Raw genomic sequence first — 57,671 nt, 5'->3', positions numbered from 1 at the left:
TTGACCAAGTCTTAGTCATGACAGTGAACCCTGGATTTGGTGGGCAAGCCTTTCTCCCTGAAACCATGGACAAGGTTCGTGAGTTGGTTGCCCTTCGTGAGGAAAAAGGCTTGAACTTTGAAATCGAAGTCGATGGTGGTATTGATGACCAAACCATTGCTCAAGCCAAAGAAGCTGGCGCTACAGTTTTTGTAGCGGGATCTTATGTCTTTAAGGGAGATGTCAATGAACGAGTGCAAACTCTCAGAAATCAACTGGACTAAAGCTGCAGTTTTTGCAGGGGGAGACCGCGGTCACTACCGGACAGATTTTGACTGTTTTGTCGGTGTGGATCGAGGCTCACTCTGGGTATTGGAAGAAGAACTTCCTCTTGCTTTAGCAGTTGGGGATTTTGATTCTGTGACTGTAGAAGAACGTCAGTTGATTCAAGAACGTTCGCAACATTTTGTCCAAGCTCAGCCAGAGAAGGATGATACCGATCTGGAACTGGCGCTTCTAACGATTTTTGAAAAAAATCCTCAAGCTCAGGTGACCATTTTTGGTGCCCTAGGTGGTCGTATTGACCATATGCTGGCCAATGTCTTTCTACCCAGCAATCCCAAATTGGCACCCTATATGCGCCAAATAGAGATTGAGGATGGGCAAAACTTGATTAGCTATTGCCCAGAAGGGACCAGTCAGCTAGAACCACGTTTGGACTATGATTATCTTGCTTTTATGCCTGTGAGGGATAGTCAGTTGACTATTATCGGAGCCAAGTATGAATTGACTGAGGCGAATTTTTTCTTTAAGAAAGTTTACGCTTCTAACGAATATATAGATAGGGAAGTTTCGGTGACTTGCCCAGATGGCTATGTGGTTGTACTGCATAGCAAGGACAGGAGATAGGATGGAGATTATATTACTACTGTTACTAATTGCTAACCTAGCCGGCCTCTTTCTTATTTGGCAGAGGCAAGAAAAGCAGGAGAAATACCTGGCCAAAAGTTTAGAAGACCAGGCAGATAACCTTTCAGACCAGTTAGATTATCGATTTGAACAAGCGCGACAAGCAAGCCAGCTGGACCAAAAAAATCTAGAAGTGGCTGTTAGCGACCGTTTGCAGGAGGTGCGAATCGAATTGCACCAAGGTCTTACCCAGGTTCGACAGGAGATGAATGAAAACCTCCTCCAAACCAGAGATAAGACTGACCAACGACTACAGGCCTTGCAGGAGTCAAATGAGCAACGTTTAGAGCAGATGCGCCAAACGGTCGAGGAAAAGTTAGAAAAGACCTTGCAGACACGCTTGCAAGCGTCTTTCGAGACAGTTTCCAAGCAATTGGAATCTGTCAATCGCGGCCTTGGAGAAATGCAGACGGTTGCCCGTGATGTCGGCGCTCTTAATAAGGTCTTATCTGGTACAAAAACTAGAGGAATTCTAGGAGAATTACAATTGGGGCAGATTATCGAAGATATCATGACGCCTGCTCAGTATGAACGAGAATTTGCAACAGTTGAAAATTCGAGTGAGCGAGTCGAGTACGCCATCAAGTTGCCTGGGCAAGGTGACCAGGAATATGTTTATCTACCAATTGACTCTAAGTTTCCACTGGCAGCTTATTACCGCCTTGAAGAAGCCTATGAAGCAGGTGATAAGGAAGAGATCGAAAGTTGTCGCAAATCACTCCAAACAAGCGTTAAGCGTTTTGCCAAAGATATCAAGAACAAGTACATAGCACCGCCAAGGACGACCAATTTTGGAGTTCTGTTTGTTCCGACAGAAGGTCTTTACTCAGAAATCGTTAGAAATCCGATTTTCTTTGATGGTTTGAGACGGGAAGAGCAGATTATCGTTGCAGGACCAAGTACCCTATCAGCCCTGCTCAACTCCCTATCGGTTGGCTTCAAAACTCTAAATATCCAAAAGAGTGCTGACCATATTAGCCAAACTCTAGCCAACGTCAAAACCGAATTTGGCAAGTTTGGTGGTATTCTGGTTAAAGCGCAAAAACACCTCCAACATGCCACTGGTAATATTGATGAATTGTTAAACCGACGTACTTCAGCTATCGAGCGAACTCTCCGACATATTGAATTGTCAGAAGGTGAGTCTATGCTTGATTTGCTCCAGTTCCAAGAAGATGAGGAAGAATATGAAGATTAGTCACATGAAAAAAGATGAACTGTTCGAGGGCTTTTACCTGATCAAATCAGCCGATCTGAGACAGACGCGTGCTGGGAAAAATTACCTAGCTTTCACCTTCCAAGATGATAGTGGGGAAATCGAAGGAAAGCTCTGGGATGCCCAACCTCATAACGTTGAGGCCTTTACTGCAGGAAAAGTTGTCCACATGCAAGGGCGTCGTGAAGTTTACAACAACACTCCACAGGTAAATCAAATTACCCTTCGCTTACCTCAGCCTGGCGAACCCAATGACCCAGCAGACTTCAAGGTCAAATCACCAGTGGATGTTAAAGAAATCCGTGAGTACATGGCACAGATGATTTTCAAGATTGAAAATCCCATCTGGCAACGAATCGTTCGGGCCCTCTATACCAAATATGATAAAGAATTTTATTCTTATCCAGCTGCAAAAACCAACCACCATGCCTTTGAAACAGGGCTTGCTTATCATACAGCGACTATGGTTCGTTTAGCAGAGGCAATTGCAGATGTCTACCCACAACTCAATAAGAGCTTGCTCTATGCAGGAATTATGCTTCATGACCTGGCTAAGGTTATTGAGTTAACAGGTCCCGACCAGACAGAGTATACAGTGAGAGGAAATCTTATCGGGCATATCGCCTTGATTGATAGCGAGATTACCAAAGCGGTTATGGAACTTGGCATTGACGATACTCGAGAAGAAGTGGTGCTTCTGCGCCATGTGATTCTCAGCCACCATGGTTTGCTTGAGTATGGTAGTCCTGTTCGTCCTCGTGTGATGGAAGCTGAAATTATTCATATGATTGATAATTTGGATGCGAGTATGATGATGATGTCAACAGCTCTGGCTCTTGTTGATGAGGGTGAAATGACCAATAAAGTCTTCGCAATGGACAATCGTTCCTTCTACAAGCCAAAATTAGACTAGAAACTAAAAAAATGAGCTTTATTTAGACAATAAAGTTCGTTTTTTTTGCTTTAGTGTGTTATAATGAGAAAAAGACTAATTAAAAAGAATGGTGAATAACTAATGAAATTAAGAAGAAGTGATCGGATGGTTGTTATTTCCAATTATTTGATTAACAATCCATACAAATTAACCAGTCTCAATACCTTCGCGGAAAAGTATGAATCTGCCAAATCTTCTATTTCAGAAGATATTGTCATTATTAAGCGAGCCTTTGAAGAAATTGAAATCGGCCATATTCAAACGGTGACAGGTGCTGGTGGTGGAGTTATTTTCACACCTTCCATCTCTACCCTTGAATCTAAAACAATCATCCAAGAGCTTCGCGATAAACTTTCAGAGAGCGACCGCATTCTGCCAGGTGGCTACATTTATTTGTCTGATCTACTTAGTACTCCGGCTATTTTAAAAAATATTGGACGTATTATTGCTAAGAGCTTTATGGACCAAAAGATTGATGCTGTCATGACGGTAGCGACCAAAGGGGTTCCGCTTGCAAATGCAGTAGCAAATGTTCTCAACGTACCTTTTGTCATTGTCCGTCGTGACTTGAAAATCACAGAAGGTTCAACTGTGAGTGTCAACTATGTTTCAGGTTCTAGTGACCGTATTGAAAAAATGTTCCTTTCAAAACGGAGTCTTAAAGCAGGAAGTCGTGTCTTGATCGTTGATGACTTCTTGAAAGGCGGAGGAACGATTAATGGTATGATTAGCCTTTTAACAGAGTTTGATTCTGAGTTGGCTGGTGTAGCTGTCTTTGCCGACAATGCGCAGGAAGATCGTGAGCAGCAGTTCGACTACAAATCACTCTTGAAGGTTACGGACATTGATGTGAAGAATCAACAAATTGCTGTTGAAGTTGGAAATATCTTTGACGCAGAAAAATAAAAATTGACTTGAAATACAAAGGTTGGAACTTTCGTCCCAGCCTTTCTTTGATAATGGATATGAAGGAGTCCTATGAAAACACCATTTATTAAACGTGAAGCCTTAGAAAAGATCGTTGAAGAGTTTCCAACACCTTTCCATCTCTATGACGAAAAAGGCATCCGTGAGAAAGCACGCGCAGTAAACAAAGCCTTTTCTTGGAATAAGGGTTTTAAAGAATACTTCGCAGTAAAAGCAACTCCAACACCAGCTATCTTGAAAATTTTGCAAGAAGAAGGGTGTGGAGTGGACTGTTCTAGTTATGTAGAGCTCTTGATGAGTCACAAATTAGGATTTTCTGGTTCCGATATGATGTTCTCGTCCAACAATACCCCAGACCAAGAGTACGCCTATGCCCGTGAACTGGGGGCTACAATCAATTTGGATGCCTTTGAAGATATTGAGCATTTGGAGCGTGCAGCAGGCATCCCTGAGATTATCTCATGCCGTTACAATCCAGGTGGCGTATTTGAACTAGGAACGGATATTATGGATAATCCTGGGGAAGCTAAGTTCGGGATGACCAAGGAACAGCTCTTTGAAGCCTTTGCTATCTTGAAAGAAAAGGGAGCGAAAACTTTTGGCATTCATTCCTTCCTAGCTTCCAATACAGTGACTCACCTCTACTATCCAGAATTAGCCCGTCAACTCTTTGAGTTGGCTGTAGAAATCAAGGGGAAATTGGGTATTTCACTAGATTTTATCAATCTTTCTGGAGGAATCGGGGTCAACTATCGTCCGGACCAGGAGCCAAATGATATTGCTTTAATCGGTGAGGGTGTTCGTCAGGTTTATGAAGAAGTTCTTACGCCAGCAGGTCTTGGTCAAGTTAAGATTTTTACAGAACTAGGACGCTTTATGTTAGCGCCTCATGGAGTTCTGGTTACAAGAGTAACCCATAAAAAGAAAACATACCGAACTTATCTCGGAGTAGATGCGTCAGCTGTCAATCTGATGAGACCGGCTATGTATGGAGCCTATCACCACATCACCAATATGATGAATCCTGACGGTCAGACGGAAGTCGTTGATGTTGTTGGTTCACTCTGTGAAAATAATGACAAGTTTGCTGTTAATCGTGAATTACCTCAAACAGAAATTGGCGATCTATTCGTGATTCATGATACAGGTGCCCATGGTTTTTCTATGGGATACCAGTACAATGCCAAACTTCGTTCAGCAGAAATTCTCTATACAGAAGATGGCGGGGCGCGACTAATCCGCAGAGCAGAGAGACCAGAGGACTATTTTGCAACTCTCTATGGATTCGACTTTGATAAAGATTAGTAGAATTTATGAAAATCATGAAAGTTGAAAGTGAAAAACAGTTTGTTTTCTAAAAAATAGACAAAATCTATTGTTTTTCCTTTCAAGCGTGATATAATAAAATTATAAAACGGTTTCAAGGAAGGTGACGTGATGTCTGAAGAAACAATTGACTATGGACAAGTGACAGGAATGGTGCATTCGACAGAGAGTTTTGGGGCGGTAGATGGTCCTGGAATTCGTTTTATTGTCTTTTTGCAAGGTTGTCAGATGCGTTGCCAGTATTGCCATAACCCAGATACATGGGCTATGGAAACCAATAAATCTCGTGTAAGAACAGTAGATGACGTCTTAGAAGAAGCACTTCGTTTTCGTGGTTTCTGGGGAGATAAGGGTGGCATTACTGTCAGTGGAGGAGAAGCTCTCTTGCAGATTGATTTCCTAATTGCTCTTTTTACAAAAGCAAAAGAAAAGGGGATCCACTGTACCTTGGATACTTGTGCCCTTCCATTCCGTAACAAACCACGCTATCTAGAGAAATTCAACAAGCTCATGGCCGTGACAGATTTAGTTCTCCTTGATATCAAGGAAATCAACGAAGCACAGCACAAGATTGTAACCAGTCAGACCAACAAAAATATCTTGGCATGTGCGCAGTACTTGTCAGATATTGGGAAACCTGTTTGGATTCGTCACGTTCTCGTACCAGGATTGACAGACCGTGATGAAGATTTGATTGAACTCGGTAAGTTCGTAAAAACTCTTAAAAACGTTGATAAGTTTGAAATCTTGCCTTACCACACTATGGGAGAATTCAAATGGCGTGAACTTGGGATTCCATATTCGCTTGAAGGGGTGAAACCTCCAACAGCAGATCGTGTGAAAAATGCTAAGGAATTGATGGATACAGAAAGTTATCAAGATTACATGAAACGTGTACATGGATGAAAAGAAGCCTGATGGGGACATCGGGCTTTTCTGGTATCAAAAAAGCTTAGCCAAAATGCTAAGCCTTTTATTTTTATCTAGAATGTTGTTTTCCAGAATTGCGTTTTTTGTTTTTCTTCTTAGTAGAAGTTGAGATAACTGTTGCTGATTCAGGAGTTACATCTTTACGAGCAGCTGAAGTTTTGTTTGCTTTTGGTGGGTTCTTTGCAAATTCTTCGCGTACTTTTTTACGAAGTTTTGGACGGATAATGTAGTTGACGATGAATTGTTGAAGGATCATCATGAAACCACCAACAACCCAGTAAAGCGTAACGCTGGCTGGTGAGAAGATAGAGAACATGACAATCATGAGTGGACTCATGTAAATCATCTTCTTGAGTTGTTCTCTTTGAGTCTCGTCTTCAACACCGTGTAGAGAAAGGAGTGATTGGATGTAGTAGAGAACACCTGCGCAGGCGATAAGAATCCAACTTGGAGAACCGAGTGCAATACCTAAGAAGCTAGCTTCAGAAACACCTTCTGTATGTTGAGCAGCAAAGTAGATTGCTGAGAAGAAAGGCATTTGGATGAGGATAGGGAAGCATCCTACTCCGCCAAACATGCTGATGCCGTGCTCTTTTTGAGCAGCAAAGAGAGCTTGTTGGGCTTCCAGTTTTTCTTCCTGAGTAGTTGCTTCTTTCAGACGAGTCTGATGTGGCTCAAGAACATGCTTGAGGGCGTTCATCTTTTCAGAATGAAGTGTTGCCTTCCATGATTGGTAGATACCAAGTGGTAAAATAATCAAGCGGACGATAATGGTTACGATAATAATAGCGACCCCGAAGCCTAGCCCTTTATCAGTAGCAAAGTACTTGATAGCTTCAGCCATAGGTGCCCCTATAGTATTCCAAATAAATCCTGTTGGTTGTCCGGTTGCTTTATCAACCTGGACACAGCCTGTTAAGACTAATAGCATAGCCGCTCCCATGATAGAGAGGGCGATTCGTTTAATTGATTTCACTGTTTTAATTCCTTCTTAAAAAATTATACCTTTCTATTCTACTGTTTTTTTGGAAAATATACAATAGTTCTAGAGACCTAATTTGCTACTTTGAAATCTGAATAAGATGGAAAGTTACTCATTTGCACATCTAGGTAGGTTACTTTAGAGAATGGGGTAGGGCCTTTTCGAATCTCTTGGATGAACTTAGCCATGATGGCAGAAGACTCAGCCTGAGCTAGAATTTCAACGGTTCCGTCGTCGTTATTCCAGACACGACCCGTAATGCCACCTAGTTCTAGAGCCAGACTATAGACACCCCAGCGGAAGCCCACTCCCTGGACGCGACCTTGGGCGATCATTTTAACCTTTTGCATACCAAACCTCCTTGATTGTGTTATAATATTTCTATGACTATTATAACCTCTAAAGCTAATTCTGTGGTAAAAAATGCCAAGAAATTGCATCAAAAAAAATATCGAAAATCTTCTTATTTAATTGAAGGATGGCATTTGTTCGAAGAAGCTATTCAGGCTGGTGCAAAGATAGAGAAAATATTTGCTCTAGTAGAGTATGGAGATAAACTCGTAGATTATCCTCAGACTGTCTTTGTGACAGAGGAAATCTTATTTGATTTAGCAGATTCCCAAACACCTCAGGGCATTGTTGCCATTGTTCAAAAGGAAGAGGAGCAGTTGCCGGATTTGACCTCAAGTAAATATCTTTTCTTAGAAGATGTGCAGGATCCTGGAAATGTGGGGACCATGATTCGGACGGCAGATGCGGCAGGTTTTTCTGGAGTCATCGTTTCCAGCAAGTCGGCTGATATATACAGTCTCAAGACTCTTCGCTCCATGCAGGGTAGCCATTTCCATTTACCAATTTATCGGATGCCTGTTGAAACATTTGTAGAAGAGGCGAAAAAGAGTCATTTGCCAATTCTAGCCACTACCTTATCCCAAAATTCTAGAGATTATCGTGAGCTTGCTCGACTAGAGAATTTTGCTTTGGTTATGGGAAATGAAGGGCAGGGCATTAGTCCATTCATGACAGATCAGGCAGACCAACTGGTTCACATCAGCATGAAAGGGCAGGCGGAAAGTCTCAATGTTGCCATTGCGGCAGGCATACTCATGTTTTATTTGAGTTAAATCAATTTATTTTTGTTATAATCAGTAAAAAGATTTCATAAGGAGAAAAAAGATATGAATCAAACAATTATTCAAGAACGTTCTGGTTTGAATCAATTTTATGCAAAAGTTTATGCTTTTGTAGGGATTGGGATTGCCTTATCTGCAGTTGTTTCAGCCTTGATGTTAACAACCTTCCAAGATCTTCTTGTTCAGTTAATGCTTAACGCCCGCATATGGTTAATTGTCACAGGAATTGTAGAAGTAGCTCTAGTGATTTTTGCGAGTGGTTTAGCGGTAAAGAATAGTCCAGCAACCTTTCCAATATTCCTGCTCTATTCAGCGGTCAATGGTTTTTCACTAAGCTTCATTGTGTCGCTCTATCTTCCCGGGACAGTTTTGACAGCCTTTATCTCCAGTGCAGCCCTCTTCTTCGTGATGGCTATCGTAGGAGTAGTCATCAAAAAAGATTTGAGTGGGATCGGTCGTGCTTTGATTGCAGCCCTATTTGGTTTGATACTCGCTATGGTTGTCAATATCTTCTTAAATAGTGACCTAATGGATTACATTATTAGTATTGTTATGGTGCTTGTTTTTGCAGGTCTGATTGCTTGGGATAATCAAAAAATTCGTTATGTTTACGAAGAGTCAGATGGTCAGGTCGCTACAGGTTGGGCAATTTCTTTAGCACTTAGCCTCTACCTCGACTTTATCAACCTCTTCCTTAGCTTCCTACGAATCTTTGGACGTGACGATTAATACTTTTAGAGCTCAAATGAGCTCTTTTTTAATTTTTACTTTCATTTTTAATAACAAAAAGGTATAATCTTCTTATTATTCAAAAGGAGGAACGTATGAAGAAAAGTTTTATTCATCAGCAAGAAGAGATTTCCTTTGTAAAAAATACCTTTACCCAGTATTTGAAAGATAAGTTAGAAGTAGTAGAAGTGCAGGGTCCAATCTTGAGTAAGGTTGGGGATGGGATGCAGGATAACCTTTCAGGGATTGAACATCCAGTTTCAGTTAAGGTTTTGCAGATTCCTAATGAGACCTATGAAGTGGTGCATTCACTTGCTAAGTGGAAACGCCATACCTTGGCTCGTTTTGGTTTTGGTGAGGGAGAAGGTCTCTTTGTTCACATGAAGGCTCTTCGTCCAGATGAAGACTCACTAGATGCGACTCACTCGGTTTATGTGGACCAGTGGGACTGGGAAAAGGTCATTCCAAACGGACATCGCAATCTTGCATATCTTAAAGAGACAGTTGAAAAGATTTATAAGGCCATTCGTTTGACAGAGTTGGCAGTCGAAGCCCGCTATGATATTGAGTCAATCTTGCCGAAGCAAATTACCTTTATCCATACTGAAGAGTTGGTTGAACGCTATCCAGACTTGACACCTAAAGAACGTGAAAATGCTATCTGTAAGGAATTCGGTGCAGTCTTCTTGATTGGTATCGGTGGTGTATTGTCAGATGGAAAACCTCATGACGGACGTGCACCGGACTATGATGACTGGACAACAGAATCTGAAAATGGCTATAAGGGTCTGAACGGGGACATTCTAGTTTGGAATGAGAATCTTGGTGCAGCCTTTGAGTTGTCTTCAATGGGGATTCGTGTCGATGAAGACACTCTTCGTCGTCAGGTAGCTATTACAGGAGATGAAGACCGCTTATCTCTTGAATGGCATAAGGCTCTCTTGAATGGACTCTTCCCATTGACAATCGGTGGAGGAATTGGACAGTCTCGTATGGCCATGTTCTTACTTCGTAAGAAGCACATCGGTGAAGTTCAAACCAGTGTTTGGCCACAAGAAGTTAGAGATACTTACGAGAATATTCTTTAATCAATCGAACCGAGAGGTTCGATTTTCTTATTTCATCAGAATTTGGTATAATATACCTTATGAAAATCGTATCAGGAATCTACGGAGGACGTCCTTTAAAGACCTTGGACGGGAAAACAACGAGGCCGACATCGGACAAGGTCCGAGGGGCTATTTTCAATATGATTGGCCCTTACTTTGAAGGAGGGCGTGTGCTAGATCTCTATGCTGGTAGTGGGGGCTTATCCATTGAAGCAGTTTCAAGAGGGATGTCCAGCGCTATCCTAGTTGAGAAGGATCGCCGAGCACAGAATATTGTGGCAGAAAACATTCAGATGACCAAGGAAACCTCTAAATTTCAATTATTGAAAATGGAATCCAGTCGCGCATTGGAGCAAGTGGATGGTGTCTTTGATCTCATCTTTTTGGACCCTCCCTATGCAAAGGAACAGATCGTATCCGACATTGAAAAAATGGCTGAGAGAAATCTTTTTTCAGAAGATGTCATGGTGGTCTGCGAGACCGATAAATCAGTAGAGCTTCCAGAAGAAATCGCCTGTTTAGGCATCTGGAAGGAAAAAATATATGGGATTAGTAAGGTGACGGTTTATGTCAGATAAAATTGGGCTATTTACAGGTTCGTTTGATCCAATTACCAATGGTCATTTGGACCTTATTGAACGCGCAAGTAAGCTCTTTGATAGATTGTATGTGGGAATTTTTTATAATCCACACAAAAATGGATTTTTACCGATAGAAAGTCGGCTAGAGACGGTTGAAAAAGCGGTGGGACACCTTAAAAATGTCCAAGTCATTGCCTCTCATGATGAATTAGTCGTTGATGTTGCTAGAAAACTGGGTGTCCATGTTCTTGTTCGTGGTTTGCGTAACGCTGCGGATCTTCAGTATGAAGCCAGTTTTGATTTTTACAACCATCAATTAGCAGGAGAGATTGAGACAGTTTATCTCCATAGTCGCCCAGAGCATGTTTACATCAGCTCTTCAGCTGTGAGAGAACTATTGAAGTTTGGTCAAGATATTAGCAAGTATGTACCAAATGCTGTCTTAGAGGAGTTAAAGAATGAAGAAAAAAACTAGATGGCCCATATATTTAATCATCGGGCTCATTATCACTTTTATAGCTTTTACGGTACCACTTCCTTATTACATTGAGGTGCCAGGGACTTCAGAAGATATTCGAAAGGTTTTACAAGTAAATAACCAATCTGACCAAGAAGAAGGTTCCTACCAATTTGTAACAGTTGGAGTTAAGCACGCTAGACTGGTTGACTTGGTTTATGCTTGGCTAACACCTTTTACGGACATACATAGTGCTAAAGAGATGACTGGTGGTTCGTCAGATGCGGAATTTATGCGAATCAACCAGTTTTACATGGAAACTTCGCAAAACATGGCCAAATATCAAGGTCTGAAATCTGCTGGTAAGGAAATAGAGCTCAAATACCTAGGGGTATATGTTTTGACTGTGACGGATAACTCGACTTTCAAGGGAATTCTCAATATCGCTGACACCGTGACGGCTGTAAATGATAAGACTTTTGAGAGTTCTAAGGAGATGGTCGACTACGTCAACTCTCAAACTCTAGGTGACAAGGTTAAGGTTACTTACCAAGAGGATGGGAAAGTTAAAACGGCTGAAGGGAAAATCATTACTCTTGAAAATGGGAAAAATGGTATCGGAATTGGTTTGATTGACCGCACAGAAGTATCAAGTGATGTGCCAATCAAGTTTTCAACGGCTGGCATTGGTGGTCCGAGTGCAGGAATGATGTTTAGTTTATCCATCTATACGCAAATTGCAGATCCAACTCTTCGAAATGGCCGTATCATTGCTGGTACAGGAAGTATCGACAGAGATGGAAATGTAGGTGATATTGGTGGCATTGATAAAAAGGTGGTTGCTGCTGCTAAAAAAGGAGCTACTGTATTTTTTGCCCCAAATAATCCGGTTTCTGAAGAAGCTAAAAAGGCAAACCCAAATGCCAAAAGTAATTATGACACGGCTGTAGAAGCGGCTGAAATGATTAAAACAGACATGAAGATTGTTCCTGTAAAAACACTTCAGGATGCAATTGACTACTTGAAAAACAACCCATAAAATATAGTGCAAGTCCATAGACTAGCGTAGAAAAAGAGAAGATGGTATAATAGGCAGATGATTCAATTGTTTTTTACCCTTAGTAGTCATATGTTCTTTGTCTATCTAGTCTTTCAACTTTTGAAAGATTTGGTCAAATGGGATCAAATTTTGAAGGTAACTAAGGACAATGCGAGGAAGGTACGACTTTTAGTAGTATTGTGTAGTATCGGTTTAGGGTATCTGATTAGTTCTTTTTTCCTAAATCTCTACCAATTATGGCAAGAAGCTGTACGGACATTATTCTAAATTCGAAAGTAAAGGAAAATATTTATGGAAAAAATTGTAGTTCGAGGTGGCGATAATCGCCTTGTCGGAAGTGTTACAATTGAGGGTGCAAAAAATGCAGTCTTACCCTTACTTGCTGCAACTGTTTTAGCAAGCGAAGGAAAAACAGTTTTAAAAAATGTTCCTATCCTATCGGATGTCTTTACCATGAACCAAGTAGTTCGTGGATTAAATGCGAAAGTTAATTTTGATCAAGATGCAAACATTGTTGAAGTGGATGCGACAGATGATATCACAGAAGAAGCTCCGTATAAGTATGTCAGCAAGATGCGTGCTTCTATTGTAGTCTTGGGTCCAATCCTGGCTAGGGTTGGTCACGCTAAAGTTTCGATGCCAGGTGGTTGTACAATTGGTAGTCGTCCGATTGACCTTCACCTTAAAGGTTTGGAAGCAATGGGGGCTAAGATTACCCAAACAGCTGGCTATATCGAAGCTAAGGCAGAACGCTTGCATGGAGCCCATATCTATATGGACTTTCCTAGTGTTGGGGCAACCCAAAACTTGATGATGGCTGCAACGCTAGCTGATGGCGTAACTGTTATCGAAAATGCTGCGCGTGAACCTGAAATTGTAGACTTGGCTGTTCTCTTGAATAAAATGGGAGCTAAAGTCAAAGGTGCAGGAACAGAGAGCATTACCATCACTGGTGTTGAAAACTTGCATGGTGCAACACATAACGTTGTACAAGACCGTATTGAAGCAGGGACTTTCATGGTTGCCGCTGCAATGACAGGTGGAGATGTACTAATTCAAGATGCTATCTGGGAACACAATCGACCATTGATAGCGAAATTACAGGAAATGGGTGTTGAAGTCATTGATGAGGATGAAGGTATCCGTATCCGTTCTCAACGAGACAAACTAAAAGCAGTTCATGTTAAGACACTTCCGCATCCAGGGTTCCCTACGGACATGCAGGCGCAGTTTACTGCTCTTATGACGGTTGCTCAAGGAGAATCGACTATGATTGAGACAGTCTTTGAGAATCGTTTCCAACATCTAGAGGAAATGCGTCGTATGGGCTTGCATTCTGAGATTATCCGTGATACAGCTCGTATTGTCGGAGGTCAACCTCTCCAAGGGGCAGAAGTGTTGTCTACAGACCTTCGTGCAAGTGCAGCCTTGATATTGACAGGCTTAGTGGCTGAGGGTGAGACAGTTGTTGGGAAACTTGTCCATTTGGATAGAGGCTATTATCGTTTCCATGAAAAATTAGCTCAGTTAGGAGCTAGTATTGAACGGGTAAGTGTGGAAGCTGATGAAGATGAATAAACAAGGGTCTTATGTATTACGTAGATTCCTACTAGTTATTATTGTCCTACTTCTAGGGGTCTTAGCACTTGGAATTGGCTTGATGATTGGCTACGGTATCTTAGGCAAGAGTCAAGATCCATGGGCAATTTTAGCACCAGAAAAATGGCATGAGTTAATTGCGAAATTTACAGGGAAATAGGCTGGGGGACCAGTCTTTTTCTAAGAACAAAAACTAAGGAGAAAAGATGAATAAAAAAACAAGGCAGGCCCTAATTGGCCTCTTGCTCTTTTTGCTCTTGTCAGCAGGAAGCTACTATATTAAACAAATGCAGTCTTCTAACACTGCACCACAAACACAAGCAAAACAAAAATCACAGTCGTCTGATACTCCAAGTCAAGAATTGGCTGAGAGTGTATTGACAGACTCGGTTAAAAAACAAATAAAGGGTACTCTTGAGTGGAATGGAGCGGGTGCCTTTATCGTAAATGGAAACAAAACGAACTTAGATGCAAAGGTATCAAGTAAACCCTATGCTGATAATAAAACAAAAACTGTAGGAGGAGAGATCGTTCCTACAGTAGCTAATGCTCTTATGTCAAAAGCGACCCGTCAGTACAAAGATCGTGAAGAAACGGGTAATGGTTCGACTTCTTGGACACCAGCAGGATGGCATCAGGTCAAGAATCTAAAAGGAAGTTACAATCACGCAGTAGATAGAGGACATTTACTAGGCTATGCCTTGATTGGTGGTTTAGATGGTTTTGATGCATCTACTAGCAATCCCAAAAATATCGCTGTACAAACAGCCTGGGCCAACCAAGCACGCGCAGAAGATTCGACTGGACAAAACTACTATGAAGGCTTAGTGCGAAAAGCTCTAGATAAGAATAAACGAGTACGTTACCGCGTTACGCTACTGTATGCGACTGAAGAAGACCTAGTACCGTCTGCCTCCCAGATTGAAGCAAAATCATCTGACGGGGAATTGGAATTTAATGTAGTAATTCCTAATGTTCAAAAGGGAATTCGGTTAGATTACCGTAAAGGAGAAGTTACGGTTACAAATGACTAATAAATAGTAAATCCCTTATCGTTTTGATAAGGGATTTACTATAGAAATCGAAAATTAATGTGTAGAAGTTGAAAAATATGGTATAATAGTCTCAATTATACTTTTTAGGAGAAGGAAAATGGAAGACCCGAGCAGTCAGGATTTGTTACTGCAGTTTGTATTATTAGTTGTTTTGACCTTTTTAAATGCTTTTTTCTCTGCGACAGAGATGGCTATGGTTTCTCTTAGTCGCTCACGTGTTGAGCAAAAGGCTGAAGAGGGGGATAAACGCTATATCCGTTTGCTAAAGGTACTTGAAAACCCCAATCACTTTTTATCAACCATTCAAGTTGGTATTACGTTAATTACGATCTTGTCAGGGGCTAGGTTAGCAGATTCTCTTGGCGAATTGATTGCCTCTTGGATGGGGAATAGCGAGACTGCGTTTGCAGTAGCTTCTTTCTTATCACTTGCTTTTTTGACCTATATTTCTATCGTTTTTGGAGAACTTTATCCTAAACGCATTGCTCTAAATCTTAAGGATGCCTTGGCAATCCGAACAGTACCATTTATTATTGCTATCGGTAAGATTGTGAGTCCCTTTGTTTGGATGCTATCTGCATCAACCAATCTTTTGAGCCGTTTGACGCCGATGACATTTGACGATGCAGACGAAAAAATGACTCGTGATGAGATTGAGTACATGCTGACTAAAAGCGAAGAAACTTTGGATGCTGATGAAATCGAGATGTTGCAGGGGATTTTCTCACTAGATGAGCTTATGGCGCGTGAAGTCATGGTTCCTCGAACAGATGCCTTTATGGTAGATATCCAAGATGACACTCAGACTATTATCGAAAGTATCTTAAAACAAAACTTTTCTCGAATTCCTGTTTATGACGGCGATAAGGACAATGTCATTGGTTTGATCCATACAAAGAGTTTGCTAAAAGCAGGATTTACTGATGGTTTTGACAACATCGTGTTGAGAAAGATATTACAGGAACCCCTCTTTGTACCTGAAACTATTTTTGTGGATGATTTGTTAAAAGAATTGAGAAATTCACAAAGACAGATGGCTATTCTTCTTGATGAATACGGAGGAATGGCTGGTTTGGTAACACTTGAGGATCTCCTTGAAGAGATTGTTGGTGAGATTGATGATGAAACTGACCGTGCTGAAGTTTACGTGCATACCATTGCTGAGAACACTTATATTGTCCAAGGGACAATGAATTTGAACGATTTCAATGATTATTTTGATGTCGAGCTTGAAAGTGATGATGTAGATACCATTGCAGGTTATTATTTGACTGGTGTGGGAACTATTCCAACCTCAGAGAAGCTTAGTTACGAGGTGGAAAGTGGCAACAAGCATATCACACTAACAAATGACAAAGTGAAAAACGGACGTGTAACCAAGCTTAAGGTTCAAATCCAAGAACTTGAATCAGAAGAAGAAACTGAATAAAACAAAAGCTTTATCAGAGAAAACTGATAAAGCTTTTTTGAGCGGTCTTTTTTGTTTACCCTGAGAGCTTGGATTTTAAATCTAATCTCTAAAAAACACCCTCGCCCCAAACTCGCCCCAAAAGATTTTTAAAGTTATCCTTTTTTATCCGAAAATAAAAACAAAAAAGCCCGTAAAATCGGGCTTTCTTTTCGGATAAATTCCTATAAAATAGTATAAAAAAGGCGGTAGACGGATTTGAACCGACGATCAAGCTTTTGCAGAGCCGTGCCTTACCACTTGGCTATACCGCCTTAACTTTTATTATTATACCTTGAAAATTGTTTCTCGTCAATAGTTTTCTTTTCTGAAAACATAAGATTCAAATGTTTAAAAAAACATGCGACAAAATATTCTGAAAATTCGTTTACTTTTTAAAAAAACTGTGGTATAATCTTCAATATCCACAATTTAAAACGAGGAGTTTATAAACATGAAAAAAAATCGGATTTTTGCGGTAGCGGGTGTTGCGCTACTTGCTGCAGGCGTTCTTGCAGCTTGCGGTTCTTCAAAAACTTCTAATACTGAAGCGCCAAAAGCTTATGGTTATGTATACACTGCTGATCCAGAAACATTGGACTATCTAGTCTCTGGTAAACAAAGTACAAAAGTTGCCACTTCAAACGGTATCGATGGACTCTTTACGAATGATAAGTATGGTAACCTTACTCCTGCAGTCGCTGAAGATTGGTCAGTATCTCAAGATGGTTTGACATACACGTATAAAATTCGTAAAGGTGTAAAATGGTTCACATCTGATGGTGAAGAATATGCAGAAGTAACTGCAAATGACTTTGTTACAGGTTTGAAACACGCAGCCGACAATAAATCAGCCGCTCTTTACCTAGTACAAAATTCTGTTAAAGGATTGGCTGACTACTTGTCAGGAAACAACACAGACTTCTCTGCAGTAGGTGTTAAAGCAGTTGATGATTACACTCTTCAATATACATTGAACCAACCAGAACCATACTGGAACTCTAAACTGTCTTACGGAATTTTTTGGCCTTTGAACGCAGAGTTTGAAAAATCAAAAGGAAAAGACTTTGGTAAGGCAACAGACCCAACATCATTGCTTTACAATGGTCCTTTCTTGCTTAAAGGATTGACAGCGAAGTCTTCTATCGAGTTTGCGAAGAATGAACAGTATTGGGATAAAGACAATGTTCACATCGATACTGTAACGCTTGCTTATTATGATGGTTCGGACCAAGAATCAATCGAGCGTAACTTTACAAGTGGTGCATACAGCTATGCCCGTCTCTACCCTACTAGCTCAAACTATTCTAAGGTAGCAGAAACATATAAAGATAATATCTACTATACTCCACAAGGAGCCGGTATTGCTGGTTTGGGTGTCAATATTGACCGCCAAAGCTATAAATATACATCAAAAACAACTGACGAAGAAAAAACATCTACTAAGAAAGCCCTTCTTAACAAAGACTTCCGTCAAGCTTTGAACTTTGCATTTGATCGCACTGCATATTCGGCTCAGGTTAATGGTAAAGATGGAGCAGCACTTGCTGTTCGTAACCTTTTTGTAAAACCAGACTTCGTTTCAGCAGGTGATAAAACATTTGGCGACTTAGTTACTGAGAAGGTCGTTTCTTATGGTGATGAATGGAAAGATGTAAACCTTGCGGATGGTCAAGATGGACTTTTCAATGCGGACAAGGCGAAAGCAGAATTAGCTAAAGCTAAAAAAGACCTCGAAGCAGAAGGTGTAAAATTCCCGATCCACTTGGATATTCCAGTAGACCAAACATCTAAAAACTATATCGCTCGTATCCAATCATTTAAACAATCTGTTGAGAACGCTTTGGGTACAGATAATGTAGTCATCGATATCCAACAAATCACTACAGATGAATTACAAAACGTCACATATTACGCAGCTAGTGCAGCAGCAGAAGATTGGGACCTTTCAGGTGCCGTTGGATGGAACCCAGACTATGATGATCCATCGACTTACCTTGATATCTTGAAATCAACTAATAGTGAAACAACTAAGTCCTACATGGGCTATGATAATCCATCAAACCCAGCGGTCACTCAAGTTGGCTTGAAAGACTATGACAAATTAGTTGATGATGCAGCTAGTGAAACAAGTGACCTTAACAAACGTTATGAGAAATATGCAGCAGCTCAAGCTTGGTTGACAGATAGCTCACTCTTCCTTCCAGCTATGTCATCTACAGGAGCAGCACCTGTTATTTCTCGTGTAGTACCATTCTCAGCATCTTACACTCAATCTGGTGATAAAGGTTCAGATGTATACTTCAAATATCTTCAATTGCAAGCGAACACTGTAACTGCTAAAGAGTACAAAGAAGCTCGTGAAAAATGGCTCAAAGAAAAAGCTGAATCAAACGAAAAAGCTCAAAAAGAATTAGTGAGCCACGTGAAATAAATAATGCTCATCAGAACTTTCTCTCCAAAAGGAGAAGGTTCTTTTGGGATTTTAAAGGAAAAAATATGAAAAAATATGTTTTTATGCGTATCTTGCGGTCGTTAGTTTCTATCTTTTTAGTAACGACCTTGATTTACACAATCATCTATACGATGGTTCCACGGAAGTTGATCTTCAAACAAGATACTAACTACAATAAAATTGCAACAACAGCTGATAAACGGGATAACTATGAAAATACCGTTTTTGAGCGTATGGGTTATATCGAATATTACGATACGAAAGAGTTGCAGGAAAAAGCTAGTAGCATTGACCCTTCTGTAACCGTTGATGCAAACGATACAAATAAAGCTATCTACGAAAAATATATCCAACAACTTGGTAACGGTTGGACTTTGGGTGAGTTTACAGAGAGCGGTCAATTCTATGCTACTCGTGAAATCCCTATTTTCGAGCGTGTGTTCAAATTCTATGCAAACTTGCTTGATATTGACCATACAAACAAGATTCAAGACCCAGAAAATCCTAACTTAGAGCGTTATTTGCGTTTTGAAAACGATCCAGCTATCGGATGGTCTTTAGTAGGTTCAGGGACTAAACATAAATACCTCTTGTACTTCAACAGTCAGTTTCCATTTGTTCATCAGAACTTTGTGAACTTGAACCTAGGAGATTCTTACCCAACTTATGCCAATACTCCTGTACTTCAAGTTATCACACAAGGACAAGGACAAACGAAGACTTCTGAAGTTCAATTCCCAACAGGTAAGAAAACTTCATCAGTCAATATCTACACAAGAACTTATAAATCACCAAGTCAGGCGGATGCACGTGAGGTAGCTAACTACGGTAAGGATGATCCATACACAGCTACTGAAAGTAACTATCAGTATCCATCAATGATTGCAAGTTCTGCTATCACAGGTTTGATTGGTCTTGCTATTTCATACGCGATTGCAATTCCACTTGGTTCTGCAATGGCTCGTTACAAAAATACATGGATTGATAGTTTCTCTACAGGAGCTTTGACCTTCTTACTTGCTCTTCCAACGATTGCCCTTGTATACATCATTCGTTTGATTGGTTCTTCAATTGGATTCCCAGATTCATTCCCTATCTTGGGTGCTGGAGACTGGCGTTCATATGTTTTACCTGCAGTTATCCTTGGTTTGCTTGGAGCACCTGGTCTAGCTATCTGGATTCGTCGTTACATGATTGACTTGCAATCACAAGACTTCGTTCGTTTTGCTCGAGCTAAAGGTCTTTCTGAAAAAGAAATTTCTAATAAACATATCTTTAAAAATGCCATGGTGCCACTCGTTTCTGGTATTCCAGGTTCTATTATTGGTGTTATTGGTGGAGCGACTCTTACTGAAACAGTCTTCGCCTTCCCAGGTATGGGTAAAATGTTGATTGACTCTGTAAAAGCGTCAAATAACAACATGGTTGTTGGTCTGGTCTTCATCTTTACAAGTGTCTCAATTTTCTCTTACTTAATCGGAGATATTTGGATGACTATTATTGACCCTCGTATTAAGTTGACAGAGAAAGGAGGCAAATAATGTCTACAATTAGTAATGATAAATTTCAATTTGTAAAACGAGATGATTTTGCCTCTGAAGCAATTGACGCTCCTGCCTACTCATACTGGGGATCTGTTTTTAGACAGTTTTTGAAGAAAAAATCAACAATCATCATGCTTGGTATTTTGATTTCCATCGTATTGATGAGTTTCATCTACCCAATGTTTTCAGATTTTGACTTTAACGACGTAAGTAAAGTAAATGATTTTAGTGCTCGTTACATTAAGCCAAATGGTGAACATTGGTTTGGTACAGATAGTAATGGTAAGTCTCTTTTTGACGGTGTCTGGTTTGGAGCACGTAACTCTATCTTGATTTCAGTAATTGCAACCTTTATCAACGTTGTTATCGGTGTTATTGTCGGAGGTATCTGGGGTATTTCAAAATCAGTTGACCGTATCATGATGGAAGTTTATAACGTTATCAATAACATCCCATCGCTTTTAATCGTTATTGTTTTGACTTACTCTATCGGTGCAGGTTTCTGGAACTTGATCTTTGCCATGAGTGTAACCACTTGGATTGGTATTGCTTATATGATTCGTATCCAAATCATGCGTTACCGTGATTTGGAGTACAACCTTGCTTCACGTACACTCGGAACACCAACTTACAAAATCGTCATTAAAAACATCATGCCTCAATTGGTATCTGTTATTGTTACGACTATGTCACAAATGCTTCCTGCATTTATCTCATATGAAGCCTTCCTATCATTCTTTGGACTTGGCTTACCAATCACAGTACCAAGTTTGGGACGTTTGATTTCAGATTATTCTCAGAACGTAACAACAAATGCTTACCTCTTCTGGATTCCATTGACAACTTTGGTCTTGGTATCCTTGTCACTTTTCGTAGTTGGTCAAAACCTAGCGGATGCTAGTGATCCACGTACACATAGATAGGAGTAGACATGACAAAAGAAAAAAATGTAATCTTGACTGCTCAAGATATTGTCGTGGAATTTGATGTTCGTGACAAAATTTTGACAGCTATTCGAGGCGTCTCCATCGATTTGATTGAGGGGGAAGTTCTCGCTTTAGTTGGTGAGTCAGGTTCAGGTAAATCAGTTTTAACAAAAACCTTCACAGGAATGTTAGAAGAAAATGGACGTATTGCGAAAGGTAGTATTATTTACCGTGATCAAGATTTGACTGAACTTTCTTCTAACAGAGATTGGGAACAAATCCGAGGTGCCAAGATTGCAACTATCTTCCAGGATCCGATGACCAGTCTTGACCCAATCAAGACAATCGGAAGTCAAATCACTGAAGTTATTGTAAAACACCAAGGTAAATCAGCTCAAGAAGCAAAAGAATTGGCAATCGACTATATGAATAAGGTCGGTATCCCTGATGCTGAGAGACGTTTTGATGAATACCCATTCCAGTATTCTGGTGGGATGCGTCAACGTATCGTTATTGCAATTGCTCTTGCCTGTCGTCCAGATGTTCTTATCTGTGATGAACCAACAACAGCCCTTGATGTGACTATTCAAGCTCAGATTATTGACTTGTTAAAGACACTTCAACAGGAATACCACTTTACAACAATCTTTATCACACACGACCTTGGTGTGGTAGCAAGTATTGCTGACAAAGTTGCGGTTATGTATGCTGGTGAAATTGTTGAGTATGGTACGGTTGAAGAAATTTTCTACGATCCACGTCATCCATATACATGGAGCCTCTTGTCAAGCTTGCCACAGTTGGCTGACGATAAAGGAGAATTGTATTCAATCCCGGGTACACCTCCATCACTTTATACTGAATTGAAGGGAGATGCATTTGCTCTTCGTTCAGACTATGCGATGAAGATTGATTTCGAAGAAAAAGCACCTCAGTTTGCTGTATCAGATACTCATTGGGCGAAAACATGGTTGCTTCATGAACAGGCTCCAAAAGTTTCAAAACCAGCAGTGATTGAAGACTTACACGATAAAATTCGTGAAAAGATGGGCTTTGCTCATCTTGAGGACTAGGAGGAAGGAAATGTCTGAAAAATTAGTAGAAATTAAAGACTTAGAAATTTCCTTCGGTGAAGGAAGCAAAAAGTTTGTAGCCGTTAAGAATGCAAACTTCTTTATCAACAAAGGAGAAACTTTCTCACTCGTTGGAGAATCTGGTAGTGGTAAGACAACAATTGGTCGTGCTATTATCGGTCTTAACGACACCAGCAAGGGAGATATTATCTTTGATGGTCAAAAAATCAATGGTAAAAAATCACGTGAACAAGCAGCGGAATTAATCCGTCGCATTCAAATGATTTTCCAAGACCCAGCCGCAAGTTTGAATGAACGTGCGACAGTAGACTATATCATCTCTGAAGGTCTTTACAATCACCATTTGTTTAAAGATGAAGAAGAAAGAAAAGAAAAAGTTCAAAATATCATTCGTGAAGTAGGGCTTTTGGCTGAACATTTGACACGTTACCCACACGAGTTTTCAGGTGGACAACGTCAACGTATCGGGATTGCACGTGCCTTGGTTATGCAACCTGACTTCGTTATCGCAGATGAGCCAATTTCAGCCTTGGACGTTTCTGTACGTGCCCAAGTTTTGAACTTGCTCAAGAAATTCCAAAAAGAATTAGGCTTGACTTATCTCTTTATCGCCCACGATTTGTCAGTAGTTCGTTTTATCTCTGATCGTATCGCGGTAATCTATAAGGGTGTCATTGTTGAAGTGGCTGAGACGGAAGAGCTGTTTAACAATCCAGTCCATCCATACACACAAGCACTTTTATCAGCTGTTCCGATTCCAGATCCAATCTTGGAACGAAAGAAAGTTTTGAAAGTCTATGATCCTAATCAACATGACTACGAAACTGATAAACCGTCTATGGTTGAAATTCGTCCAGGACATTATGTTTGGGCTAACCAAGCAGAATTGGAACGCTATAAAAAAGATATGAACTAATGAAAAGTTTTATAATCTTCCTAGTATTATTCTAGAAAGGTTATGAAACTTTTTTATTTTGCAGATAAAAACTTGATAATCTACATTAATTTGATATACTGAATACAATAAGAACTAATCTGTTAGAAATGATATGAACTACGGAAGAATCACATGGACAACCAACCAAATTTTTTTACAGGAATGGCTAGAACGATTGGGATATGCCTCTGGGTAAAAGGAATGGAAGTGCTGACTGAGAAGAAGGAATCTGAGCCAAAAGCCCTAGAGGTTGCTAAATTTCTTGCGACTTATAAAATGATATCTACTCTGCCTTGGATTGTGGGACTTCCTAAGAAAGAAGACAGAAAATGAAATTTATTTTGGATATTTTGTTTTATGTCCTAGTCAAGCCACTGATTACGATTGTAGAATTCATTTGGTATCACATTTGTTTAATTTTTTATGAATTCCTTTTGAATTTGTTATATTCGATTTTTAACTGGATTTATAACTGGCTTTTTAGTTTATTTTAGAGACTAGAAATTGGAAGTACGTACATATATATACTCATATATAACTTTATTATCACAAAAAAGATGGAAGATATTCCATCTTTTTTGTTTATAGCAATAAGATTAAGGCGAAGTTTTAAAAAGCTGATGCAAATAATAGATTCGTAGAGAGTCTATGATATAGATTAGATTTAGTCTAATCAAATTCAGACAGTATAGGCACAGGGAAGTTTTCAAAGGTAATGACATCGCCCTTTTGAGTAGCAAGCTGGATGCGATTGTCTTTGATGAGGGTAGCTTGTACTTCCTTACCGTTTACCTTGACAATGCTAGCTTCGATATTTGGATAGTCTACGACTAAGTCTCCACCCACATTAGAAAGGAAGGATAGCGTTTCAAGATTCTTTTCTTTCCATTTCATGCTGACTTCAAAGTTACCACGAGCGACTAAACCTGAAACTTGCCCATCTTTCCATGCATCTGGAAGGGCTGGTAATGGGGCAATGTAGCCGGTGTGAGACTGAAGGAGCATTTCTGCCATACCGCTAGTTGCACCAAAGTTCCCATCAATTTGGAAAGGCGCGTGCGTATCCCAGAGATTTTCTAGAGTTGAGGATCTGAGTTGTTCTGCCAGCAAACGATGGGCACGATTTCCATCAAGCAGACGAGCCCAGAGGTTGATTTTATTAGCCTTAGACCAACCCGTTCCACCATCTCCACGATGGTTTAGGGTTGCGCGTGCTGCTTCCAGATATTCAGGCTGATCCTTGCCAAATAAGGTTCCTGGGAAGAGCCCAACCAGATGAGAAACGTGACGGTGATGGTTTTCAAGTCCTTCATTAGTGAATTGAGGACTGTCTTCATCGTACCATTCCTTGATTCGGCCATCTTGGTTGATATGAAGTGGTTTGAGTTTGTCAAATTTAGCCTTCACTTCTGTCACCAAATCTTGGTCGACATTGAGATGATTGGCTGCTTCCATATAGTCGTGGAAGAGTTGCCAAACTAGAGATTGGTCAAAGGTATTTCCAATCGTGATAGTTCCATGCTCTGGTGAGTAGGATGGCGAAGAAACCCAACGGTCACTAGATTTGTCGTAGTGCAAGAAGGAATTCCAGAACTTGGCTGTTTCCTTGAGCATTGGATAAATCTTTTCTTTGAGATAGGTTTCATCCTTGGTGAATTTGTAGTAGTCATAGACGTTCTGCATCATCCAAGCATTGGCAGCAGGAGACCAACCCCAGTAATAATTCCAACCTGGAGTTGTCCAGCCAAATGGTGTTGCCTGAGTATGAACCAACCAACCATTTTCTTGGCCTTCTTTGGATTCGATACCTGCATATTCTTTAGCAGCGATACGACCATAGTAGCGCATGTCATCAATATAATTGACCATTGACTTAGCAGTTTCTGCAAGATTGTTCATGTAGGCAGGCCAGTAGTTCATCTGAAGGTTGACATTGAGGTGGTAATCTGAGTTCCAAGGTGGATTGTCTACAGCATTCCAGACTCCTTGCAAGTTGGCAGGAAGGGCATCTGTCCGGTCACGAGAAGAACTAATGAGTAGATAACGTCCGTATTGGAAGAAGAGCTCTTCTAGTTTTTGCCCTTTTTCTGGGTTGTAGGTATGCAGAGCTTCTTTTGTAGTTTGGCTAGACTTGTTGCCACCAAGATTTAGTTGAACACGGTTGAAGAGACTTTGATAATCCTTGATGTGGTTATTTTTTAGGGTTTCATAATCTTTTGCCTTGGCAGCTTCTACGATAGACTTAACAGTATTTTCTAGGTCAATATCCTTGCGATAATTAGTTTTTGGATTTTGAGCAAAGTTGGTCTTGGCACTGAGTAAAAGGGTCACATAGCTGGCTCCGGTGACAGTCAAATAGCCATCTTGTGCAGTGACTTGTCCGTCTGTCTTGATTCCGAGATAGGAAGCAAATTTCAGACCATTGTCTTTGACAGTTCCTTTGAGCAAAATACCATTAGAATCAGTCGTAACTGCTCCTTGTTTATAATTCGAATATTCCCAGGAGTAGTCGCCATTCGCAATCAAATCTTCAGTCAAACTATTCCAGAGTGTAAAATCAAGGGTTTTATCACCTTTTTTACTCAAGTGGGTCACAGTAACATCGTCAGGATAGCTAGAGAAGGTTTCGCGTTTAAAGTTTGTACCATCTTGGGTATAAGAAGTGGTCGAGATGGCCTCAGAAATATCTAAACCACGATGATAGTCGGTAACATTCTCCAAGCCTTTCTTTTGGTTGTTAAAGACCATAAAGATATCACCAAAAGATAAGTAACGACCATACTGAGCATTGTTTGGTCCGACTAGGTTGCGCTCCGCTAATTGTTTTGCTTTTTGGTGGTTTCCTTCTTCTAATGCCTTACGAATTTCTGCTAAGACCTTATAGCGGTCTTGATAATTCCCTCCATTGTAGTCGGTGCTATCCGGTTGCGGTCCACCAGACCAGAGAGTTTTTTCATTGTATTGGATTCTTTCTTCACCGATGAGCCCAAAAACTTTTGCCCCCATTTCTCCATTTCCGACTGGCAGGGCTTGTTTTTCCCAGCCGTCATAAGAAGGAGCAGTTGGTTGGTCGTAATGAAGTTGATAGTTTTCTTGCTTAGTCATAGGAAGTTCTGGTTTTTCACTCTCCTTATTTTCAGAAGGTTCAACTACAGCGTTAGTCTCTGATTGATGATGTATTTGAGGTGTTTCCTTTTCAGGTTTTACCTCTTTGTCAGCTAATTCAGTAGAAGTTTGATTTTCTGTGCTTGGTTGATTTTCCTTACCCTCTTGAGTGGGTTCCTCTACTTTTGTATTCACTTGAACCGTAGTCTCACTGACACTTGCTTGATTTTCTTTCACTTCGATACCATCGGCAGCTACATTCTGTGTTGCTAGAAAAACAGCTCCCAGTAGAACGGAAGCAGTTCCAACGGTCAATTTTCGGATGCTATACTTACAGGATTTTTCCCAATAGCTCTTCTCCATAAAAACTCCTTTCTCAAATCTGTAAGCGCATACATTTTCTTATAAAAAAAAATAAGCCTTGCAGAAAGATGTTTCCTTTGTTTTGTATAATCTTAATATAGCAAATAAATCGATTCAATGCAAGGTTTTTTAGGAAAAACTGAATTATTTTACCAAATTTTAGTTCTTTTTTTAATTTTATTGAATTAAAAAAGATTAGAGCAGAAAAAGAATTTGAGTAATGCCCTACCCTTTTGAAAGCGTAAATCAAACTAGTCAGGCGTGGGACTTTATGGTATAATATAGAAGATTCAAAAAGAAACAGGAGAAATATTATGGACCTTATTTTAGCAATTGTCTTGATTGTTTTAGCTTTTCTAGGTGGAGCTCTTGGAGGAATGTACTTGGTGCGCAAGCAAATTGAAAAAGAATTTGCGGATAACCCACGTTTGAATGCAGAAGCAGTTCGTACTCTGTTGAGTGCAAATGGTCAAAAACCAAGCGAAGCTAAGGTACAACAAGTGTACCACCAAATCATTCGCCAACAAAAAGCAGCCCTTGCTAACAATAAAAAGAAATAAATAGGAAAAGTCTGGGATGAAAATTCCAGACTTCTCACTATGTTCAACTGATATTTAAGGATAAGACTTTTTCCTTGCATTCTATTGATATTTGATTATGATTGAGAGGGAGATAGTCTGGAGTTTACCAGTCTGTCAGAAATTTCAGCGAAAAATGTAATGATAATGAACTATCAATCAGAAAAATAAAACTAGAAAGAAGACTATATGGATAATCGACCAATTGGTTTTTTGGATTCGGGCGTTGGAGGCTTGACCGTTGTACGTGAGCTCATGCGCCAGCTTCCTCATGAAGAAATCGTCTATATTGGAGATTCGGCACGGGCACCTTACGGGCCTCGTCCTGCTGAGCAAATTCGTGAATATACTTGGCAGTTGGTCAACTTTCTTTTGACTAAGGATGTCAAGATGATTGTAATCGCTTGTAATACTGCAACAGCAGTTGTTTGGGAAGAAATTAAATCCAAACTCGATATTCCTGTTCTTGGAGTGATTTTACCGGGTGCTTCAGCTGCTATCAAAGCAAGTCAGGGTGGGAGAATCGGTGTGATTGGAACACCAATGACAGTACAATCAGATATCTATCGTCAAAAAATTCATGACCTAGATCCAAATTTGCAAGTTGAAAGTTTGGCCTGCCCTAAGTTTGCTCCTTTGGTTGAGTCTGGGGCCCTTTCAACCAGTGTGACCAAGAAAGTAGTTTATGAAACCTTGCGTCCTTTAGTCGGCAAGGTGGACAGCTTGATTCTGGGCTGTACCCACTATCCGCTCCTCAGACCCATTATCCAAAATGTGATGGGACCGGAAGTGAAACTGATTGATAGTGGTGCAGAGTGCGTGCGGGATATCTCTGTCTTACTCAATTATTTCGAGATTAATCGTGGCCGTGATGCAGGCCTGCTACAACACCGTTTTTACACAACTGCAAATAGCCATAGTTTTGCTCAGATTGGAGCGGAATGGCTAGAAAAAGAGATTCATGTGGAGCATGTAACATTATGACAAACAAAATTTATGAATACAAGGATGACCAGGACTGGTATGTAGGTGTCTGGGACGTCTACGGTGGAATCTATAGCCTCATAAAAGATCCTCTTGATCTCGATTTTATGGATTTGGCTCGCATTTTCCGTGATGAGGAAAATGGTTTTCCAATCACGATTACGGTAATGCGCTGGTCTTCCAACTTCCGCTTGCTATCTTTTATCGTTGAGATTTTAAATGCAGAAGCCGGTCGAAACTTGGAAGTCATTCAACGCCAAGGTGCCCTGCTCTTAGTTGAAAATGGACAACTCTTGCATGTTGAATTACCTAAAGAAGGAGTCGATGTGGAAGCCTTCTTTGAGACAAACAAGGTCAGAGAAACTTTGCTGATTGCGACTCGTAACGAGGGTAAAACCAAGGAATTTTGTGCTATCTTTGACAAACTTGGCTATGATGTGGAGAATCTCAATGATTATCCAGACCTGCCTGAAGTTGCTGAAACCGGTATGACCTTTGAAGAAAATGCTCGTCTTAAGGCTGAAACCATCTCCAAATTAACAGGCAAGATGGTTTTGGCAGACGACTCAGGTCTTAAAGTCGATGTCCTCGGTGGATTGCCAGGTGTCTGGTCAGCTCGTTTTGCAGGAGTGGGAGCCACTGACCAGGAAAACAATGCTAAGCTTTTGCACGAATTAGCCATGGTCTTTGATCTCAAGGACCGTTCAGCGCAATTCCATACAACCTTGGTTGTTGCTAGCCCAGGTAAGGAAAGCTTGGTCGTCGAAGCTGACTGGCCAGGTTACATTAACTTTGAACCTAAGGGTGAAAATGGTTTTGGCTATGATCCGCTCTTCTTAGTAGGAGAAACTGGTAAATCATCAGCCGAATTAACCCTTGAAGAAAAAAATAGTCAATCCCACCGTGCCTTAGCCGTTAAGAAACTTTTGGAGGTATTTCCATCATGGCAAAGCAAACCATCATTGTAATGAGTGACTCCCACGGAGATAGCTTGATTGTAGAAGAAATACGTGACCGCTATCTTGGGAAAGTCGATGCTATTTTTCACAATGGTGACTCGGAACTTCGCCCAGATTCACCACTCTGGGAAGGAATCCAGGTAGTCAGAGGAAACATGGATTTTTATTCAGACTATCCAGAACGCTTAGTGACTCAACTGGGTCCTACCAAGATCATCCAGACTCATGGACATTTGTTTGATATTAACTTCAACTTCCAAAAGCTTGATTTCTGGGCTCAAGAGGAAGATGCAGATATCTGTCTTTATGGTCACTTACATATCCCAGATGCTTGGATGGAAGGAAAGACTCTCTTTCTAAATCCTGGTTCTATCAGTCAGCCACGTGGTGCAATTAGAGAATGCCTCTACGCTCGTGTGGAGATTGATGATAGCTACTTTAAAGTGGACTTTTTGACACGTGACCATGAGGTATATCCAGGCTTGTCTAAGGAGTTTGCTCGATGATTGCCAAAGAATTTGAACAGTTTTTACTGGAGCAAGAGGAAACCTTTTTAACTCCTGCTGAAAATTTGGCTGTGCTCATTGATACTCACAATGCAGATCATGCAATTCTCCTCCTTAGTCAGATGACCTATACCAGAGTGCCAGTCGTGACGGATGAGAAAAAATTCGTCGGGACTATTGGTCTTAGAGATATTCTTGCCTACCAGATGGAGCAGGGATTGAGTCAGGAAGTCATGGCAGATACAGATATCGTACACATGACCAAGAAGGATGTTGCGGTGGTAGCTCCAGATTATACATTGACAGATGTTTTACATAAGTTAGTGGATGAATCATTCCTACCAGTTGTTGATAAGGATGGAATCTTCCAAGGGATTATTACACGGAAATCAATCCTTAAGGCTGTCAATGCCCTTCTGCATGATTTTAGTAAGGAATATGAGATTCGAAGCAAATGAGAGAATGGATTTCAGTATTTTTAGAAGAAAAACAAAATCTATCTAGTAATTCTAAGCAGTCTTATAAGTATGATTTGGAGCAGTTTTTGGATTTTGTTGAAAAACAAATTTCAGAGACAAGTTTAAAAATCTACCAAGCTCAATTATCAAATTTTAAAATGAGTGCCCAAAAGCGGAAGGTTTCTGCTTGCAACCAATTTCTTTACTTCTTATATCAGAAAGGAAAGATTGGCACCTTTTACCGTTTGGAATTACCCAAACAGGCTGAGAAAAAGCAAGGGAAGTCGGAACTTTTAGACCTCAGTTCTTTCTGGCAAGAAAGTGCTTATCCAGAAGGACGCTTACTAGCCTTATTAATAGTGGAATTGGGCCTCTTGCCTAGTGAAATTCTAGCCATAAAAATAAGTGATGTGAATCTAGATTTTCAAGTGTTGAGAATCAATAAAGCTTCTCAACAAAGAATCTTGAGTCTTTCCACAAAACTACTTGCAGAGTTAGAACCCTTGATGGGACAGACCTACCTCTTTGAAAAAACGGGTAAGCCATACTCTCGTCAATGGGCCTTTCGTCAGTTAGAAGCCTTTCTAAAGGAAAAAGGTTTTGCAGATTTATCGGCTCAAGGATTGAGAGAACAGTTTATACTGAGACAAATTGAAGAGAAGGTTGACTTGTATGAAATCGCCAAAAAATTGGGATTAAAAACAGTCATGACCTTAGAAAAATATAGATAATGGATATTAAATTAAAAGATTTTGAAGGGCCTTTGGACTTGCTCTTACACTTGGTTTCAAAGTATCAGATGGATATCTATGATGTACCGATTACAGAAGTTATTGAGCAGTATCTAGCCTACATATCAACCTTACAAGCTATGCGTCTAGAAGTTGCAGGCGAATACATGGTGATGGCTAGCCAACTGATGCTGATCAAAAGTCGTAAGCTCTTGCCAAAGGTTGCGGAAGTGTCTGATTTAGAGGATGACCTAGAGCAGGATCTCCTTTATCAGATTGAAGAATACCGCAAGTTTAAACTTTTGGGAGAGCAGTTGGAAGTGAAACACCAAGAACGAGCTCAATATTACTCAAAAGCACCGACAGAGTTAATTTACGAAGATGCAGAACTCGTGCATGATAAGACCACGATCGATCTTTTCTTAGCCTTTTCAACCTTACTGACCAAGAAAAAGGAAGAATTCTCGAAAAACCATACAACCATTTTACGAGATGAGTATAAGATTGAGGATATGATGGTTATCGTACGAGAAGCCCTGGTAGAAGGGCAACAACTATGTCTGCAGGATTTGTTTAAAGAAACCAAGGATTTACAAGAGGTCATTACACTTTTTTTAGCAACCTTGGAGTTGATTAAAACCCAAGAAATTCTCTTGATTCAAAAAGAGAGTTTTGGAGATATCTATCTCATGAAAAAGAATGAGGAAAATCAAGTAGAGCAAAGTCAGGCTTGATAGAGAGGAAGTATGAGTACTTTAGCAAAAATAGAAGCGCTCCTGTTTGTAGCGGGGGAAGATGGGATTAGAGTTCGCCAGTTGGCTGAGCTTCTATCACTTCCACCAACAGGAATTCAGCAAAGCTTAGAAAAATTAGCCAAAAAGTATGAAAAAGACCAGGATTCTAGTTTGGCCCTGATTGAGACAGGAGGTGCCTACAGATTGGTAACCAAGCCTCAATTTGCAGATGTTTTGAAGGAATATTCTAAGGCGCCAATCAACCAGAGTCTATCTCGAGCTGCGCTTGAAACCTTGTCCATCATTGCTTATAAGCAACCTATCACACGTATAGAAATCGATGCTATTCGTGGGGTTAATTCGAGTGGGGCCTTAGCTAAGTTACAGGCCTTTGACTTGATACGTGAAGATGGAAAGAAAGAAGTTCTTGGTCGCCCTAATCTCTATGTAACTACGGATTATTTTCTAGATTACATGGGTATTAACCATTTGGAAGAATTGCCTGTGATTGACGAGCTTGAAATTCAAGCACAAGAAAGCCAATTATTTGGTGAAAGGATAGAAGAAGATGAGAATCAATAAATATATTGCCCACGCAGGTGTGGCCAGTAGGAGAAAAGCAGAAGAGTTGATCAAACAAGGATTGGTGACTGTTAACGGTCAGGTAGTACGTGAATTAGCGACAACCATTAAGTCTGGTGATAAGGTTGAGGTTGAGGGCCAACCCATCTATAACGAAGAAAAGGTTTACTATCTGCTCAATAAGCCACGTGGAGTGATTTCTAGTGTAACAGATGATAAGGGACGTAAGACGGTTGTCGATCTTTTGCCTAATGTGAAAGAGCGTATCTACCCTGTAGGACGTTTGGACTGGGATACATCAGGTGTCTTGATTTTGACCAATGATGGTGACTTTACCGATGAGATGATTCACCCACGTAATGAAATCGACAAGGTCTATGTGGCGCGTGTAAAAGGAATTGCTAACAAGGAAAACCTCCGCCCCTTAACTCGTGGTCTTGAGATTGATGGTAAGAAAACCAAGCCAGCGGTTTATGAGATTCTTAAAGTAGACCCTGTTAAAAACCGTTCTGTTGTACAGTTGACCATCCATGAAGGACGTAACCACCAGGTTAAAAAGATGTTTGAAGCAGTTGGGCTTCACGTGGATAAGTTGTCTCGGACACGTTTTGGACACCTTGACTTGACAGGTCTCCGTCCTGGTGAATCCCGTCGTCTTAACAAAAAAGAAATTAGCCAACTACATACTATGGCTGTAACAACTAATAAATAATGAAACGAATTTTAATTGTGCCTGTGCGCTTTTACCAACGCTTTATATCCCCTGCATTCCCACCTTCTTGTAGATTTGAGCCTACTTGTTCAAACTATATGATTCAGGCTATTGAAAAGCATGGATTTAAGGGAGTTCTGATGGGATTGGCCCGGATATTGCGATGTCATCCTTGGTCTGAAATAGGTAAGGACCCCGTACCAGATCACTTTTCTTTAAAGAGAAATTCAAAATAAAAAGAATCACAGTCGTGATTCTTTTTTGGTGTAAGAAGTAAGCTGATCACTAAAATGTCGATTTCTACTACCGTTCTCCTATAAAAAGTGGTAAAATGGTTGAAAGAAAGAAGGGACTAAAATGACAACATTATTTTCTAAAATCAAAGAAGTAACAGAGCTTTCTGCTATCTCAGGTCATGAAGCACCTGTACGCGCTTATCTTCGTGAGAAGATAACTCCTCACGTGGATGAAGTAGTGACTGATGGCCTAGGTGGTATTTTTGGTATCAAACATTCAGAAGTTGCGAATGCACCTCGCGTTTTGGTAGCATCTCATATGGATGAAGTTGGTTTCATGGTTAGTGAAATCAAAGCAGATGGGACCTTCCGAGTAGTCAGTATTGGTGGTTGGAACCCAATGGTTGTTAGCAGCCAACGCTTTAAACTCTTCACACGTGAAGGACGTGAAATACCGGTAATTTCGGGTTCAGTTCCTCCACATTTGACTCGTGGCACAGGTGGCCCAACCATGCCAGCTATTTCAGATATCGTTTTTGATGGTGGTTTTGCTGATAAGGCTGAGGCTGAAAGTTTTGGTATCCGTCCTGGTGACACCATCGTTCCAGATAGTAGTGCGATTCTAACTGCTAATGAAAAAAATATCATCTCAAAAGCATGGGATAACCGTTATGGTGTTCTCATGGTTAGCGAATTGGCTGAAAACTTGTCAGGTCAAAAACTAGGCAATGAACTTTATCTTGGTGCCAATGTCCAAGAGGAAGTTGGACTTCGTGGTGCCCATGCATCTACAACAAAATTTGATCCAGAAGTATTCCTTGCTGTAGACTGTTCACCAGCAGGTGATGTTTATGGAGGCCAAGGTAAGATTGGTGATGGAACCTTGATTCGTTTCTACGATCCAGGTCACTTACTTCTCCCAGGTATGAAGGACTTCCTTTTGACAACTGCTGAAGAAGCTGGAATCAAATATCAATACTATTGTGGAAAAGGTGGTACAGATGCAGGAGCAGCTCATCTGAAAAATGCAGGAGTTCCATCTACAACAATTGGTGTCTGCGCTCGTTATATCCACTCTCACCAAACCCTTTATGCAATGGATGACTTCCTTGAAGCTCAAGCTTTCTTACAATCCTTGGTTAAAAAATTGGATCGCTCTACTGTAGATTTGATTAAAAACTATTAAACAGAAATGATGGAGGTAATAGGGATGGAAGAACCAAACCTAGAAACCTTGATACGAGATCTTTACAACAACGCCCGTCAAAACCTGAGTGAAGATCTAGTGCTTGCACTTGTAGAGACCGCTAAGCAATTGCCCAGTACTGATGAGCGTTTGCTAGCAGTACGACTTTCAGGATTAGTCACGCTTGAACTACTCAAACATCCCAAACATCCAGCGCCAGAGTTAGTCAATCTGGCCCGCTTTATCAAAAAGGAAGAAGCTAGGTACAGGGGTGCAGCTGCATCTTCCTTTATGATTGGAGAGCTATTTAAAATGCTTTGATTCGAAAGAATCAAAGCATTTTTTTCGTTTTAAATTTGTTCTGCCAAAACCTTTTCAGCAAGGTTCATAGCGTGGTCTGATACACGAGTGTAATGTGAAATAATATCGATAAAGTTGACACCTGCTTGAGGAGAACATTCACCGTTATTTAGGCGTTTGATGTGAGTCTTACGAAGGACACGTTCCATGTTGTTGATGTCTTCGTGTCGCTCGATAAGAGCTTGAGCTTTCTCGAGGTCGTTGTTTTCCACACTCTCAAGAGCATCTTTGACGAAATCACTAGTTTTAAGATAAATCTCTGCTAGTTCTTCTAAGGCAGCCTCAGAGAATTGAACATTCTTGCGTTGCAAGTAATCGTTAAGATTGAGCAGGGCTTCTGCGTGGTCTCCGATACGTTCCAAGTCTCGTGAAGAGTCAAGGATATTTGTTAAGACTTCACTCTCTTTTTGGCTCAAAGCTTCACCAGATAAACTAATGAGGTAACGAGTCAATTTTTCATCAATGGTATTGATAGCTTCTTCAGTCTTATGTCCCTTTTCTGCAACTTTTTCATTAGAGTTGATGATATAGTCGTAAGAGAGATCAAAGGCTTTCGCAGCATAATTACCCAAGTGTAGAAGTTCTTTTTTAGCATTTCCAAGAGCGATAGACGGAGCTTGTTTGATCAGTTGCTCATCAAGGTAAAGTGGCTCGTATTTGACAACTTCGTCTTCTCCAGGGATAAGTTTGGTTACCATGAAGGCAAGAGCTCCGATGAATGGAAACTGAATGATTGTATTGGTAATGTTAAAGGTTCCGTGGGCGAAGGCAATGGTCATTTCTGGAGCTAGATTTAAGAAACTCTCAAACCATTGGATTAAGCCTGTAAATGGAACGAGGAAGATAATACAGATAACAGTCCCGATAACGTTAAAGGCCACATGGGCTGCCGCCACACGTTTGGCAGCAATATTAGCACCCAAGGAAGCGATAATAGCAGTGATGGTTGTTCCAATGTTATCTCCAAAGAGCACTGGTAGGGCACCCTGAAGGTCAATCAGATTGCTAGCGTATAGATTCTGTAGAATCCCGATGGTCGCTGAGGAGGCTTGAATCAGAAGGGTTAAACCTGTTCCGACAAGAACACCCAAGATTGGATTTTTACTAAGTTCTACCATGTAGTCTTTAAAGACTTGTAAATCCTTAAGGGGTTCCATGGCGCCACTCATAAGAGTGAGGGCAAAGAAGATACCACCGACACCAAAGACAATCCGTCCGATGTTATTGATGGTTCTATTTTTTGTGAAGAAGAGACAGACTGCTCCGAGAAAGAGCATAGGTAATGCGTAGTCTCCCAATTTAAAACCAATGATAAAGGATGTGACAGTTGTTCCAATATTGGCTCCCATAACAATCCCAATGGCCTGACGTAAGGTCAATAGTCCAGCGCTAACCAGACCAACTGTAATAACCGTAACACCTGAACTCGATTGAATCAGGGCAGTCATCCCAATTCCAACTAAAATTCCAAAGAAAGGATTACTAGTATATTTGTCAATGTAATATCGAAGACGATCTCCAGCTGCTTGTTGCAAACCGTCTCCCATGGTCTTGATACTATATAAGAATAGTCCCAGACCACCTAAAAAGTGAAATGCAATTTCCTGCCAATTAATGGACATTTTATTTTCCCTCCGAAAACTAATCGCGGAATTTCTCCCATTCTATTTTAAAGGATTCTAAGCAATCTAACAAGTAGTAAACGCATTTTTTTAGAAAAATATCATGAAAATGTAAAAAAGGCAATTGATTGTCTAATTTATATCATTTATTCACCCCTTTATAGATATTTTAGGATGACTGTTGACTCTACTTATAAATATCATAAAATAAAAATGAACAGTTCTGCTATTTTAAGGGCAGTTACTTTTTTAAAATAAAAATAAAGCGCTTACTTTTTGGAAGTGAAAGGAGAAAAAATGAAGAATCCATTTTTTGAGAAACGTTGTCGCTATAGTATTCGAAAATTATCAGTGGGTGCCTGCTCTTTGATGATTGGTTCGGTTTTATTTGCCAACCAAGCTCTAGCAGAAGAAGTTGCAATCTCAGCGAATGAAACAAGGACTACTGCTGTGGCTACAGAGCAAGCATCACCTGCCACATCAGAGCAACCAACTACAGCTTCACCTGAGGTATTAAAGCAGTTGGAAGAGACAGAAAACAAGGTTAGTGAACAACCTATTTCAGAAGAAAAACCAACCTTGGACCAATTGACTGCAGCTGATAAGGAAGTGGCTAGTCCGGTTGCTGAAGCGCCTAAGGCTGAAGAAGCACCTGTAGCTACAGAAAATAAGGTTGAAGAAGCACCTGTGGCTACAGAAAATAAGGCTGAAGAGAAAGCAACTGTTTCAGATGTTCCTAAGAAAGAAGAAAAAAGTCTTCGACCAAAAGAAATTAAATTTGAGACTTGGGAAGATTTGTTGAAATGGAAACCGGGTGCACGTGAAGACGACGCTATTAATCGTTCCTCAGTTGAATTGGCTAAACGTTACCGTGGGCATGTAGTCAACGAAAAAGCCAATAAGGATGCCAAGGTTGAAGCTCTTGCCAATACCAACTCTAAGGCTAAAGACCACGCTTCTGTAGGTGGTGAAGAGTTTAAAGCCTATGCTTTTGACTACTGGCAATACTTGAATTCAATGGTCTTCTGGGAAGGACTCGTTCCAACTCCGGACGTGATTGATGCTGGTCACCGTAATGGTGTCCCTGTATTGGGTACACTCTTCTTCAACTGGTCTAATAGTATTGCAGACCAAGAAAAATTTGCCGAAGCCCTTAAACAAGACGAAGACGGAACTTTCCCTATCGCTCGTAAGTTGGTTGATTTGGCTAAATACTATGGATTTGATGGATATTTTATCAACCAAGAAACAACAGGAGATATCGTAACGCCTCTTGGTAAGAAAATGCGTGACTTCATGCTCTATACCAAGGAATATGCAGCTCAAGTCAATCATCCAGTGAAATATTCTTGGTATGATGCCATGACCTATGAATATGGTCGTTATCATGAAGATGGTTTGGGTGAATACAATTACCAATTCATGGAAAAAGAGGGAGACAAGGTTCCTGCGGATCACTTCTTTGCCAACTTTAACTGGACCAAAGAGAAAAATGATTACTCTGTAACTATGGCCAAATGGCTTGGACGTAGTCAGTACGATGTCTTTGCAGGTTTGGAATTGCAACAAGGTGGTTCCTACAAGACAAAAGTGAAATGGGATGCCCTTTTTGATGAAAATGGCAAACTTCGCTTGTCGCTTGGACTCTTTGCACCGGATACTATCACTAGTCTTGGTAAGACAGGAGAAGACTATCACAAGAATGAAAATATCTTCTTTACAGGTTACCAAGGAGATCCAACTGGTCAAAAACCAGATGACAAGGACTGGTACGGAATTGCCAACCTTGTAGCTGACCGTACACCAGCAGTAGGCCGTACTTTTACAACATCCTTTAACACAGGACATGGTAAAAAATGGTTTGTAGAAGGCAAAGTTTCTAAGGATTCTGAATGGAACTATCGTTCTGTATCAGGTATCTTGCCTACATGGCGCTGGTGGCAAACTTCATCAGGTGCTAAACTTCAAGCTGACTATGACTTTGAAGATGCCTACAATGGTGGTAACTCACTTAAGTTTGCGGGTGATTTAGCTGAAAATACCAACCAAGATGTTCGTCTCTACTCTACAAAACTGGAAGTAACAGATAAAACAAAACTTCGTGTTGCTCATAAAGGTGGTAAGGGAAGCAAGGTCTATGTAGAGTTTGCGACTCAGAAAAACTATACTTATGGTGGAGAGAATGCTCGTAAAGAACTGACTCTATCTGACGATTGGACAAAAGATGAATTTGACTTGAGTGCATTGGCAGGTCAGACCATTTACGGTATCAAGCTCGCTTTTGAAAATACTGCTGCCCTCAAGGGCTATCAATTTAACTTGGGTGAGTTGACTGTAACAAATAATCAAGAGGCTCCTCAAGCACCGACAGCTCTTAAAGTAGCTAAACAATCCCTTAAAAATGCCCAAGAAGCAGAAGCCATTGTCCAATTTACTGGAAATAAAGATGCTGATTTCTATGAAGTTTATGAGAAGGATGGCGATGCTTGGCGCCTATTGACAGGTTCATCTGCCACTACGATCTACCTACCAAAAGTTAGCCGTTCAGCTAGTGCAACTGGTACTAGTCAAGAGTTGAAGGTTGTCGCAGTTGGGAAGAATGGCCTTCGTTCTGAAGCAGCAACTACAAACTTTGAGTGGGGAATGACTGTCCAAGACACAAGTCTTCCAAGACCATTAGCAGAAAATATCGTTCCAGGAGCGACTGTTATCGGAAGTACCTTCCCAGACACAGAAGGCGGCGAAGGTATCGAAGGTATGTTGAATGGAACTATCACTAGCTTATCTGATAAATGGTCTTCTGCTCAGTTGAGTGGTAGCGTTGATATCCGTTTGACACAACCACGCCGTGTCGTTAGATGGGTCATGGACCATGCCGGTGCTGGTGGAGAATCTGTCAACGATGGTTTGATGAATACGAAGGATTTTGACCTCTACTATAAGGATGAAGCTGGAGAATGGAAACTAGCTAAAGCTGTTCGTGGCAATAAAGCCCATGTTTCAGATATCACCCTTGATAGCCCAATCACTGCGCAAGAATGGCGCTTGAACGTCATCACGTCTGACAATGGAACACCATGGAAAGCCATTCGTATCTACAACTGGAAGATGTATGAAACTCTTGATACGGAGAGCCAAAACATTCCAATGGCTAAAGTTGCAGCGCGTGTTCTGACGGACAATAAGATCCAGCTTGGATTCTCAGAAGTTCCTGCTGGAGCAACAATTACAGTCTATGACAAGGCAGATTCACAGACTCCTATCGCTACTTTAAATACAGTAGTTGGAGGAGATTTGGCAACAGAACCATTGAGTTTTGAAAAACGTCCAAGCCTTCTTTACTATCGTACACAATTGCCAGGTAAAGAAATCAGTAATACTCTTGCTGTGACGATTCCTCAGGATGAGAGAAAGATTAAGGCTGTCAGTCTAGAAGTAGCACCTAAAAAGACAACTTACCAAGATGATGAGGAATTGAATCTCAAAGGTGGTCTTCTTCGTGTCAAATACGAGGGTGAAGAAGCAGACGAAGTCATCAACCTCAGTCATGCAGGTGTAGTTGTTAACGGCTATGATGCTCACCACCATGGCGAACAAGAGTTGACAGTAGCCTATCTTGGTCTTCCAGTTGCAGGTAGCTTTAAGGTTCAAGTCACTGGTGAAGAAGCTGGTCCAAAAGAAGTCGCAGCCTTGTATATTAGCAAGCAACCGAAAATTGATTACTTTGTAGGCGATACACTTGACTTATCAGAGGGACGCTTCAAGGTCTTGTATGATGATGAATCTGAGACAGAACATAGCTTTACAGACCAAGGAGTCGAAATTACAGGCTATGATTCTCAAAAAACAGGCCGTCAAAAACTTGAGTTGCACTATCAAGGACAAACTGTCGAATTTGATGTTCTAGTATCACCTAAGGCAGCCATTAACGACGAATATCTGAAACAAGAAATCACATCTGCTCAAGGTCGCAAAGAAACAGTAGCTTATACATTTGCGGATGCAGCAAAACAAGCAACTCTTGTTGAGAAGATTGATGCAGCAAAAGCTATCTTAGAAAACCACGATGCTAGTCAAGAAGCAGTCAACCAAGCCTTGAATGACTTGAAACAAGCTGGTGCAGACTTGAATGGTGTACAGCTTTATCAAACAGCTAAGGAAGAGCTTGAAATTCTTCTAGGAAAAGTTCGTGAGAAAAATGCAGACGATCCAATCATCGCTCAAGCAGAAACTCTTATTGGCTCAACAAATCCAAGCCCAGAAGCATTTGCCAACCTGAAGGAAGAGCTCAATAAAAAACTTCTAGTTGAAGAAAGCCATCATGTGGGTAGCTTAGAAGATGAAGTGGCTCCAACAGTTGAAGCTCTACCTGAGCTAGTGGTTGAAACAGAAACTCAAGCCTTCGAACGCCAAGAACGTCCAGCAGGAGACCTCTTGTTGGGTGAACGTCGAGTCGTTCAGGCGGGTGTAGAAGGTCAGACTCGTCGTCTGATTGAAGTTGATGCCAAAGGCAACCGCACTCTTCTTGAGACAGAAGTAGTCAAGGAAGCAGTGGCTGAGATTACTGAAGTTGGTACGAAGGTAGAAAGTCGTGTTCAACCGCTAGACGGAGTCAAAGATTTGACTATCAGCAATCCAGCATTGGTTGTTGAGGAAGAAAAGGTTGCATACGACCATGAAGAACGAGTAAATCCTAGTCTTAAAGCAGGAGAACGTCGAATTGTTCAGGCAGGAGTTGATGGGCTTCGTAGAAATCTTGTAGAAGTTGACGCAGAAGGCAACCGCAGTCTTAAGGGAACAGAGCTTATCAAAGAAACTGTAACTGAGATTGTTGAGATTGGACCAAAAGTTGATGCCCAAGCTGACAAACCTCTTGCCCCTGCTCCAGTAGCACAAGCAGCGAAGCAAGAACCAGCAAAAGCAGAAGCACAAGTTGAGAAACCTGAAGGAAAACAACTTCCAAATACAGGTGAAGAAGTAGATGCAAATCTCCTTGCCCTTGGATTGGTTGGAGTTCTGGGTAGTTTCGGATTACTTGCCCAAAAGAAAAAAGAAGATTAAGTTGGACTTCTAAATTACCGTCTGACAAGATAATAGTATTAAAAGGCAAGAGCCATTTTTGGCTCCTGCCTTTTTGCATTCTTAGAATGTTTATGTTAAGATTTTTATAATTTCATAAGGATTGTTGTAGTGAGATATCTGCATGTTTTGCTTTGAAGATTGATTATGTATATTGAATTTTAAAAGCTATTTATCCTTAATCCCATCAAGAATTGGTTTGGGAATAAGAAAGGAAAAAGAAGATGAAATTATTAAAAGTAGTCATTGCTGTAAACATTGTAGTAGTGAGCATTGGCTTAGTAGTATTTATAGGAGCGAGTATGTATGCTGTTACTACGATTAATTTGCTATCTAACTCAGTTTATTATGCGCAACGGATGCCTCATAAGGAAGGAAGAGAACCCGACTTAGTCATGTTGATTGAAAACATGGGGGAGATTTATACTCCGAAAATTGAAGGTATTCGCTATGATGATGATGGAGCGAATTTTATCGAAAATTCTATCGATTCAAGTGGTCATCCTACCAGTTTTAGTGAGTTTGATGAAGGTTATCACTACAATGATAAAAACGATGTGTCCTATAAGTTTGATAAGAATTTTGAGCTTGAGTGGGCTCTCGATAAAGAGTATAAAGGAATTGATACTGCAACAATTGATGAGACAAAGATAAAAGGAGAGATTAGAGAGACCCTTAAACCCATACTTGATGTACAGAGTAAACCCCTCATCAATCTGCAGTGGTTGTTTAATATGAAGTATCAGGACAGGTTTAATTAGAAATGCAGATAGGTCTTTAAATTGAAATTAAACTGAACAAAAATGGTTCAACTCTTAGATATGCGATGATAATATTTTTGTGAGTTTTTCTATTGCAATGAAAAACTTTCAAAATAGAATAGATTTTGAAAATTGAGCAGTTTCTGAAGAGTTAGTTAAGAAAAAATAAAGACACAACTCCAGACAATAGCTCTTCCTTTATAAATGAGCAACATACCATAGATGAAGACATAAACAGTGAGGGATTTCCTTAGAAAGTAAAGATTGAGTTTACTTTACTAGATAGAGCCGTTTCAAGGAAAAGTTTAAGGTTTTGCTATCTCTTTTATTGATTTTGTGATATAATTAACACGTAAAAAAAAAAGAAGGAGTCATATCTAATGGCAAAATTGACTGTTAAAGACGTTGACTTGAAAGGGAAAAAAGTTCTCGTTCGTGTTGACTTCAACGTACCTGTAAAAGATGGCGTGATCACTAACGACAACCGTATCACTGCAGCTCTTCCAACTATCAAGTACATCCTTGAACAAGGTGGACGTGCAATCCTCTTCTCTCACCTTGGACGTGTAAAAGAAGAAGCAGATAAAGAAGGTAAATCACTTGCTCCTGTAGCTGCTGACTTGGCTGCTAAATTGGGTCAAGAAGTTAAATTTATCCCAGGTGTTACTCGTGGTGCTGAATTGGAAGCAGCTGTTAACGCTCTTGAAGATGGACAAGTTCTCTTGGTTGAAAACACTCGTTACGAAGATGTTGACGGCAAGAAAGAATCTAAAAACGATCCTGAACTTGGTAAATACTGGGCATCACTTGGAGATGGTATCTTCGTAAACGATGCATTCGGTACAGCTCACCGTGCACACGCATCTAACGTTGGTATCTCAGCAAACGTTGAAAAAGCTGTTGCTGGATTCCTTCTTGAAAACGAAATTGCTTACATCAAAGAAGCAGTTGAAGCTCCAGAACGTCCATTCGTAGCCATCCTTGGTGGTTCAAAAGTTTCAGACAAGATTGGTGTTATCGAAAACTTGCTTGAAAAAGCTGATAAAGTTCTTATCGGTGGTGGTATGACTTACACATTCTACAAAGCACAAGGTATCGAAATCGGTAACTCACTTGTAGAAGAAGACAAATTGGATGTTGCTAAATCTCTTCTTGAAAAATCAAATGGTAAATTGATCTTGCCAGTTGACTCAAAAGAAGCGAACGCATTTGCTGACTACACTGAAGTGAAAGATACTGAAGGTGAAGCAGTAGACCCAGGATTCCTTGGTCTTGATATCGGTCCTAAATCAATCGCTAAATTCGACCAAGAATTGACTGGTGCGAAAACAGTTGTATGGAACGGACCAATGGGTGTATTTGAAAACCCTGACTTCCAAGCTGGTACAATCGGTGTGATGGACGCTATCGTGAAACAACCAGGCGTTAAATCAATCATCGGTGGTGGTGACTCAGCTGCTGCTGCGATCAACCTTGGCCGTGCAGACAAATTCTCATGGATCTCTACTGGTGGTGGAGCTTCAATGGAACTCCTTGAAGGTAAAGAACTTCCAGGACTTGCTGCTTTGACTGAAAAATAAGAATATAAAAAAGAGGCTGGGACAAAAGTTCTAGCCTCTCAATTGTCTTTGGGTTGTCGAGCAGGACGCAGTAGTTGAGTGGCCTCTACTACGCTGATTTCATCAGCTTTTACAACCCTACTCAACTGTGCGGAGGTGGAACGACGAAATCGAATTCTAACGAATTACCGATTTCTGTTCCACTCTCTTTTTTTGCGCTTTTTTAAAGTTTGGGAGTACTGAGGGATAATTGGACAGAATCCAAAAAAAACAGTAAAATAGAGGAATACCAATCTAAATGAAATTTGAGTAATAATCGTGAAAAAAAGAGACAATCATACAAAAACAGCTATTTGCGGTATTATCAATGTCACCCCGGATTCTTTCTCTGATGGGGGCCAATTTTTTGCTATTGAAGAAGCCTTAAAACAAGCTCGAAAATTGATTGCTGAAGGTGCCACTATTTTAGATATCGGTGGAGAGTCTACTCGACCTGGAAGTAGCTATGTTGAGATTGAAGAGGAAATCCAACGTGTGGTTCCAGTCATTAAGGCTATCCGTCAAGAAAGTGATATTCTGATTTCGGTAGACACTTGGAAAAGTCAAGTTGCAGAAGCAGCTCTAAAGGCTGGGGCCCATATAGTCAATGACATTACCGGTCTCATGGGAGATGAGAAGATGGCGGAAGTGGTTGCCAAAGCTGGAGCTCAGGTAGTTATCATGTTTAATCCAGTCATGGCACGCCCTCAGCACCCTAGTTCACTTATCTTCCCTCATTTTGGCTTTGGAGAGCCTTTTACAAAGGAAGACTTAGATGAGTTTGAAAAACTACCAGTAGAAGAATTGATGACAGCTTTCTTTGACCGTGCTCTAGTAAGAGCGGAAAAAGCAGGAATTTCGAAAGAAAAGATCATGCTGGATCCTGGGATTGGCTTTGGCTTGACCAAAAAGGAAAATCTACTACTTCTACGTGACCTTGATAAATTACACGAGATGGGCTATCCTATCTTTTTAGGAGTCTCTCGCAAGCGCTTTGTCATCAATATTCTGGAAGAAAATGGTTTTGAAGTAAACCCAGAAACTGAAGCTGGTTTCCGCAATCGTGATACGGCTTCAGCTCATGTGACTAGTATCGCTGCTAGAAAGGGTGTAGAAGTTGTGCGTGTACACGATGTAGCCAGCCACAAGATGGCAGTTGAAATCGCATCAGCCATTCGTCTGGCAGATGATGCGGAAAATTTAGATTTGAAACAATATAAGTAAGATGAATAAAAACGAAACGAATCAGTGGATAGCAAACTATCGGACAGATCAACCGAATTTCGGCTTGGAGAGGATGGTGGAATTGTTAGCCTTACGTGGCAATCCCCATCTGAAGCTCAAGGTTATCCACATCGGTGGAACCAATGGTAAGGGATCTACCATAGCTTTTTTGAAAAATATGTTGGAAAAGATGGAACTAAGAGTTGGTGTCTTTAGCTCTCCCTATCTGATTCATTATACAGACCAGATTACCATTAACGGAGAATCCATCCCAGAAGCGAGATTAGAAGTCTTGATGTCGGACTATCGCTCACTACTTGAAGGAGAGCATGCTCATGATTTGCAGGGGACGACAGAGTTTGAGATTATCACTGCTATAGCCTATGATTATTTTGCTTCTGAGCGAGTCGATGTGGCTATTATGGAAGTAGGTATGGGAGGACTTTTGGATAGCACCAATGTTTGCCAGCCTATCTTAACAGGTATTACGACTATTGGGTTGGACCATGTAGCTCTACTAGGGGATAGCTTGGAATCCATCGCAGAGCAGAAGGCTGGGATTATCAAACAAGGAGTTCCCTTAGTAACAGGGAATATTGTCCCAGAAGCCCTAGCAGTTATCAACCAAATCGCGAAAGCGAAAGAGGCTTCTAGGCTTGTTTATGGAAGAGATTATCAAGTCAGTCATCAAGAGAGTGTGGGGACGGGAGAAGTCTTTGACTATACAAGTCCACAAAGACAAGGTCGTTTTCAGACAGGATTGCTGGGTTTGCACCAGGTAGAGAATGCTGGGATGGCTCTGGCCTTGTTAGATAGCTATTGCCAAGTGACTGGTCGAGAATTACCAGATAATGCTTTAGTGGCTCAAGCTTTAGAAGAAACAAGCTGGCCTGGACGCTTTGAAGTTGTTTCTAGAAGTCCCTTGATGATTTTGGATGGGGCCCACAATCCTCATGCCATCAAGGCTTTGTTGGCAACTTTGGAAGAACGCTTTGTTGATTATCACAAGGAGATACTTTTTACATGTATAAAAACCAAGGCCTTGGAGGACATGTTAGATTTATTAGAGACCTTGCCAGATACTGAGCTTACACTAACGAACTTTGATGATGGACGAGCAACCGCCGAAGAGGTGCTCAGACAAGCAGCTCATTCTAGAAATCTCAATTATCAAAGTTGGCAGGCATTTCTAGATCAGAAAAAAACGGAAAATGAAGAGGAAAAAACAGTTAGGATCATCACGGGCTCCTTGTATTTCTTGAGCCAGGTAAGAGCCTATCTGATGGAGAGGAAAAACTAGAGAATGGATACACAAAAGATTGAGACGGCTGTAAAAATGATTATCGAAGCGGTCGGTGAAGATGTTAACCGCGAAGGCTTGCAGGAAACTCCTGCACGTGTAGCTCGCATGTACCAGGAGATTTTTTCAGGTCTTGGGCAAACTGCTGAAGAGCACCTGTCAAAATCCTTTGAGATTATTGATGACAATATGGTAGTGGAAAAGGATATCTTTTTCCATACCATGTGTGAACATCACTTCTTGCCCTTTTATGGAAAAGCTCATATCGCCTACATTCCAGACGGACGTGTGGCAGGTTTGTCAAAGCTAGCTCGTACTGTGGAAGTTTATGCCAAAAAACCACAGATTCAAGAACGCTTGAATATCGAAGTGGCTGATGCTTTGATGGACTATCTAGGTGCCAAAGGTGCTTTCGTTGTTATTGAAGCAGAGCATATGTGTATGAGCATGCGTGGTGTTCGAAAACCAGGAACTGCAACCTTGACAACAGTAGCTCGTGGAGTGTTTGAAACGGATAAAGATCTTAGAGATCAAGCATACCGTCTCATGGGGTTATAAAAATCGACTCAAACGATTTTTTCTAGAAAGGACTAGTTATGGATCAATTGCGCATTAAGGATTTGGAAATTTTTGCCTTCCATGGGGTTTTTCCTAGTGAGAAAGAACTGGGACAAAAATTTGTCATTTCAGCAAGCTTATCCTATGATATGACCAAGGCTGCTACGGACTTAGATTTGGAAGCTTCTGTCCATTATGGCGAGATCTGTCAGCAATGGACGACTTGGTTTCAGGAAACCACTGAAGACTTGATTGAAACAGTTGCCTACAAACTAGTAGAGCGCACTTTTGAAACCTATCCAATAGTTCAAGAAATTAAACTGGAACTCAAAAAACCATGGGCGCCTATTCATCTACCACTAGACACCTGTTCAGTAACCATCCATCGCCGCAAACAAAGAGCCTTTATTGCTCTAGGTAGCAATATGGGGGATAAGACGGCTAATCTCGAACTAGCTCTTGACAAGATGCGTACTCGAGGGATTCGTATTCTTAAAGAATCTAGTGTGATTACAACTGAGCCATGGGGTGGTGTAGAACAAGATAGTTTTGCTAATCAGGTCATTGAAGTCGAAACTTGGCTTCCAGCCCCAGTCTTGTTAGATACCTTATTGAGCATTGAATCAGAGATGGGACGGGTCAGAGAAGTGCATTGGGGACCTCGTTTGATTGACTTGGACTTGCTTTTTATGGAGGATCAGGTCATTTATAACGATAATCTCATCTTGCCGCATCCTTATCTTGCTGAGCGACTCTTTGTCTTAGAGTCTCTGCAGGAAATTGCGCCTCATTTCATCCATCCAGTCCTAGGACAACCGATTCGTCACTTATATCGTCAATTGGAGAAAGAAAATGTTTAAGTTTTTCGAAATTTATAGTAAATGGAGAAGTCTAGGGGAAGGTGCAGTAGCCATAACCCTAGGCCTTCTCTTGATTTGTTTTGGGCAGCTGGTACCGATGTTAGGTTACCAGCTATTAATGGGTTATTTTTCTTTGTCTGCCGTTTGGCAACTATTGACGCGATGGTTTCAGGAAAAGTCTCGCAGAGAAAATATTTTTGTAACTCTAGCCAAACTCTTTCTTGCAGTCATTCTATTTGACTCTGTCATCTTGCAGGGGATTGCCCTCTATGTCTTGGTTATTTCTATTGGTAGTTATCAATTGTTTACAGGTCTGATTAGCCTGATTACCTGGTTGATTTATCGGAAGAATCATATTCGCCCAAGGGTCAATTACTTATTCGATGCTTTGTGGATGATGGGATTTGGTCTCTATAGTATCTCCCCTTTTCATGATGCAACAAATTTTGAGTTGCTCCTGCTTGGTTTTTACTTAATCATGTTGGGAGCGAGTAGTGTCAGGGATGGATTCTTTTTTGAAAAAGGGAGAAGTAATCCAAAGCTGAAGCGCAGAATGAGAATGACACTGCCTATATTTGTGACGGCTTTAATTCCTATTAGTACCTTACGAAGATGGAATGAAACCTTAGCTACCCATCAGACGGAAGAAAACGAAGTGCATTTGGAGAGAAAAAATGAAAAATCTGTTGACTTAGAAATTTTCATCCATACTTCAGAATCATCCTTCTTCTTGGCCATGGGCCATGTAGATATTTGCTACCAAGGTCAGGTTATTTCCTACGGTTCTTATGACCCTCACTCAGAGCGCTTGTTTGGGGCAATCGGTGACGGAGTATTATTTAAGGCTAATCGTGAAAAATATATTGAACTTTGTAAGAGAGAAAGCCAGAAAACCCTATTCGCCTATGGTTTAAGCCTGTCTGAACAACAGAAAAAAGCCATCGAAGAACGATTGAGAGAGATAGAAAGCCTCTTGATACCTTGGGAGCCAAGTTCACAACTGCTGAAAAGAAGGGAAGGAGAGGTCAAACATACCTACTCTTATCAACTGAAACACGAGGCTGATGCGACACTCTATAAGTTCACATCATCTAAATTTAAAACCTACTTTGTCCTCAGTACCAACTGTGTTCTGTTAGCAGATTCTATCGTTGGAGAAGCTGGGACAGATATCCTGAGCCCGCAAGGGTTTATCGTTCCTGGAACCTATCAGGATTATCTGGATTTAGAATTTAAAAAACCAGGTGGTATCGTGGTTAGTCGTTCTATTTATTAAAAAAAGAAAACTCTAGTCAGAAGGCTAGAGTTTTTAAAATAGGTCATTTTCTTCAGGTAGGAGGATGGTTTCCTTACCGTCCATATCCATAACAAGTACTTTCGGTGGGTACAATGGGTCAAAGGGATGATTAAAATCGAAGTCAATCGTAGTCGGTAGGTGCTCACTTGAAAAACGGAAGGTGATGGAGCCGTTACTGTTTAAGAGCTGAAATTCCAACTCATCTTCTAATTCAAAAACATGCTTTAAGAAATGATCGATAATGTACCAGATTGAGTCAATCACATCGTCTGGAAGATTTGTTACCACACCAAAGCTGGCACAACGTCTATGAGAATCCGTAAAAGCCATCCATGCCTCCTACTTAATTTTTTATTATCATACTGCAAACTGGCCTAAAAATCAAGAAAAGTAAACTAATTTACAAAAATATGATTATCGGTGAAATTTTTTCAAAGAAAGTTCAATTAATCCTTGAAAATGCTTACAATTAGTGGTAAACTAGTAGTGGTGTAAACATGAAAACAAAATTTTCAACATTAGAAAGGAAACGGTATGAACACAGATGATACAGTAACAATTTATGACGTTGCCCGAGAAGCAGGAGTTTCAATGGCAACTGTCAGTCGTGTAGTCAATGGCAACAAGAATGTCAAAGAAAACACTCGTAAGAAAGTTCTAGAGGTGATTGATCGCCTAGACTATCGTCCAAATGCAGTAGCTCGTGGCTTGGCAAGCAAACGAACAACAACTGTTGGGGTTGTCATTCCAGATATCACTAACACGTATTTTGCTGCGCTAGCAAAAGGGATTGATGATATTGCAGAGATGTACAAATATAACATCGTCCTTGCGAATAGTGATGAGGATGATGAAAAAGAAGTGGCAGTAGTGAATACACTCTTTTCAAAACAAGTTGATGGTATTATCTTTATGGGCTATCACTTAACAGAGAAAATTCGCTCAGAGTTTTCACGTTCACGTACCCCTGTAGTTCTTGCAGGAACAGTGGATGTAGAACACCAGCTTCCAAGTGTTAATATTGACTATAAGAATGCTACTGCGGATGCTGTTCGCCATTTGTTGAAGCGTAACAAAAAAATTGCCTTTGTGAGTGGCCCGTTGGTAGATGATATTAACGGTAAAATTCGCTTGGTTGGCTACAAAGAAGCTTTGAAAGCAGCAGGAGTCAACTATAGTGAAGGACTTGTATTTGAATCTAAATATCGCTATGATGATGGTTATGCTCTGGCAGAGCGCTTAGTTTCTTCAAAAGCAACTGCAGCGATTGTGACTGGTGATGAATTGGCAGCTGGTCTCTTGAACGGCTTGGCTGATCATGGAGTTTCAGTACCAGAAGACTTTGAAATCATTACGAGTGATGATTCTCAAATCGCTCGCTTTACTCGACCAAGCCTTACAACTATCGCACAACCCCTGTATGATTTAGGTGCGATTAGTATGCGTATGTTGACTAAAATTATGCATAAGGAAGAATTGGAGGAACGTGAAGTCCTTCTCCCTCACGGTTTGACAGAACGCAAATCAACTCGCAAAAAGTAATGAAAAACCAGGAATCTAGCTGATTTCCTGGTTTTTTATTATCCTTCCATATATGTTTGGAGTTGTTCGCCCTTAAGTCCAGCATTGATTGCGATAAGAAGCTTCAGTCGTGCTTTTTGAGCGTTTAGTTCTTTAACAAAATATACACCATCATTCTGAAGACAAACACCACCGCCTTCGTAGGCGTAAACAGGTTCTGCAATCCCATTGAAACAACGTGAGACTAGTGCAATAGGAAGTCCTGCTTGACTGAGAGACTTTAATTTTTCAGCTGTTTCCTTTGGTACATTTCCAGCGCCAAAAGCCTGAATAATTAATCCATCTAGTTGGTCAACAGGAAGTAAATCGAGAAGTTCATCGGTCATGCCCGCATAAACAGGGATAATAGGGACCAACCCTTGAATGCTCTCAAGGTCAAAACGAACACGAGGTTCTGCCGTTTTGAAGTAGAGAATTTCCTGCTTCATAATGAGCCCGAGTGGTCCATGAGTTGGTGTTTGAAAGGTACTAACGTTAGTAGTATGCGTTTTTGTGACATATTTGGCGGCGTGAATTTCATCGTTCATAACGACCAACACACCCTTATCTGCAGCCTTGTCATCACTCGCAACGCGTAAGGCGCTAAGATAGTTGTAGACACCATCACTTCCCAGTTCATTGGAACTTCTCATGGCACCTGTCAGGACGATAGGTATATGAGGTACTTCCATGGTGTCGAGGAAATAAGCCGTTTCTTCTAGTGTATCTGTCCCATGTGTAATGACAACACCATCATAGGACGATGCCTCTTGTTTAATTTTATGGTAGAGGGCTAACATATGCTTAGGCTTGATGTGTGGGCTGGGCAAATTTAAAAAATCCAAGGAATGGACTTCGATACCTTCGAGAGGATTAGAGATATGATTCATAGGGTTATCAGCACTAGTCCTTACGGCTCCAGATTCATCTGCCTGCATGGAAATAGTGCCACCGGTATGTAAAACAAGGATTTTCTTAGTCATGATTCACTCACTTTTTCTGAAATGTGGTATAATCATTGTATCATAAAAGAAAGGAATGAGATAGAATGGAAGTCAAAGCTGTATTTTTTGATATTGATGGAACGCTTGTAAATGACAGTAAGAGTGTTTTGAAGTCCACTAAGGAAGCTATCAAGATTGTGAAAGAACAAGGGGTGCTTGTTGGGGTAGCAACAGGGCGAGGACCTTTTTTTGTTAAGGATTTGATGGATGATTTGGATCTGGATTTTGCAGTGACCTACAATGGCCAATATATCTTTAACAAAGATCGAGTTCTTTTTGCTAGCCCTATTGATAAGAGAAGCCTCAGACAAATCATCTCTTATGCTAAGAAAAATCGAAAAGAGATTGCCATGGGAACGCGACAAGACGTTGTCGGTTCTCGGATTATGTCCTTTGGGCTCAGTCCTCTTTCACAACTCGTCAGTCGTTTTGTACCTAAATTTTTGACTCGTACTGTTAGTCATTCCTTTAATCGTATGGTCAGTAAGGCCCTTCCTCAGAAGGAAGATGATTTGTTGGACTTAATCAATCAGCCGATCTATCAGGTGCTTATGTTGATGACGCCTGAGGAGACAAACCATGCTGCTGAAGTATTAAATCATTTGAAATTTACCAGAAGTAATCCATTCGCGGCCGATATTATCAATCAAGGAAATTCTAAGTTAGAGGGTATCCGTCGTGTCGGGAAAGAGTATGGTTTTGATCTCAATCAAGTCATGGCTTTTGGAGACTCGGATAATGACTTGGAAATGTTGGCTGGTGTTGGGATGTCTGTTGCCATGGGAAATGGTAGCAACAGCGTAAAAGAAGTTGCCAAGCATATTACTGCCAGCAACCAAAACGATGGGATTCACAAAGCTTTGGAATATTTTGGAGTTTTGTCTTCTGAAAAAGTCTTTGTCAGTCGTGACTATCATTTTAACAAGGTTAAAACCTTCCATCATATGATGGACGAGCGAACTCAAGAAGAACCAATAGCTTGGGATTTGCAAGGGGCGACTCATCGCGCCGGCTTTAAGATTGAAGAGTTAGTTGAATTTGTCCGTGCTGCAAGCAATTCTGAAGAGGAATTTCAACAAGCTGTACAAGATTTGCACCAGGCGCTTGATGTATCAGCAGATAAAGTTTCTCAAAAAATACCGGCTGAAAGTACTTTGGTTGGACAAGTCGATGCCTTGATTGACACCCTCTATTTTACATATGGTAGTTTTGTACTGATGGGAGTGGACCCAGAGCGGATATTCGAGATTGTCCATCAGGCAAACATGGGTAAAATATTCCCAGATGGCAAGGCACAGTTTGATCCTGTGACTCACAAGATACTTAAGCCAGAAGGCTGGGAAGAGAAGTATGCTCCAGAACCAGCTATCAAGAAGGAACTTGCGCGTCAGATTAGAGCTTATGAACGTCATAAAGAAAGAAAAAATAAACAATAAAAAGGAGCGCATTGGCTCCTTTTTTTAGTCTAATTATAAAGTTTTATCCTTGTCTCGGACGACGAGAAGGTCAACGCTTGTATGGCGAAGGATATACTCAGATGAAGATCCGACAAGTAAACGTTCGAAGGCGTTAAGTCCTGTTGCTCCAACCAAAATCAAATCAACGTGTTCTTGGTCAGGGATTGTTTTAGCCAAAAGAGTTTTAGGATTTCCCATTTCGATGACAACTTGAATATCTTTAAGACCAGCGTCTCTTGCACGCTTTTCATATTCTGCCATCAAATCTTGGGCCTCAACTTGTAACTCTTCGTAAACTTCTGCATCGAATGTTGAAATGCTTTGAAGAGCACGAGTATCGATTACATGCGCAATGGTTAATTTAGCCTGGTTACGTAATGCTGACTGAACTCCTTTGATAAAAGCCAAATCAGCTTCTTTAGAACCGTCGACTGCTACCATGATGTTTTCGTAACGTTGTGTCATAGCAAAAACCTCCTCATTTCTTATCACTTTCATTGTAATCCTTTTCACTAAAAAAGTAAAGTAAAACATAATAGCAAAAATGCTTTTTGACTTTGATTTTGAGAGTGCTATAATTAAAGGAGAGAATGCAAGAGGGAATCATATGACAAAAATTGCGGTACTTTCAGATATCCATGGAAATACAAGAGCACTGGAAGCTGTTTTAGCAGATGCAGAGAAGGCAAGCGCTGAGGAATATTGGCTTTTGGGAGATGTTCTCATGCCTGGGACAGGACGAAAAAATATTCTTCAACGATTGGAAGGCTTGCCAATAACGGTTCGAGTTTTGGGGAATTGGGAAGAGAGTTTGTGGCGGGCTGCTCATCGAAAATTAGATACAAGTAGACCTAGCCATCGATACCTCTTGCGCCAATGCCAGTATATTATGGAAGAAATTAGTCTAGATGATATTGAAGCTCTACAGGCATTTCCCATGCACACACACCGCCAGTTTGGAAATCTGAAGGTAGGGATAAGCCATCATTTGCCGGATAAAAATTGGGGAAGAGAACTGATCCATCTTGGCAAGCAGGAGGATTTTGACCGTTTGGTAACCAATCCTGACTGTGATATTGCGATTTATGGGCATATTCACCAGCAATTTCTTCGCTATGGGAGTCAGGGACAACTCATTTTAAATCCAGGTTCAATTGGGCAACCGTTCTTTTTATCAGCAAGTCTACGTGAGGATTTGCGGGCGCAATATATGATTTTGAATTTTGATAACAAAGGTTTGAAGGATATAGATTTTCGTCGTGTTGATTACGATGTTGAGTCAGAATTAAAATTGGCTAGAGATTTGAAATTGCCCTACTATGAGGTGTACTATGAAAGTTTAGTCAATGGAATTCACCATACCCATAATCAGGACTTGTTGCACGAAATCGCCCAGAGTCAAGGACATGATGTTGAATTGGACGACTGGCTTAGTCGTAACTCTTGACATTACAACTCTAGGAGATATAATAAATATAAGAGAAGAATGAGGCTTTGTTGATAATAAAGGAGAACTGCATGCAAATTTCAAGCCGATTTACCATTGCGACACATATGTTGGTAATCATTGCCCTAAAGGGGAAGGAAAGCAAGGTGACTAGTGATTTTCTAGCTAGTAGTGTTGGAGTCAATCCTGTTATTATCCGAAAAATTTTGTCCCAACTGAAAAAAGCAGACTTGATTTCCGTCGCGCGTGGAACTGGAGGGACAGAGATTATCAAAAATCTTGAGGATATCAGTCTTTTGGATATTTATCAAGCGGTGGAATGCCTTGGAAAGACTGGACAACTCTTTAGTTTCCATGATAATCCTAATCCTAACTGTCCAGTAGGAGCTAACATCCATGGAGTTTTAGATGAAAAGTTAGATAAAATTCAAGAAGCCATGGAAGAAGAATTAAGCCAAACTAGTCTGGCCCGAGTAGTGGCAGATGCAGAAGCAAGAATAAAAGAATAAATTTTAAAATAAGGTACACCTGAATTGCTAAGCTGAAAGCTTGGTTGTTTAGGTGCTTTTTTCGTAATTAAATATGCTGGGTGTTAGCTGAAGTGGCCTGAGAATTTAGCCAGGAATGTGATTAGATTAGCAAGAGAAAAACAAAAATCATGTTATAATAAATAAATAGAATCGTAAGAAAGAGTGGATGAATTTTGATTATTCCGACTTATAATTGGCAATTTGCACCTCAAGTTGAGGATGCGGATTTTACAAAAATCGCCAAGAAAGCTGGGCTAGGGCCTGAAGCTGCTCGTTTATTATTTAGCCGTGGTATTAAGGATGAAGATAGTTTGTCTCGTTTTTTGGCACCAAGTCTAGATGATTTACATGATCCCTATCTTCTCCACGATATGGACAAGGCAGTGAATCGTATTCGTCGTGCTATAGAGCAGGGGGAATTTATTCTCGTTTATGGAGACTACGATGCAGATGGGATGACATCAGCTTCAATCCTTAAAGAAACATTAGAACAATTAGGAGCCGAGTGTTTAGTCTATCTTCCTAATCGTTTTACAGATGGTTATGGTCCTAATGCCAGTGTCTACAAGTACTTCATTGAGCAACAAGGGATATCCTTGATTGTAACCGTAGATAATGGAGTTGCAGGGCATGAAGCCATTGACTTGGCTCAATCTATGGGAGTAGATGTTATTGTAACGGATCACCATTCTATGCCAGAGGTTTTGCCAGATGCCTATGCGATTGTCCATCCTGAACACCAAGAAGCAGATTATCCTTTTAAACATTTAGCAGGTTGTGGAGTGGCTTTTAAACTAGCTTGTGCCCTCTTGGAGGAAGTACAGGTTGAGTTGCTTGATTTGGTTGCTATTGGGACGATTGCTGATATGGTCAGCCTGACGGATGAAAATCGTATCATGGTTCAATATGGTCTAGAAGTTTTGCGCAATACTCAAAGGATTGGTCTCCAAGAACTCTTTGAAGTTGCGGGGATTTCTAGTAGTGATCTTACAGAAGAGACGGTTGGTTTTCAACTAGCACCTCGCTTGAATGCCCTAGGGCGCTTGGATGATCCTAATCCAGCTATTGACTTACTAACTGGCTTTGATGATGAAGAGGTGCGTGAGATTGCCCTCATGATTCAAGATAAAAATGAAGAACGCAAGGAAATTGTTCAGGCTATCTATGAAGAAGCTAAAAGTTTGGTAGACCCTAGCAAAAGTGTCCAAGTTTTAGCCAAAGAAGGTTGGAACCCAGGAGTGCTTGGGATTGTAGCTGGTCGCTTGTTGGAAGAATTAGGGCAGACAGTTATTGTTCTGAATATTGAAGATGGCCGTGCCAAGGGGAGTGCTCGAAGTATTGAAGCAGTCGATATCTTTGAAGCCTTGAATCCGCATCGGGAACTTTTTATCGCCTTTGGTGGGCACGCAGGCGCTGCAGGTATGACACTTGAAGCGGAACAGCTAGACGCCTTATCGGAAATTTTAGAAACCTATGTAAAAGACAAAGGGATAGATGCCAAGGGCAAGAATACATTATATCTAGATGAAGAATTAGATTTGGAAAGTCTAAGTTTAGAGACGGTTAAAAGCTTTGAACGATTAGCTCCTTTTGGAATGGATAACCAAAAACCTGTTTTTTATATTCGAGATTTTCAAGTTGAAAATGCTCGTTCTATGGGAGCGGGAGATAGTCATCTAAAATTAAAGATTTCCAAAGGGACCGCGAGCTTTGAGGTAGTAGCTTTTGGTCAAGGATCAAAGGCTACAGAGTTTTCTCAGGTAAAACAACTGGAATTGGCAGTTACCCTTTCTGTTAACCAATGGAATGGGCAAACAACCCTCCAGTTGATGATGGTAGATGCCCGTGTGGACGGTGTTCAACTTTTTAACATCCGTAGTAAGAGTGTAGAGCTACCAGAGGGAGTGCCTGTCCTAGATTTTACCAGTGATTTACCAGAAATGCTTTCTAGCCCAGCAATCGTTGTAAAAAATATTCCCGAGGATCTCAGTCTTCTCAAACAAGTGTTGCAAGAACAGGATTTCTCTGCTATTTACTTTAAAAATGATATCTCTAAAGCATACTATTTGACAGGTTATGGTACAAGAGAGCAATTCGCTAAGCTTTATAAGACAATCTACCAGTTCCCAGAATTTGATATTCGTTATAAGCTCAAGGACTTATCATCTTATTTGAAGATAGAACAGATCTTGCTAGTCAAAATGATTCAGATTTTTGAAGAACTTGGTTTTGTCACAATTGAGAATGGTGTAATGAAAGTAAATAAAGATGCTGCCAAGCGGGACATCGCTGAAAGTCAGATTTATCAAAACCTCAAACAAACTGTTAAAGATCAAGAAATGATGGCACTTGGAACAGTACAGGAAATATATGATTTCTTGATGAAAAAATAAATACAAAGAGGCTGAAGTAACCTATTTCAGTCTCTTTTTGTAAGTGATTTTTAACTTTATGTAGTAAAAGTATACAGATTTGTAACATGACTACAACA

The 57,671-nt window shown here is 40.6% G+C and carries 55 protein-coding genes, 1 tRNA gene and 1 pseudogene (1 of these 57 running past the window's edge); 49 read left to right on the top strand and 8 right to left on the bottom strand.

The window, feature by feature from the left end; all coding sequences use genetic code 11:
• The 7 genes from rpe to pflA form a co-directional block, all read left to right on the top strand.
• Positions 1-263, top strand: partial view of a ribulose-phosphate 3-epimerase gene (gene rpe / locus I1J71_RS03425; RefSeq protein ID WP_195183726.1) — the 3' end only. The gene continues 394 nt to the left of window position 1, outside the view; the window shows 263 of its 657 coding nt (coding positions 395-657); its start codon lies beyond the left edge, outside the window; its stop codon occupies positions 261-263.
• Positions 226-888, top strand: a complete 663-nt coding sequence (locus I1J71_RS03420; RefSeq protein WP_195183725.1) for a thiamine diphosphokinase — start codon at positions 226-228, stop codon at positions 886-888. The genes rpe and I1J71_RS03420 overlap by 38 nt, the downstream gene beginning before the upstream one ends.
• A gap of 1 nt (position 889) precedes the next feature.
• Positions 890-2,146: a DNA recombination protein RmuC gene (gene rmuC, locus I1J71_RS03415; RefSeq protein WP_195183724.1), complete on the top strand. Its 1,257-nt coding sequence runs from the start codon at positions 890-892 to the stop codon at positions 2,144-2,146.
• Positions 2,136-3,077: a 3'-5' exoribonuclease YhaM family protein gene (locus tag I1J71_RS03410; protein ID WP_006152067.1), complete on the top strand. Its 942-nt coding sequence runs from the start codon at positions 2,136-2,138 to the stop codon at positions 3,075-3,077. The genes rmuC and I1J71_RS03410 overlap by 11 nt, the downstream gene beginning before the upstream one ends.
• Before the next feature lie 102 nt (positions 3,078-3,179).
• Entirely contained in the window at positions 3,180-4,004 is an 825-nt protein-coding gene (gene purR / locus I1J71_RS03405; protein ID WP_195183723.1) for a pur operon repressor, read from the top strand.
• Positions 4,005-4,076: 72 nt separating this feature from the next.
• Positions 4,077-5,330 (top strand): diaminopimelate decarboxylase, encoded by a 1,254-nt coding sequence (locus I1J71_RS03400; RefSeq protein ID WP_195183722.1) that lies wholly within the window; start codon positions 4,077-4,079, stop codon positions 5,328-5,330.
• Positions 5,331-5,462: 132 nt separating this feature from the next.
• The gene (gene pflA / locus I1J71_RS03395; protein WP_178895488.1) at positions 5,463-6,257 is read left to right on the top strand and encodes a pyruvate formate-lyase-activating protein; all 795 of its coding nucleotides are present in this window, start codon (positions 5,463-5,465) and stop codon (positions 6,255-6,257) included.
• A gap of 73 nt (positions 6,258-6,330) precedes the next feature.
• Here the strand turns inward: pflA and yidC are convergent, their stop codons facing one another.
• Together yidC and I1J71_RS03385 are read right to left on the bottom strand one after the other, a co-directional pair.
• Positions 6,331-7,257, bottom strand: a complete 927-nt coding sequence (gene yidC / locus I1J71_RS03390; RefSeq protein WP_195183721.1) for a membrane protein insertase YidC — start codon at positions 7,255-7,257, stop codon at positions 6,331-6,333.
• Positions 7,258-7,334: 77 nt separating this feature from the next.
• Positions 7,335-7,613, bottom strand: a complete 279-nt coding sequence (locus tag I1J71_RS03385) for an acylphosphatase (protein ID WP_001174500.1) — start codon at positions 7,611-7,613, stop codon at positions 7,335-7,337.
• A gap of 33 nt (positions 7,614-7,646) precedes the next feature.
• On the opposite strand from I1J71_RS03385, the gene I1J71_RS03380 reads away from it, so the two are divergent.
• The 11 genes from I1J71_RS03380 to I1J71_RS03330 all read left to right on the top strand — a co-directional run bounded on the left by I1J71_RS03380 (position 7,647) and on the right by I1J71_RS03330 (position 16,415).
• Positions 7,647-8,387 (top strand): TrmH family RNA methyltransferase, encoded by a 741-nt coding sequence (locus tag I1J71_RS03380; RefSeq protein ID WP_195183720.1) that lies wholly within the window; start codon positions 7,647-7,649, stop codon positions 8,385-8,387.
• Between the two features lie 54 nt (positions 8,388-8,441).
• Positions 8,442-9,125 carry a Bax inhibitor-1/YccA family protein gene (locus I1J71_RS03375; RefSeq protein ID WP_195183719.1) on the top strand — a complete coding sequence of 228 codons (684 nt, stop codon included), beginning with the start codon at positions 8,442-8,444 and terminating at the stop codon, positions 9,123-9,125.
• 95 nt (positions 9,126-9,220) lie between these two features.
• Complete coding sequence (gene asnA, locus I1J71_RS03370; RefSeq protein ID WP_004251655.1) at positions 9,221-10,213, top strand: aspartate--ammonia ligase; 993 nt, start codon at positions 9,221-9,223, stop codon at positions 10,211-10,213.
• A gap of 59 nt (positions 10,214-10,272) precedes the next feature.
• Complete coding sequence (rsmD, locus tag I1J71_RS03365) at positions 10,273-10,812, top strand: 16S rRNA (guanine(966)-N(2))-methyltransferase RsmD (RefSeq protein ID WP_195183718.1); 540 nt, start codon at positions 10,273-10,275, stop codon at positions 10,810-10,812.
• Complete coding sequence (coaD, locus tag I1J71_RS03360; RefSeq protein ID WP_004251661.1) at positions 10,802-11,290, top strand: pantetheine-phosphate adenylyltransferase; 489 nt, start codon at positions 10,802-10,804, stop codon at positions 11,288-11,290. Before rsmD ends, coaD begins: the two co-directional genes overlap by 11 nt.
• Positions 11,274-12,311, top strand: coding sequence for a SepM family pheromone-processing serine protease (locus I1J71_RS03355; RefSeq protein WP_049494509.1), 1,038 nt, complete (start codon positions 11,274-11,276; stop codon positions 12,309-12,311). Before coaD ends, I1J71_RS03355 begins: the two co-directional genes overlap by 17 nt.
• Before the next feature lie 57 nt (positions 12,312-12,368).
• On the top strand, positions 12,369-12,599 hold the full coding sequence (locus I1J71_RS03350; RefSeq protein WP_033587493.1) for a DUF1146 family protein: 231 nt from the start codon (positions 12,369-12,371) through the stop codon (positions 12,597-12,599).
• Positions 12,600-12,623: 24 nt separating this feature from the next.
• Positions 12,624-13,910, top strand: a complete 1,287-nt coding sequence (gene murA / locus I1J71_RS03345; RefSeq protein WP_195183717.1) for a UDP-N-acetylglucosamine 1-carboxyvinyltransferase — start codon at positions 12,624-12,626, stop codon at positions 13,908-13,910.
• Positions 13,903-14,091 carry a DNA-directed RNA polymerase subunit beta gene (locus I1J71_RS03340; protein ID WP_195183716.1) on the top strand — a complete coding sequence of 63 codons (189 nt, stop codon included), beginning with the start codon at positions 13,903-13,905 and terminating at the stop codon, positions 14,089-14,091. The genes murA and I1J71_RS03340 overlap by 8 nt, the downstream gene beginning before the upstream one ends.
• A 46-nt stretch (positions 14,092-14,137) precedes the next feature.
• Complete coding sequence (locus I1J71_RS03335) at positions 14,138-14,965, top strand: DNA/RNA non-specific endonuclease (RefSeq protein ID WP_195183715.1); 828 nt, start codon at positions 14,138-14,140, stop codon at positions 14,963-14,965.
• A gap of 118 nt (positions 14,966-15,083) precedes the next feature.
• On the top strand, positions 15,084-16,415 hold the full coding sequence (locus I1J71_RS03330) for a hemolysin family protein (protein WP_195183714.1): 1,332 nt from the start codon (positions 15,084-15,086) through the stop codon (positions 16,413-16,415).
• A 222-nt stretch (positions 16,416-16,637) separates the two neighbouring features.
• Here I1J71_RS03330 and I1J71_RS03325 read toward each other — a convergent pair.
• A tRNA-Cys gene (locus tag I1J71_RS03325) sits at positions 16,638-16,708 on the bottom strand.
• A gap of 179 nt (positions 16,709-16,887) precedes the next feature.
• On the opposite strand from I1J71_RS03325, the gene I1J71_RS03320 reads away from it, so the two are divergent.
• The 6 genes from I1J71_RS03320 to I1J71_RS03295 all read left to right on the top strand — a co-directional run bounded on the left by I1J71_RS03320 (position 16,888) and on the right by I1J71_RS03295 (position 23,722).
• Entirely contained in the window at positions 16,888-18,867 is a 1,980-nt protein-coding gene (locus I1J71_RS03320) for a peptide ABC transporter substrate-binding protein (protein WP_195183713.1), read from the top strand.
• Between the two features lie 65 nt (positions 18,868-18,932).
• A complete protein-coding gene (locus tag I1J71_RS03315) occupies positions 18,933-20,429 on the top strand; it encodes an ABC transporter permease (RefSeq protein ID WP_195183712.1) in 1,497 nt (498 codons plus the stop codon).
• Positions 20,429-21,355 carry an oligopeptide ABC transporter permease OppC gene (gene oppC / locus I1J71_RS03310; protein ID WP_195183711.1) on the top strand — a complete coding sequence of 309 codons (927 nt, stop codon included), beginning with the start codon at positions 20,429-20,431 and terminating at the stop codon, positions 21,353-21,355. Before I1J71_RS03315 ends, oppC begins: the two co-directional genes overlap by 1 nt.
• An 8-nt stretch (positions 21,356-21,363) precedes the next feature.
• Positions 21,364-22,431 carry an ABC transporter ATP-binding protein gene (locus I1J71_RS03305; RefSeq protein WP_195183710.1) on the top strand — a complete coding sequence of 356 codons (1,068 nt, stop codon included), beginning with the start codon at positions 21,364-21,366 and terminating at the stop codon, positions 22,429-22,431.
• A 10-nt stretch (positions 22,432-22,441) separates the two neighbouring features.
• Positions 22,442-23,368, top strand: coding sequence for an ATP-binding cassette domain-containing protein (locus I1J71_RS03300; RefSeq protein WP_195183709.1), 927 nt, complete (start codon positions 22,442-22,444; stop codon positions 23,366-23,368).
• A gap of 153 nt (positions 23,369-23,521) precedes the next feature.
• Complete coding sequence (locus tag I1J71_RS03295; RefSeq protein WP_074324326.1) at positions 23,522-23,722, top strand: mechanosensitive ion channel protein MscL; 201 nt, start codon at positions 23,522-23,524, stop codon at positions 23,720-23,722.
• A 363-nt stretch (positions 23,723-24,085) separates the two neighbouring features.
• On the opposite strand, the pseudogene I1J71_RS03290 reads toward I1J71_RS03295, so the two are convergent.
• Positions 24,086-26,857: pseudogene (locus I1J71_RS03290) on the bottom strand (glycosyl hydrolase family 95 catalytic domain-containing protein); the annotation flags it as partial.
• 314 nt (positions 26,858-27,171) lie between these two features.
• Here I1J71_RS03290 and I1J71_RS03285 point away from each other — a divergent pair.
• The 12 genes from I1J71_RS03285 (at position 27,172) to I1J71_RS03230 (ending at position 34,844) form a co-directional block, all read left to right on the top strand.
• Positions 27,172-27,417 carry a YneF family protein gene (locus I1J71_RS03285; RefSeq protein WP_004251708.1) on the top strand — a complete coding sequence of 82 codons (246 nt, stop codon included), beginning with the start codon at positions 27,172-27,174 and terminating at the stop codon, positions 27,415-27,417.
• A 207-nt stretch (positions 27,418-27,624) separates the two neighbouring features.
• Complete coding sequence (gene racE, locus I1J71_RS03280; protein ID WP_195183707.1) at positions 27,625-28,419, top strand: glutamate racemase; 795 nt, start codon at positions 27,625-27,627, stop codon at positions 28,417-28,419.
• Positions 28,377-29,387 carry a nucleoside-triphosphate diphosphatase gene (locus tag I1J71_RS03275; protein WP_416385344.1) on the top strand — a complete coding sequence of 337 codons (1,011 nt, stop codon included), beginning with the start codon at positions 28,377-28,379 and terminating at the stop codon, positions 29,385-29,387. The genes racE and I1J71_RS03275 overlap by 43 nt, the downstream gene beginning before the upstream one ends.
• Entirely contained in the window at positions 29,363-29,884 is a 522-nt protein-coding gene (locus I1J71_RS03270; protein WP_195183705.1) for a metallophosphoesterase, read from the top strand. Before I1J71_RS03275 ends, I1J71_RS03270 begins: the two co-directional genes overlap by 25 nt.
• Complete coding sequence (gene cbpB, locus I1J71_RS03265; protein WP_006150178.1) at positions 29,881-30,342, top strand: cyclic-di-AMP-binding protein CbpB; 462 nt, start codon at positions 29,881-29,883, stop codon at positions 30,340-30,342. Before I1J71_RS03270 ends, cbpB begins: the two co-directional genes overlap by 4 nt.
• Positions 30,339-31,073, top strand: a complete 735-nt coding sequence (gene xerD, locus I1J71_RS03260; RefSeq protein ID WP_195183704.1) for a site-specific tyrosine recombinase XerD — start codon at positions 30,339-30,341, stop codon at positions 31,071-31,073. Before cbpB ends, xerD begins: the two co-directional genes overlap by 4 nt.
• Positions 31,073-31,807 (top strand): segregation/condensation protein A, encoded by a 735-nt coding sequence (locus I1J71_RS03255; RefSeq protein ID WP_195183703.1) that lies wholly within the window; start codon positions 31,073-31,075, stop codon positions 31,805-31,807. The genes xerD and I1J71_RS03255 overlap by 1 nt, the downstream gene beginning before the upstream one ends.
• 12 nt (positions 31,808-31,819) lie before the next feature.
• Positions 31,820-32,389, top strand: coding sequence for an SMC-Scp complex subunit ScpB (gene scpB, locus I1J71_RS03250; RefSeq protein ID WP_195183702.1), 570 nt, complete (start codon positions 31,820-31,822; stop codon positions 32,387-32,389).
• A complete protein-coding gene (locus tag I1J71_RS03245) occupies positions 32,376-33,101 on the top strand; it encodes a pseudouridine synthase (RefSeq protein WP_195183701.1) in 726 nt (241 codons plus the stop codon). Before scpB ends, I1J71_RS03245 begins: the two co-directional genes overlap by 14 nt.
• Entirely contained in the window at positions 33,101-33,337 is a 237-nt protein-coding gene (yidD, locus tag I1J71_RS03240) for a membrane protein insertion efficiency factor YidD (protein WP_195183700.1), read from the top strand. The genes I1J71_RS03245 and yidD overlap by 1 nt, the downstream gene beginning before the upstream one ends.
• Positions 33,338-33,458: 121 nt before the next feature.
• Entirely contained in the window at positions 33,459-34,523 is a 1,065-nt protein-coding gene (gene pepA, locus I1J71_RS03235) for a glutamyl aminopeptidase (RefSeq protein ID WP_195183699.1), read from the top strand.
• A gap of 24 nt (positions 34,524-34,547) precedes the next feature.
• Positions 34,548-34,844 (top strand): bacteriocin immunity protein, encoded by a 297-nt coding sequence (locus I1J71_RS03230; RefSeq protein WP_195183742.1) that lies wholly within the window; start codon positions 34,548-34,550, stop codon positions 34,842-34,844.
• A 29-nt stretch (positions 34,845-34,873) separates the two neighbouring features.
• Here I1J71_RS03230 and I1J71_RS03225 read toward each other — a convergent pair whose 3' ends face one another.
• The gene (locus I1J71_RS03225) at positions 34,874-36,505 is read right to left on the bottom strand and encodes a Na/Pi cotransporter family protein (protein ID WP_195183698.1); all 1,632 of its coding nucleotides are present in this window, start codon (positions 36,503-36,505) and stop codon (positions 34,874-34,876) included.
• A gap of 297 nt (positions 36,506-36,802) precedes the next feature.
• Between I1J71_RS03225 and I1J71_RS03220 the strand changes: the two genes are divergently transcribed.
• The 8 genes from I1J71_RS03220 to I1J71_RS03185 all read left to right on the top strand — a co-directional run bounded on the left by I1J71_RS03220 (position 36,803) and on the right by I1J71_RS03185 (position 49,161).
• Positions 36,803-41,566 carry an endo-beta-N-acetylglucosaminidase gene (locus tag I1J71_RS03220; RefSeq protein WP_195183697.1) on the top strand — a complete coding sequence of 1,588 codons (4,764 nt, stop codon included), beginning with the start codon at positions 36,803-36,805 and terminating at the stop codon, positions 41,564-41,566.
• A gap of 242 nt (positions 41,567-41,808) precedes the next feature.
• Positions 41,809-42,345: a hypothetical protein gene (locus I1J71_RS03215; RefSeq protein ID WP_195183696.1), complete on the top strand. Its 537-nt coding sequence runs from the start codon at positions 41,809-41,811 to the stop codon at positions 42,343-42,345.
• Positions 42,346-42,725: 380 nt separating this feature from the next.
• A complete protein-coding gene (locus I1J71_RS03210) occupies positions 42,726-43,925 on the top strand; it encodes a phosphoglycerate kinase (RefSeq protein WP_045614609.1) in 1,200 nt (399 codons plus the stop codon).
• Between the two features lie 297 nt (positions 43,926-44,222).
• Complete coding sequence (gene folP / locus I1J71_RS03205; protein WP_195183695.1) at positions 44,223-45,167, top strand: dihydropteroate synthase; 945 nt, start codon at positions 44,223-44,225, stop codon at positions 45,165-45,167.
• 1 nt (position 45,168) lies between these two features.
• On the top strand, positions 45,169-46,467 hold the full coding sequence (locus I1J71_RS03200; protein ID WP_195183694.1) for a bifunctional folylpolyglutamate synthase/dihydrofolate synthase: 1,299 nt from the start codon (positions 45,169-45,171) through the stop codon (positions 46,465-46,467).
• A 3-nt stretch (positions 46,468-46,470) separates the two neighbouring features.
• The gene (gene folE, locus I1J71_RS03195) at positions 46,471-47,025 is read left to right on the top strand and encodes a GTP cyclohydrolase I FolE (RefSeq protein WP_045614600.1); all 555 of its coding nucleotides are present in this window, start codon (positions 46,471-46,473) and stop codon (positions 47,023-47,025) included.
• Between the two features lie 38 nt (positions 47,026-47,063).
• Positions 47,064-47,885 carry a dihydroneopterin aldolase gene (gene folB / locus I1J71_RS03190; protein ID WP_195183693.1) on the top strand — a complete coding sequence of 274 codons (822 nt, stop codon included), beginning with the start codon at positions 47,064-47,066 and terminating at the stop codon, positions 47,883-47,885.
• Positions 47,878-49,161, top strand: a complete 1,284-nt coding sequence (locus I1J71_RS03185; RefSeq protein WP_036754753.1) for a membrane protein — start codon at positions 47,878-47,880, stop codon at positions 49,159-49,161. Before folB ends, I1J71_RS03185 begins: the two co-directional genes overlap by 8 nt.
• Positions 49,162-49,194: 33 nt before the next feature.
• On the opposite strand, the gene I1J71_RS03180 is transcribed toward I1J71_RS03185, so the two are convergent.
• Positions 49,195-49,512: a DUF960 domain-containing protein gene (locus I1J71_RS03180; RefSeq protein WP_004251754.1), complete on the bottom strand. Its 318-nt coding sequence runs from the start codon at positions 49,510-49,512 to the stop codon at positions 49,195-49,197.
• A gap of 204 nt (positions 49,513-49,716) precedes the next feature.
• Here I1J71_RS03180 and ccpA point away from each other — a divergent pair, with 204 nt between their 5' ends.
• A complete protein-coding gene (gene ccpA, locus I1J71_RS03175) occupies positions 49,717-50,724 on the top strand; it encodes a catabolite control protein A (RefSeq protein WP_004251755.1) in 1,008 nt (335 codons plus the stop codon).
• Positions 50,725-50,762: 38 nt separating this feature from the next.
• Here ccpA and I1J71_RS03170 read toward each other — a convergent pair whose 3' ends face one another.
• A complete protein-coding gene (locus I1J71_RS03170; protein WP_195183692.1) occupies positions 50,763-51,725 on the bottom strand; it encodes an asparaginase in 963 nt (320 codons plus the stop codon).
• Positions 51,726-51,790: 65 nt separating this feature from the next.
• Here I1J71_RS03170 and I1J71_RS03165 point away from each other — a divergent pair, with 65 nt between their 5' ends.
• On the top strand, positions 51,791-53,182 hold the full coding sequence (locus I1J71_RS03165) for a Cof-type HAD-IIB family hydrolase (RefSeq protein ID WP_195183691.1): 1,392 nt from the start codon (positions 51,791-51,793) through the stop codon (positions 53,180-53,182).
• Positions 53,183-53,215: 33 nt separating this feature from the next.
• Here the strand turns inward: I1J71_RS03165 and I1J71_RS03160 are convergent, their stop codons facing one another.
• Complete coding sequence (locus tag I1J71_RS03160; protein WP_070677031.1) at positions 53,216-53,668, bottom strand: universal stress protein; 453 nt, start codon at positions 53,666-53,668, stop codon at positions 53,216-53,218.
• Positions 53,669-53,810: 142 nt separating this feature from the next.
• Between I1J71_RS03160 and I1J71_RS03155 the strand changes: the two genes are divergently transcribed.
• From I1J71_RS03155 to recJ, 3 genes are all read left to right on the top strand, one after another.
• Entirely contained in the window at positions 53,811-54,650 is an 840-nt protein-coding gene (locus I1J71_RS03155; RefSeq protein ID WP_195183690.1) for a metallophosphoesterase family protein, read from the top strand.
• Positions 54,651-54,721: 71 nt separating this feature from the next.
• Positions 54,722-55,159, top strand: coding sequence for an Rrf2 family transcriptional regulator (locus tag I1J71_RS03150; protein ID WP_195183689.1), 438 nt, complete (start codon positions 54,722-54,724; stop codon positions 55,157-55,159).
• Between the two features lie 194 nt (positions 55,160-55,353).
• Positions 55,354-57,573, top strand: coding sequence for a single-stranded-DNA-specific exonuclease RecJ (gene recJ / locus I1J71_RS03145; protein WP_195183688.1), 2,220 nt, complete (start codon positions 55,354-55,356; stop codon positions 57,571-57,573).
• Positions 57,574-57,671 lie beyond the last annotated feature (98 nt).

Origin of the sequence: Streptococcus infantis (genome assembly GCF_015546995.1) — a bacterium.
In the GTDB taxonomy this organism is placed as follows: Bacteria; Bacillota; Bacilli; order Lactobacillales; family Streptococcaceae; genus Streptococcus; species Streptococcus infantis_J.
The sequence above is the reverse complement of the archived record's forward strand: the minus strand, read 5'-3'. Positions and strand labels throughout refer to the sequence as shown.

Coding starts and splice junctions, on each gene's coding strand:
- I1J71_RS03275 (WP_416385344.1), top strand. CDS start 28,377: ATGGCTAGAAAAAGAGATTCATGTGGAGCATGTAACATTATGACAAAC.
- I1J71_RS03305 (WP_195183710.1), top strand. CDS start 21,364: ATGACAAAAGAAAAAAATGTAATCTTGACTGCTCAAGATATTGTCGTG.
- I1J71_RS03150 (WP_195183689.1), top strand. CDS start 54,722: ATGCAAATTTCAAGCCGATTTACCATTGCGACACATATGTTGGTAATC.
- I1J71_RS03400 (WP_195183722.1), top strand. CDS start 4,077: ATGAAAACACCATTTATTAAACGTGAAGCCTTAGAAAAGATCGTTGAA.
- I1J71_RS03200 (WP_195183694.1), top strand. CDS start 45,169: ATGAATAAAAACGAAACGAATCAGTGGATAGCAAACTATCGGACAGAT.
- I1J71_RS03270 (WP_195183705.1), top strand. CDS start 29,363: ATGGCAAAGCAAACCATCATTGTAATGAGTGACTCCCACGGAGATAGC.
- I1J71_RS03355 (WP_049494509.1), top strand. CDS start 11,274: ATGAAGAAAAAAACTAGATGGCCCATATATTTAATCATCGGGCTCATT.
- I1J71_RS03220 (WP_195183697.1), top strand. CDS start 36,803: ATGAAGAATCCATTTTTTGAGAAACGTTGTCGCTATAGTATTCGAAAA.
- ccpA (WP_004251755.1), top strand. CDS start 49,717: ATGAACACAGATGATACAGTAACAATTTATGACGTTGCCCGAGAAGCA.
- cbpB (WP_006150178.1), top strand. CDS start 29,881: ATGATTGCCAAAGAATTTGAACAGTTTTTACTGGAGCAAGAGGAAACC.
- rmuC (WP_195183724.1), top strand. CDS start 890: ATGGAGATTATATTACTACTGTTACTAATTGCTAACCTAGCCGGCCTC.
- I1J71_RS03380 (WP_195183720.1), top strand. CDS start 7,647: ATGACTATTATAACCTCTAAAGCTAATTCTGTGGTAAAAAATGCCAAG.
- I1J71_RS03300 (WP_195183709.1), top strand. CDS start 22,442: ATGTCTGAAAAATTAGTAGAAATTAAAGACTTAGAAATTTCCTTCGGT.
- I1J71_RS03285 (WP_004251708.1), top strand. CDS start 27,172: ATGGACCTTATTTTAGCAATTGTCTTGATTGTTTTAGCTTTTCTAGGT.
- I1J71_RS03420 (WP_195183725.1), top strand. CDS start 226: ATGAACGAGTGCAAACTCTCAGAAATCAACTGGACTAAAGCTGCAGTT.
- I1J71_RS03330 (WP_195183714.1), top strand. CDS start 15,084: ATGGAAGACCCGAGCAGTCAGGATTTGTTACTGCAGTTTGTATTATTA.
- I1J71_RS03230 (WP_195183742.1), top strand. CDS start 34,548: ATGGAAGAACCAAACCTAGAAACCTTGATACGAGATCTTTACAACAAC.
- I1J71_RS03410 (WP_006152067.1), top strand. CDS start 2,136: ATGAAGATTAGTCACATGAAAAAAGATGAACTGTTCGAGGGCTTTTAC.
- I1J71_RS03335 (WP_195183715.1), top strand. CDS start 14,138: ATGAATAAAAAAACAAGGCAGGCCCTAATTGGCCTCTTGCTCTTTTTG.
- I1J71_RS03155 (WP_195183690.1), top strand. CDS start 53,811: ATGACAAAAATTGCGGTACTTTCAGATATCCATGGAAATACAAGAGCA.
- purR (WP_195183723.1), top strand. CDS start 3,180: ATGAAATTAAGAAGAAGTGATCGGATGGTTGTTATTTCCAATTATTTG.
- I1J71_RS03350 (WP_033587493.1), top strand. CDS start 12,369: ATGATTCAATTGTTTTTTACCCTTAGTAGTCATATGTTCTTTGTCTAT.
- folB (WP_195183693.1), top strand. CDS start 47,064: ATGGATCAATTGCGCATTAAGGATTTGGAAATTTTTGCCTTCCATGGG.
- folE (WP_045614600.1), top strand. CDS start 46,471: ATGGATACACAAAAGATTGAGACGGCTGTAAAAATGATTATCGAAGCG.
- I1J71_RS03385 (WP_001174500.1), bottom strand. CDS start 7,613: ATGCAAAAGGTTAAAATGATCGCCCAAGGTCGCGTCCAGGGAGTGGGC.
- I1J71_RS03170 (WP_195183692.1), bottom strand. CDS start 51,725: ATGACTAAGAAAATCCTTGTTTTACATACCGGTGGCACTATTTCCATG.
- yidD (WP_195183700.1), top strand. CDS start 33,101: ATGAAACGAATTTTAATTGTGCCTGTGCGCTTTTACCAACGCTTTATA.
- asnA (WP_004251655.1), top strand. CDS start 9,221: ATGAAGAAAAGTTTTATTCATCAGCAAGAAGAGATTTCCTTTGTAAAA.
- I1J71_RS03215 (WP_195183696.1), top strand. CDS start 41,809: ATGAAATTATTAAAAGTAGTCATTGCTGTAAACATTGTAGTAGTGAGC.
- I1J71_RS03185 (WP_036754753.1), top strand. CDS start 47,878: ATGTTTAAGTTTTTCGAAATTTATAGTAAATGGAGAAGTCTAGGGGAA.
- scpB (WP_195183702.1), top strand. CDS start 31,820: ATGAGTACTTTAGCAAAAATAGAAGCGCTCCTGTTTGTAGCGGGGGAA.
- I1J71_RS03160 (WP_070677031.1), bottom strand. CDS start 53,668: ATGACACAACGTTACGAAAACATCATGGTAGCAGTCGACGGTTCTAAA.
- I1J71_RS03340 (WP_195183716.1), top strand. CDS start 13,903: ATGAATAAACAAGGGTCTTATGTATTACGTAGATTCCTACTAGTTATT.
- I1J71_RS03180 (WP_004251754.1), bottom strand. CDS start 49,512: ATGGCTTTTACGGATTCTCATAGACGTTGTGCCAGCTTTGGTGTGGTA.
- pflA (WP_178895488.1), top strand. CDS start 5,463: ATGTCTGAAGAAACAATTGACTATGGACAAGTGACAGGAATGGTGCAT.
- murA (WP_195183717.1), top strand. CDS start 12,624: ATGGAAAAAATTGTAGTTCGAGGTGGCGATAATCGCCTTGTCGGAAGT.
- racE (WP_195183707.1), top strand. CDS start 27,625: ATGGATAATCGACCAATTGGTTTTTTGGATTCGGGCGTTGGAGGCTTG.
- I1J71_RS03210 (WP_045614609.1), top strand. CDS start 42,726: ATGGCAAAATTGACTGTTAAAGACGTTGACTTGAAAGGGAAAAAAGTT.
- I1J71_RS03295 (WP_074324326.1), top strand. CDS start 23,522: ATGGACAACCAACCAAATTTTTTTACAGGAATGGCTAGAACGATTGGG.
- rsmD (WP_195183718.1), top strand. CDS start 10,273: ATGAAAATCGTATCAGGAATCTACGGAGGACGTCCTTTAAAGACCTTG.
- I1J71_RS03320 (WP_195183713.1), top strand. CDS start 16,888: ATGAAAAAAAATCGGATTTTTGCGGTAGCGGGTGTTGCGCTACTTGCT.
- xerD (WP_195183704.1), top strand. CDS start 30,339: ATGAGAGAATGGATTTCAGTATTTTTAGAAGAAAAACAAAATCTATCT.
- coaD (WP_004251661.1), top strand. CDS start 10,802: ATGTCAGATAAAATTGGGCTATTTACAGGTTCGTTTGATCCAATTACC.
- I1J71_RS03315 (WP_195183712.1), top strand. CDS start 18,933: ATGAAAAAATATGTTTTTATGCGTATCTTGCGGTCGTTAGTTTCTATC.
- pepA (WP_195183699.1), top strand. CDS start 33,459: ATGACAACATTATTTTCTAAAATCAAAGAAGTAACAGAGCTTTCTGCT.
- I1J71_RS03375 (WP_195183719.1), top strand. CDS start 8,442: ATGAATCAAACAATTATTCAAGAACGTTCTGGTTTGAATCAATTTTAT.
- oppC (WP_195183711.1), top strand. CDS start 20,429: ATGTCTACAATTAGTAATGATAAATTTCAATTTGTAAAACGAGATGAT.
- I1J71_RS03255 (WP_195183703.1), top strand. CDS start 31,073: ATGGATATTAAATTAAAAGATTTTGAAGGGCCTTTGGACTTGCTCTTA.
- I1J71_RS03225 (WP_195183698.1), bottom strand. CDS start 36,505: ATGTCCATTAATTGGCAGGAAATTGCATTTCACTTTTTAGGTGGTCTG.
- I1J71_RS03245 (WP_195183701.1), top strand. CDS start 32,376: ATGAGAATCAATAAATATATTGCCCACGCAGGTGTGGCCAGTAGGAGA.
- I1J71_RS03165 (WP_195183691.1), top strand. CDS start 51,791: ATGGAAGTCAAAGCTGTATTTTTTGATATTGATGGAACGCTTGTAAAT.